Consider the following 55,629-nt stretch of genomic DNA (forward strand, 5'->3'; position numbering starts at 1 on the left):
CAACCGCTCACCACAGGCCGGGACGATCATTCATTCCGACCACGGGGTCCAATTCACCTCTTGGGCCTTCACCGACCGGGCCCGTAAGTCCGGGCTGGTGCCCTCGATGGGCTCGATCGGCGACTGCTACGACAACGCCGTCATCGAATCCTTCTGGGGCAGAATGCAAACCGAGCTACTGAACCGGCAGCGGTGGGGAACCAGAATCGAGCTGGCAAACGCGATCTTCGAATACCTGGAGATCTTCCATAACCGTCGCCGCTGTCATTCGGCCCTCGGTATGCGATCTCCGATCGAGTACGAGATGATGCAATCGTCCGTCCAACCCGTGGCCTGAAGTCCTGTATGTCGACTCTACGAAACCCGGGGAACATCAGATACCGGACGATGACCGGCCGATGGCTGGGCATCCACGGCGAAGCGTCACCGGACCTGCTCGACGACCTCCTCGGGGGAACCGTGCGGCTACCCGCGTCTCTCACTGCCGCGGCGACCAAGGAGTGCCGACCGCTGGACGGATGGCGCGACCACCCATGGCTGCGCTACAGCCGGGCACTGATTCTCGGACCGGTGACGCGGCGACGGTCGGGTCACGAAGTGTGTGCTACGACGACGAACTCGGGTTGGTCGTCGAACGAATCGGTGGGGCTTAAACGAGTCCCACCGGTCTGAACCCCGCACAGCGGGGCCATTCATTTGCCCACACGCACAGCGGGGCTATTCCCACAACTGCGGGATAGATTGCGTACCAGTTTTTCTGACAGCGCTGTGCCCGGCGAGCTAGGGTACCCAAAAGGGGTTGGATATACACGGACAGCATTCATGGATTGGAGTCCGATGGCATACGGGGGAGACCTTCTGCACGAAGTGCCGTTGTTGCCCTGCGTTTTTCGTGAGGGTTCCGCTGAGTCCCTACCGGTCTGGCCGGCGTTGCAACGCAGCCATGAGGTCGTCGATGTGCCCTTCGAGGTGCCGACCACGTTCGCGGCCGTGCTGAGGCATCTACTGCTGCTGCTGACGATGGACGCGCTCGGGTCCCCGCCGACCCTGAAGGATCGGCGGGCGCGGTTCGAGCGGGGTGGGTTCAGCGAAGACGAACTCGATCGGCTCACGGGCTACCTCGGCCAGTGGTCCAATCGCTTCGATCTGTTCGATCCTGAACGCCCTTTCGCGCAGGTGGCCGGCCTGCGCACCGCGAAGGGGGAAACGAAGGGCGCGGCGTTGCTCGTCGCAACGCAGCCGACCGGTAACAACGCGCCCTTTTTCGCCTCCCACACGGAGGCGGACACTCTTGCGTTGCCGGTTGGTGCTGCTGCGCGTTGGTTGGTACACACGCATGCCTGGGACACTGCGGCGATCAAAACCGGTGCCGTCGGGGACGACCGGGTCAAGAGCGGGAAGACATCGGGCAATCAGACAGGGCCGCTGGGAAATTTGGGTGTCGTGATGCCGGTCGGGGTCACGCTTTACGACACGCTGATGCTCAATACGCCTGTATCCGTGCAAGCTCGGCTCGGCACTCCCCAGTGGAGACGAGACAAGGGCGACCCGAGGTGGGCAGGGGGGTCGCAATGGTCGGCTACCTATACCCCCGACGGTCTGCTGGATCTGTGGACGTTGCAGGCGCGCCGGATCCGGTTGTTTCCGATGGCAACCGAGGCTGGGACGGTCGTCGACCGGGTGATCGTCGCGGCTGGTGACCGGTTGGGTGATGGGACACCCGATTGGGAGACCCATACCGCGTGGCGGCTGGACAAGCCGGCGAAGAACGCACCGCAGGTGCGCCCGGCGAGGCCGCTACGGCATGTGCCGGGCCGAGCGATGTGGCAAGGCGTGCGGGCGCTGCTGGCGCTGGAGGCGGGCAATACCAACACGAAGACGGTGTCGACCCGCACGAGTGAGCTGCTCGTCCAGCTCGCCGCGCTGGACCGGCGCGGGTTGATCGATCGGAGCTACCCGCTACGGGTGGAGGCGTTCGGTATCGAATATGGCAACCAGTCGGCCGTCGTGGAGGACCTGATCCACGACGCGATCCCATTGCCGGTGGCGGCGTTACAGGGTCGGGGCGAGGCATACGACCTGGTGGTCGAGGTTGCTCAGCAGGCCGAGCAACTCGCGATCGCGATCAACCGGCTTACGGCGGAGCTGCGTCAAGCGTCCGGTACCGAGCCAATTCCGTGGAATAAGGGGCAGCGTCCGGGGGAGCAGCTGTACTATGCGCTGGATCCGCTCGTGCGGCGCCTGCTGGCCGGTGTCGGCGCCGACACCGACGATCCTGGCAAGCTCGAGGCGGGGCAGTTGGCGTGGGAGATCCTCGCTGCCCGGGCGCCACCGGTCGGCCCCGCGCACGCGGGGATGGTCCAGGTGAACGATGCGAGGATGACGATGAGGATCCGTCGGCCCCGCGCACGCGGGGATGGTCCGCAGGACATCGACCAGGAACGCCGTCTCGTTGGGTCGGCCCCGCGCACGCGGGGATGGTCCGAACCGCGCGGTGAGCCGCACGCCGCCGCCCTTGTCGGCCCCGCGCACGCGGGGATAGTCCACGGACCGGAGTCGGGCCGGACCGGTGGCGGGAGCCGGCCCCGCGCACGCGGGGATCGCACTGCGCATCGCCTACACCGAGATGCTTGTTCCGTCAGCAATGTATTTCGCCGAAATACACATGTTCGATCATTATCTTCACAGGTCAGCACACCGTTCGGAGTGTTTGATCTCATAATCCTCAGCTCTTCGGCTAACGGGTCGTTGAGCGTGCTCGTGTGGCGTTAGCTGGGCCGGACCCCATTGCAGGGCACCCACTGCCAGATCGTAACTGCGGTCAGGCCGTTGTTGGTGCGTAGTTCGAACTCGGCGTTGAGAAACCAACCAGGTTGGCACTGTGTCCCAAGATCGCTCGCGTCCGCCGGTAGCCCGCCGCTGCTTACGCAAGCGTGGAGGGAGTATGCGAACAGAGAGCGGTGTCAAGTCGTCGCGATCAACACCGCAGCCCCGATCGGTAACCGCTGTCGACTTTCACGGTTCCTGGTCGGCCGGATTGCGCCGACTGAGGTTCACCGCGAATGGTGGACAGGGGTTCAAGCAGCTTTTGCTGCGTCTGTCAGGGATTGCTCGTAGCGTAGGGGGCTGAGCATCCCGAGGGCGGAGTGCCGTCGATCATGGTTGTACTTGTGGATCCAATTGTCAACCGCAGCAACGAGTTCGGTCTTGGTAGCGTAGGCGTGGCGGTAGTACGACTCGTGTTTGTAGGTCGACCAGAGCGATTCGGTGGGACTGTTGTCCCAACATATTCCGGTATCGCCCATCGACCGTTTCAGCTGGTGGCGGTGGCAGGCGTTGACTGTCATCGCCGCGGTGAACTCGCCTCTACGATCGGAATGCAGCACCGTCCCTGCCACCGGACGGCCACGAACTGCTACCGCAGTGTCGATCGCCCGGCAGACCACGTCGGCACCGATGTGATCGGCCACGACGTGGGCGAGCACGCGGCGGGTATGTCCGTCACGGATGGCGCACAAGTACATGTCGCCCTGTCCGCAGGTCAGATATGTGAAATCAGTCGTCCAGACCGCGTCGGGGCGCCCTTGATCGAAGTTGCGGCGAACCAGGTCCGGCGGGAACGACGCGGCGGGATCGGTGATCGTGGTGCGGGCCTTGAACGTGCGTGGGCTGATGCCCTCGATCCCGATCCGGGACATGATCGCCGCGACGGTTTCGGCGCTGACCATCTCGCCACGTGCGCGTAGCTCGGCGGTGATCCGTGCAGACCCGTAGGTACCGTCGGACTCGGCGTGGACGTCGAGGATCTTCACCGCCAGATCGGCACGACGCTGCTGACGCGAGGTCAGGACCGTAGCCGTGCAACGTTTCACATACGCGTAGTAACCCGACGCCGACACTCCCAGCAGGCGTGCCATACGACGGATCGTTGCCCCTCGGGGGCGCCGGTGCCCGCGGTCTCGGCGATGTCATCGGGGCCGGCGTACTTCACCATCAGATCGAACCGGGCCGGTTGGTCTGCATCGCGGCAAAGTACGCCGAAGCTTTTGCCAGGAACGCATTGTCCTTCTCCAGCTCACCGACTTGCCTGCGTAAACGCAGCAACTCGGCTCGCTCGGCCGCGTCCAAAGGTTTCTCACCACCGACCTCGGCCGCGGCGATCCGACGCCGCTCGTCTTTGACCCAGGTACTGAGCACGGTCTCGTGAATACCGAGTTCACGAGCGACCACAGCGATCGGGCGACCGGAATCGATCACCCGATGAGCAGCCTCGACTTTGTACTCGGCCGTGAACGACCGACGCTTGCGAGGAGGCATAACGGACATCCTTACCAGCAGAACCATCGATCCTGCTAACTCGGTGTCCACTACCCGGGGTGAACCTCAGACGCCGAACCTGGACGATGTGTTCGCGGTGGTGCGAATCCTGGAGCTACCTGGTGTGGCATTCCCGCGTGGCGAACCGGGTGGCATCGTGCTCGCGCGAATACTGGACATGTTGGAAGCCTTGGCCAGCGGTGAGGACTACGGCCCACGGCCGGCAGGGGTTGACTCGCGATAGTGATCTGACGAACTGGGCTGAGTGGGTGGAACCGCTGTCGCTGCTGGCGCGTCAGGCCTTGCATGAGATCGTATCTGCGTCTGCGCCGAACCCTGAACCGCCGCTGGACGGCGGCCTTCCGGTGGAGGAGTCCCTGGGGATCTGGATTGAATTCTTCGTCACCTCGATGTAGCGCACGCAAGCCGGCCCAACTATCGCGAGTAAACGACGCGGATGGCGGTGACGCCATGATGCTGCCGTTATCCGTCGTTTCCGCTTCATACGGAAGTCCGTGGCTGGACCGGCCTGCGCTCTGGTCATTCGCCGCTGGGCAGCCTGCCTTCGAGATCTAAAGGTGTCCTGCGGTCACATCTAATCCATTTCGCGCGCTGGTGAGGTGCCTTGTTGGGCACGCGTTGGGCACAAACAAAATCAGGCCCGGTAAAAACCGGGCCTGATTTGGTACTACGGTGGTGCGCGATACTGGGATTGAACCAGTGACCTCTTCCGTGTCAGGGAAGCGCTCTCCCGCTGAGCTAATCGCGCGAGGTGGAGACGGGAATCGAACCCGTGTGCACGGCTTTGCAGGCCGTTGCCTCACCACTCGGCCACTCCACCGCGCAAGGCGGACGGCATCGTTCTATTGCCTTGCCCTACCTCTCGAGCGGATGACGGGATTCGAACCCGCGACCCTCACCTTGGCAAGGTGATGCGCTACCAGCTGCGCTACATCCGCATTCTGCACCTCGGTGGGCTTGTTTCGGCCTCTCCGGTGCGAGACAGAACATTAGCGGACGCCCGATGAAAGGTACAAATCCGCAGGTAAAACCGGGTATATCCCGAAGCGGCCTGCTGTGCCTGGGGTGGCGCGTGTGGTTGATGGGACGTCGGACTCGCACCTGCCTGCGCGCATCCGTGGTCGTGGGTGACAGTGAGTTGGGCGCACGGACCACGGAGGGCCGGTGTGCCTGAAGGGGGTGGCGATCGCCGGATTCTCGGTAAGGGATGGGGCAGATGCTGTGCCGGATCCTCGGCAGACTCATACAGGGAGTGCGTGTGTCCGTACCTCCCTACATCCCGGCCGATGAGCTGGACCGCCGCTGCCGGGGTAGCGATTTGGTGAACCGCCGATGACGCGTGCTATTGTTTCGTCTCGTCCGGAGGGCATCCCCGCGCCGCCCGGAATGAAGTGTCAGGTCTCATAGCTCAGCGGGAGAGCGTCCGCCTCACACGCGGAAGGTCGCTGGTTCGATCCCAGCTGGGACCACGCAATCCCCCCACCATATGGCATGGTCAGGGGGATTTTTTCTCTAAAAATATCGAAGCTGAAACGCTCGATGTTGACCGAGGTTGACCCCTAGTTCGCCTTGATTGAGGCACGCCAGGGGCATGAGAGGGGGGCAAGTGGGCAACGGAATCGTGCTGTCGCAACCGCCTACGCCGAACAGCCCACTGGACCCTGGTACGGCCCAACAAGTTCAACTCGTTGTGCCGTCGGAAGTGGTCGAGAAGCTTGCCCCTCACGATCCCGGTTGGTTCACTCAGCCGATTGCCACATTGATTGCCGCGGCAGTGGCCATTGGTGTCGCTGCGTGGGCTTGGTGGAACGTCAAGAGTCAGATAACGGCCAACGCCGGGAACGTACAACGCCAACTCGATGCCCAGGCCGCACAGTTTCAACTCGTACAGCAGGCGCAGATGGCGAAGGACCGAAGGGCTGAGCGGCTCGCGGCCCTACGAGATGTGATCGATGCTGCCTCGCGAGTGTTGAACGCATTAGGGAACCTGCGTGGTCAGGTGAAGTTCCTCGTCGAGGGGCTCCCAGCATCGGACTTCGAGCTGGCGTCTGAGCGAGTGCACGAGACGTTGGTGACGCTCGCAGCGTCAGTACGGATGATGCGAGCCCTTGGGGTTCCAGAAGTGCTGGAGCATTGGTTGGACGTCCACAACGAGGCCAGCTTCTATGTGCTGAACGTCAAGACTTATCTGGAGGACCCTGACCTTGATAACACTCCGTTTCAGGACAGTCCCCCTGAGATAGCGTTCGGAGCCTGGATTCAAAAGCATCACGAGTTTCTTGAGTCGGTGTCGGCGCTGCTCGACAAGGTCGATACCTAGCGGGGCTGGCCCTGCTGGGTGGTGGGTTGCACCCATAGGCGGGCTGGCTGCGCCTGCCCCTTATCGGCGTGCCTTTCGCGCGTAGAGGCTCCGGGGTCAAGAGTCGGCGAATGCCGATCACGTAGTGACGCCGTAGGCGCTCTTGACGCTGGAGGGGCGCGTGAACACAATGCAGGCCACCACACAGCAGGGCCAAGCGGCCGAAGGTCGCTTGATAGTTCGGCAATCCGAGGAAAGGGGGCCGAAGCCCCAGGTCACTTCTGCCGGTGACCGTCCCTAATCGACTTCGAATCCGCCGAGTTCCTGGTGGTGACCACAGCCGGTCGACCGGGCAGAGTGCCGGTGGATTCGTGTTCGGCTGCGGGAGGTAAGTCGGGTACGGCTCCCGGCGCGCCCAGCACTGAGAGGACGTTGAGAGAAGTGGTCAGACAGGACCACGGGACGTTCTGCTACGGCGCAAACGTGTCGCCGACGCGCCGACGCGCCGCAGGCGACGCCTCATCAGCCGCGCTGCGCGTCGAAGCGCGGCGGCGGCGCGTATGCGCCGCCGCAGGCGCTCCTTGATCCTGTATGGCGAAATTCGGCAACGACTGTTCAACTGTGCCGCGCGTACCATGGCGGCCGTGAACGAGGCTATGGCTGAGCTGCTGTCTGCGCTGACAGATTCGCGCCGCGCTCACTCGATTGGCGTTGGGCAGCGAATGGAGAGTGTTGCGAAGCTCTTGCCGGCGGGAATACGTGCAGACGCGGTCACTGCGGCGTATCTCCATGACGTGGGCTATGGGCACCCGGACATTGGATTTCACCCGCTCGACGGTGCTCGTCTGCTGCAGTCGCTCGGGTATTCGCAGGTCGTATGTCACATCGTCGCGTTCCATACGGCAGCAGAGGTCGAATCCGAGGTGCGTGGTCTGGATCCGCGCATGTTCGATGAGTTCCGGCTGACCGACGTGGTTGGACTCGATATGGCCGACGATTTCATGTGGTGGGCCGACCTCTCGACCGGGCCAAACGGGGAGGAGTTCTCGGTGGATGAACGGCTGGCAGAGATCCTGCGAAGATACGAGCCGGGCAGTGTGGTACACACCGCGATCACACGAGCAGAACCGCGGCTGCGGATGGCGGTTCAGCGGGCGTCGGGATCGATGTAGGGCTCGTTCTGACTCAGTGCCCAGTCGATCCTCTTTCGCTGGCTGCGGTCCATGCTGAGCGACGGGATCTGTTGGACGGGTACCCACTCGACCCGTGTGCTTTCGTCGCTCGTTGTGGGCTGCCCGCCGATCGGCACACCGCGATAGACCACGGTGAATTCCTGACGGACCTCGTCGTTGCTGGTGTAGTGAATGACGTGGGTTGGATCTGTGAAGATTCCGACGATTCCGGTCACGTGGATGTCGACGCCGGTCTCTTCTTGTGTCTCGCGAACGGCGGTACGGCTGAGCGATTCGCCTGGGTCATGTGCACCGCCAGGCATGGACCAGTTTCCGTTATCGGACCTACAGATGAGCAAGACTGCGCCGTCCTCGTAGACGAATGCGGCTGCGCTCGGTCTGACGCTATTCGCTGTCGGCGCGTTGGGATCCTGGTGGTAATCGATTCGGCGTCCCATGAGGTCAGATTACGCGGGGCGGCCGGTCTTCCAGACAGCTTCGAACGACTCCAGGTAGTAGGAGAACAGGTGCCCACCCGGAACTTTCTGTAGGTGCTGCACTGGAGACTTCGCTGCATATGCGCCGTAGCTGTGGGTGTTGACGAGCATCGAGTCACCGAAACGGTAGATGCTGTTGTACAGGGTCGTGCGATGGGTTCGGATATCAACCATCGGCAGGTCCATGGTTTCTCGGAGGTATTCCAGGGTCGACAGGCACCGCTGGGGAAGTGACGGTAAGCCCTCCTCGCGGCTTCGGGCGAGAACCTCTGGCGAGTCGCTCTCTCCGAGAAGGATTCGAACCTGCACACCTGCATTTGCTTTGGTTCGAACGACGTTCACGAAGTCCAAGGACTCCACAAGGAAGCCTCCCGCGTACACCAAGACGTCAATCTGGCCGGTCGCTTGCCGCATGAGCGAACGCCAAACCTCATGGGGTACGTCGGGTCGGGTCGGCCATGTCTGCACCAGCTCCGACAGTGAAGCCGTGGCAGACCGGCTGCCAGCCAAAAGTTCGGGCCAGAGGTAGGTCTCATCGCGTCCCACTTCGCGAGCGACCTTGAGTCGAAGGCCAGGATGCGGACAACGGTCCTGTGTGATCCATCGCTCGACCGTCTTGGTACTGATCTCAAGCCGTTCGGCCAGTGCGTGTTTCGTGAGGTCCGCAGCCGCCATCGCGCCTCGGAGTCGTTCGTTCGTCATGCCCCAATTCTACGTTTAAGTGTCCCTAAGTGTCCCAAATATTGGGTTATTTCGTCCCTATATGTCGCGAGATCCTAGATGTGTCGGAGGAAACAGATCCTCTTACGGCGGCATAACCCAAGTGACACAAGGAGATTCAGAGATGGCGATCAGCAAGGGTTTCAAGTTCCCGATCGAGTCCTCGCAAGCCTTCCCGAAGCGGCTGTTGCTGATGGGAGGGATCGGTCCGGCGATCAAGTACAACCCGGACCGCAACGCGCTGCCGGAGCAGAAGTACGACATCGACCCGAAGACGGGGGAGGGCACGGGCCTTCCGTTGTGGACGGCGACGGTAACCGACCCGCACGAGGCCAGCGATGGCAAGGGCAAACGAGCGTCGTTCGAGATCACGTTTGTCTCGCGTCATCAGCCGGTCCCGGCTGGCGAGCAGATCGCGGACGGTATTTGGTTCATCGAGCTGGAAGGCGTGACTGCTGAGCCGAAGGTGATGGGGCAGGGCGAGTTCAAGTACCTCGGCTACCAGTTCCGTGCGACCGGGATCAAGGGCGACAACAACACTCCGAAGGCCAACGCTGGCAACGGCAACGGCGCGAAGACGGGTGCGTAATGACCGTCGAGGATGTTTCGCTGCGGATGCGGTGGGCGCGGGCGGCGGCGGTGTTGATCATCGTCGGAGTCGGTGTCGCCGCGTTCGTCCTCAGCTACGAAACATTGCGCGATCTGGCGGAGTTGGCGCGGATCGAGAAACGGATCTCGTGGCTGTTCCCAGTGATCGTGGACGGCACCATCATTCAGGCCACGGTGTCGGTGATGGTGCTGTCCAACCGGCCGAAAGAGCGTCTCTGGTTCTCCTGGGTCCTCGGTGTCGGCGCGGTGGTGTCGGTCGCCGGCAACAGCTTGCATGCCTTCACTGATGGGCATCCGCTTCCGGCCTGGCAAGCGGCTGTCATCGCGGCTATCGCCCCGATCGCCTTGTTGGTGGACACCCATGGCGGGGTGATGCTGTTCCGCGCCGCTCAGCGCAAACCCGTCGAGGAACCAGTCCGGGAAGCTGTTGCGGCACCTGTCCCGGACCAGGTGTCGGAGAACGAAGTGCCCGCGGTCGTGGCGCCCAAGCCTGAGCCTGTGAACGTTCCGCTTCTAGCTGCTGCGGCCGTGGCTCCGGTCCGGCCTATCCGGCCCGCTCGGCCGATTCCTGTTCCTGTTCGTCCGTGTCCGGTTCAGCCGATGCTGCCGCTCGCGATTGGGGGTGTGTGATGTTCACGTTCGTTATGGCTCGTCCTGGTGTGGTGGCGTTGTTCGTGGTCGCCGCGCTGGTGGTGCTGCCTTTGACACTGCTGCTCACGGTTGGTCGTGAACCGACTGCGACGGTTCCGGTTTCGCCTGTTCGGTCGGATGGCTGCGTGATGTTCTGCGCTGGCTCGGTGGTCGAGGGTGGTGATCGGTGATGTCGGTAACTGCGGCTCTGGTCACTGCCGGTGTTGCGGTGACCTCAGGGTTGATGTGGCAGTGGCGCCGCGTCGGTGCCGGTTCGGTTCCGACCCCGCAAGACCACGCGGGCGCCGCTCCACCCGAGCTTCGGACCGCGGTGCTCGTGGTGACTGATCCGGCGCAACTGGCGGTGATGTGGCCGGCGTTGGGTCTGGGGTCGTGGCAGGTCGGTTACCCGAACGTCCTCGCCGCTGAGTACACCCCGTTCGGGATGTCGGTCGAGGTCCAGATTTTGGGTGGTCAGAAGCTCAAGGACTGGAACAACGAAGACACCCTGGATGTCCTGGCCCAGTACCTAGGTGTCCCGACGGTGACCGCCACATCGACCGGCCCGGGCTTCGTCCGCCTGGACCTGCGCGTGTATGACACCCTCGCTGACGCTGTCGCCCCGCGACTGCCTGCTGACGGGGTGGATTTGGAGGCGGTTCCGGTCGGACTGACCGAAGACGGCGAGGTGTGGAGGGTTCCGGTACAGGGCCGTCACGTCCTGATGGGTGGCCGTACCGGGTCGGGTAAGTCGGGTGTGCTGCAAGCCCTGATCTACGCCCTGGCTCCGGCTATCGCGTCGGGTCGGGTGGATTTGCGGGTGCTCGACCCGAAAGGCGGGATGGAACTGGGGTTCCTGGAGCCGATGTGTACCCGGTTCCACTGCACCATGCCCGAAGAAATGATCGGCATGTTGGAAGAGACCGTCACAGACATGCAGGAAGCAGCCAACCGGTACCGCGGCAAGACCCGCAAACCCGTTCCGACCCGGGACAACCCGCTGACGGTGATCATCATCGATGAGGCGGCCACGCTGTCGGCGTTCACTGATTCGAAGTTGCGGGACCGGTTCGAACGCGCTCATGGCATGTTGCTGTCCCAAGGTCGTGCACCGTTGTTCTCGGTGATCGAAACCGTGATCGATCCGTCGAAAGACACTGTGCCGCAACGGCAGTTGTTCCCGTATCGGATCGGGTTGGGGATGGACGAACCGACCCAGGTAGCGATGATTCACGGCCAAGGCGCTCGTGAGCGGGGATCACGCTGCGACGAGATCTCGACCACGACTCCGGGTGTTTGTTACGTGCAGGAGGACGGTAAAGCCTCCGTTACCCGGGTGCGGGCCTATCACGTGACCGATGACGACATCGATTGGATGGTGGCCACCTACGCACCACGCCACGACATCGTCGACGTCACCCCCGATCCGGATTTCGATCCGGCCACGTTCGACCCCGATGACCTCGGCGACGGTGACACGGGCGAGGTGGCGGCATGAAACGGGGGCTCGTGACCGAACTGCATGTGGTCGTGTACTGCGACGGTTGCGGTGACATCTACAGCGACGACGACGGCGAGTCGATTTGCTTCGACTCCACCCACCAGGCTGTTTCCTACATCAACGCCCGTAGCGCTCGCGTGGGCTGGCGCTATGACGGCGACCGCGTGCTGTGTGTCCACTGCGTGGCTGTCATCTGGTGCCCACACGGACACCACTTCCCCGATGTCTGGCAGATCACTGTCTGGCCGCTGGGCACCACCACCCGTTCCCGCACCTGCGAGGTATGCGGCATCCGCGAAATGGAGATCCTTTCATGAACATCAAGCGCACCCACCTCACCAGCACCGGCGCGGATGTCGTGATCGATCTTCGGGCACGTCGCCGTTGCCAACTCGAAGCCCGTGGCCTGGACCCGGTCGCGGTCGCGGTGAACCTGCTGGTGGAGACCGGTTCGGTGCCCGGTTGGGACATCAGCGGCTACGACGGTGATGACGGGGCGGGGTGGGCGGCATGACCGCGATGGGTCGTCCCCGGCTGCTGGACCTGTATTGCTGCGCCGGCGGTGCCGGGATGGGCTATCACCGGGCCGGATTCGAAGTCGTAGGCGTGGACATCGCACCGCAACCGCACTACCCGTTCGAGTTCCACCAGGCCGACGCGTTGGAGTTCCTGACCGCCCACGGCCACGAGTTCGACGTAATACACGCCTCCCCACCATGCCGCGACCACACAACCTTGGTGTCCCGCGCCGGTGTCGACGGGTCGGGCTGGCTGCTGGACGCGACCCTGCACCAGCTCGCCGGCCAGCCGGTGGCGTGGGTGGTGGAGAACGTCATGGGTGCGGTGATGCGGGCGGATCTGGTGTTGTGCGGCAGCATGTTCGGGCTGCGCACCTACCGGCACCGCAAGTTCGCCATCGACCCGCGTATCCCGCTGCTTCCTCCGCTCCCGTGGCATCCCGCCCACACCGCCCGCACGAGCACGAAGAAACGTCGGCGTGACTTCGACGCCGGCATGCACATCTCCATCACCGGTGACGTCGGCTCCTGGCTGGGACCGGCCTGTATGGGCATCGACTGGATGACCGGGGCCGAACTGTGCCAGGCGATCCCGCCCGCCTACACCGAACACCTCGGCCGCCACCTTTTGCCCGCGGTAACCGGAATCCCGCAAGCAGGTGCGGCATGACCACCGATCACACGGCCGAACCGAAGCCGGTGAACCCGATCGTCGCCGCTGCCGCCGCGGGGCGTCGCAGCAAACGTCCCCGCCGCATCCACAAAGACCTTTATGCCAGCTGCGACGGGCAACTGACCTTGTTCGACCCTGCCACCACGAGGAACGACCGATGACTACCGACACCAGAACCACTCGTCTCGACCCGTTCGACCTCGTCGGGCTGGCCCTACTGAACACCGTGTGGGGGATCGTCATCGGCCTGTGGTGGCTGATCCTGTTCCCGGTCATCTCCATCCCACTCGCCCTCACGGCTGCCGCGTGGGTGGTGTTGGGGTGGCCGTTCGGTGTCGCGGCTGCCGGGGTGTCCGTCGCGGGGATCATGCTGTGGCAGCGGATGCGGCCGGAGATGTTCGAGCGATGGGTCACCCAGCGGGCCCGCACCCGCTACCTGACCTGGACCCGCTACCGGCGTCGCTGGGCCAAGCTCATGACTGCCTGCCACCTGTGCATCACCCAGGACGACCGCACGTTCATCCCTCGCCTGCTCGATGTCCGGATCGGTACCGCGGTCGATCGGGTCCGGGTGCGGATGCTCGACGGGCACTGTCCCGCTGACTTCGAGAACCGTGTCTCGCACCTGGCTCACGCCTTCCGGGCTCTGGAATGCCGGGCCACCATCACCGGGCCCGGCACCGTCGAACTGGTCTTCCGGCACTCCGACGCCCTGGCAGACACCATCGTGCTGCCCCGTGTGGATCACTGGACCAAGCCGAAGGCGGCCTGATGGAAACCACGACCAATACTGATGTGGTGCCGGTCCGGCAGACAGCGGCCGAGCGTCGTAGCCTGCCGGATTTCCGGTCCGTCGCCCAGGATCTCGCCGACGAGCACACCGTGTGCCGTCGCCCGGTCCCGATGCGCACCGAGGATCCCAAGACGCTGACCGTCTCCTACGTCGGGTCGCCCTGCAAGTCCACCGTGGCGTCGGTATGCCCATCGTGCGCTGCCAAGGCGCGCTATCTGAGGATGACCCAGTGCCGGGAGGGCTGGCACCTGGACACCGAACCGGTCAACACCCCGGACCCGGCCAGCGACGTGCAGAAGGATCTGTTGCGCGCACGTTCGGACCTGTACGTGCAGTACAAGGACGCGGTCGCCGCTGGTGATGGTGTTCTCGCCGCAGCGGTCAAAGACATCGCGACCAGCTTGGATGTCGAGTTGCGCGAGACCGGTTTCCGGGGCCGGCTTCCCGCCTTCGATGCCTCGACCTCCGAACGTCGCCAGCGGTCGACCCGCCGCCGCCAGGACGCCCCGAACCTCCCACGTAAGAAGGTCACCAAGACCACGGTCGGCAAGGTGATCGGCGGCTACCGGTCCTCGATGATGGTCACATTGACCATGCCGTCCTACGGGTCGATGAACCAGGACGGCGCGTTCGATGCCGAGGGCAAACCGTGTGGTGATGGTTCACCCCGGCGACCCGACGAGTACGACTACACACGCGCCGCGCGGGACATCGTGCACTTCTCCAAGCTGGTGGATCGCTGGATTCAGAACCTGCGTCGCGTGGTCGGCTACGACGTCCAGTACTTCGCCACCGTCGAACCCCAACGCCGCGGTGCCCCGCATCTGCACCTGCTGCTGCGCTCGGCTATCTCCCGGGAAATCCTGCGTCTGGTGACTGCGGCGACCTATCACCAGGTGTGGTGGCCGCATCACGACCAAGAGGTGTACTCCGGCGACCGGCTGCCGGTCTGGGACCACACCATCGGCGGGTTCACCGACCCCGACACCGGGACCGCGCTGCCGACCTGGGACCAGGCTCTGGACGTGATGGATTCGGTGGACGAGCTGGAGCCGGCCTACGTCGTGCGTTTCGGCGAACGCATGGACGCCGGCGACATGAAGGGCTACATTCCCGGTCCGAAGGCCGATCGGGCTATCGGTTACGTCACCAAGTATCTGACCAAGTCCATCGGTGAAGTCCTCGACACCGACTCGACTCGTACCGGCGTGCACTACGACCGTCTTCACGATGAGTTGTGCCGGACCCCGTGTTCGCCGCGGTGCGGGGTGTGGCTGCGCTACGGCATCGTCCCCAAGGGCGCCAGCGACAAGACCGTCCCCGGACGTTGCAAGTCCAAGGCACACCGTCGAGACACCCTCGGGTTGCCTGGTCGGCGGGTGCTGGTCTCGCGTCGCTGGTCGAACAAGACCCTCCCAGACCACAAGGCCGATCGCGCCGAGTTCGTTCGGCAACTCCTGCGCGCGGTCGGGATCGTCAAGCCGGACCGCTCGCACGTGATCGTGACCCCGGTCGAGAACGGCGACAAGAACGTCCCACCGCGCGATCACCTGATCATGGCCGCGATCTCCCAACGCATCACCTGGCGAGCCGAATACGACAAAGCCATGCTCGCCGCCGGACCACCAGCGGCACAAGAAACTTCGGCAATTCGGCAAGCGGCATAGGGGAGGACAAGCAATGGATATCGGACCTGGCTACGTGGACGTGCAGGGAGCAGCGGTGTACCTGGGCACGGGGGTGCGGTTCATACGTCGGCTGGTCGCCGAACGGCGAGTGGTGTTCTACAAGGTTGGCGCGCATGTGCGGTTCAAGCTCGCTGACCTGGACGCATACGCCGTCGCCGGCAAAGTCGAGCCGATCGAGGTTCGCTGGAGCGGTGGCAGGGTGGTGGCCTGATGGGACGTAGACGTTTCGGCAAAGTGCGCAAGCTGCCCTCTGGCCGGTTTCAGGCATCATTCGTCGGCCCGAATGGCAAGCGCCAGAACGCACCTCACACCTTCCGAACGAAGACCGACGCTGATCGCTATCTGGTGAACGTCGAATCCGACATCAGCCGTGGAACTTGGCTCGATGAGCAGATCGGGCGGCAACTGTTCGAGGACTACGCCCTGGCCTACCTGCGTGACAGTCCCGATGTCGGTCCGCGGTGGGAAGAGACGTGCAAGCGGAATATGCGCCTGCACATGACCGAGTTGCTCGACAAGCCACTGATCGCGATCACTCCGCCCGTGGTGCGTAGTTGGCACGCGAAGGCGACAGCGGGCACTGGGGGCAAGACGTCGATCGCGCAGTCCTACCGGTTTTTGCGCACAGTGATGAACTGCGCCGTCCGTGATCAGGCGATCGCGGTGAACCCGTGCAGCATCAAGGGCGCCGGTTCGGATCGGGCGAAGGAACGCACCGTTGCCAGCCCGGCTCAGGTCGCGGAGCTGGTGGAGAAGATCACACCCCGATACCGGGCTGCGGTGCTGCTGGCTGCCTGGTGCGGTCTGCGTCGCGGGGAGATCATCGGTTTGGCGGTCGTGGACTTGGACCTGGTGGCCGACGAGGTCCGTGTTCGACGCAACCGGGTGGAACTGCTGGAGTCGGGTGTCGCGTTCGACAAGGATCCGAAGACCGATGCCGGGAAGCGACCGGTGTCGATCCCTCCGCACCTGCGCCCGTTCCTCGTGGAGCACTTGGAGCAGTGGGCGGGGGAGACCTGGTTGTTCGTTGGGCAGGACCGTCAGCGGATGCGTGGTAATTCGATCTATCAGGCGTTCGTGCGGGCACGGGATCGGGTCGGAGTTGATGTCACCTTCCATGATCTTCGTCACACCGGTCAGACGTTGGCGGCAAGTACCGGGGCCACACTTGCGGACCTCAAGAAGCGATTGGGGCACGCTTCGACTGCTGCAGCACTGCGGTATCTCCATGCGGTCGACGGCCGGGACAAGGAAGTCGCTGCGGAGCTGAGCAAGCTCGCTGCCAGGGGAAACGCCGTCGAACTGCCCCGAACGATCATCGTGAAGCACTGACGGACCTAGGGCACGTTTGGGGCACGCGCGGGTGTGCTAGTCTTCTGACCTGCAACGATGCGCCTGCCTCACACGCGGAAGGTCGCTGGTTCGATCCCAGCTGGGACCACTCACGAACGAGACCGGAGCGAATTGAGCCCGGTCTTTTTTCTTGCCTATCTCTTGATCGACATCGATGGTTCGGTGCCCGGTCGTTTCGCATCCGGGGTCTGCTCAGGGCGGGCCGATTCGCGGCGAACCTGTGACCGTGGTCACAGTTTGATAGCAGTTGCATGGGTTTGCACCCGAAACCTTTCCTCGGACTTTGGGAAGTCTTTACCATTGATCTGACCTCAGCGTCACGAGTCGTCGCTTCGCGAGCGGCCGAGCGTTTCGCCCGCAAGTGCTGCGATTCCAGAACATGTTCGACCGATGGACCGGATCGACGCGATTCGGCGAAGGAGAAATATGTCCACCGATCGGGTAGTCGAGCCGCCGCGATTCGAGTCGGCCGCCACCGTCGCCGTCGCTGTCATGGAGGTTCGCGACCATGTCTAGTCGGGGTGGGTCGCAGCGGCTGGAACGTGCGAATCATGGTGCTGTGCAACCTGAGTGGCGTTCGGAGGGCCGAGCGATTCGGCATCGCGAACATGGTGGTGTGGTGCGAGACGTAAGACGCCCGTGTGATCGGTCGCCGGGGGCTCGGGCACCGATGTGTCGCGGCGTCGAGACCGCTCTTCGACATCCCGACACCTGAACGATCGAGGTCGCTTTCCGTGAGATCGGCGCGTTCGTCGGCGACACCGACTGTCGGACCGCGGCGATGCCGGTCCGACGATGTGAAAGCGCCGGTCGGGCCACTGTCTCAGCGCCGCTGTGCGCCAGGTCATTGCTGATTACGACGCACAAACAGTGAGGAGTAACACACAATCCACGCACTTCTCAGGCTTTGCTAAGTCTTTACTAATAGACTTGTCCCGGTTTACATCCCGACTCATCGTCGAGTTGGGTTCTGCTCCACCGCGAGATGCCGGTTCGCGGTCTTGTGCCCTGTTGGACATGTTGATCGTCAACCGACCTCGGCGAACCAGCCGAGTCGGCGAAGGAGAGTCATGGCTATCGATCACGATCTAGCCCCGCCGATGTCCCCGCCCGTCGAGACGGGATCGGACCGCAGTTCCGCGCCGTGGTCCGATCGCCTCAATTCGATCCTGCGGCACGATGTGCCTGCCTCGATCGTTGTTTTCCTGGTCGCGTTGCCGCTATCGCTGGGTATCGCCGTCGCTTCCGGGGCGCCGGTTGCCGCTGGTCTGATCGCGGCCGTGATCGGCGGTATCGTCGCCGGCCTGCTCGGCGGTTCGATCCTGCAGGTGAGCGGACCCGCGGCGGGCCTCACCGTTGTCGTCTCCGAAACCATCAGTCAATTCGGCTGGCGAACAACCTGTTTCATCGTCGTGGCGGCCGGAGTGCTGCAGATCCTGTTCGGGCTCAGTCGTATTGCCAGGGCCGCTCTCGCGGTAGCGCCGGTCGTGGTCCACGCGATGCTGGCCGGGATCGGCATCACCATTGCGCTGCAACAGATCCACGTGCTGCTCGGAGGTTCCTCACACAGCACGGCATGGAAGAACATCACGGAGCTGCCCGAGCAGCTGATGTCGTTGCACGGCGGCGGCGCTTTCATCGGCGTGACCGTCATCGTGATCATGATCGGCTGGAAGTACTTGCCCGCCAAGGTCCGCCTGGTGCCCGGTCCGCTGGTGGCGGTGCTCGCGGGCACCATGCTGTCGCTGGTGCTGCCGCTCGGCGCCGAGCGAATCGTGTTGAACGGCTCATTGTTCGACGCGATGGCCTTGCCGCAGCTGCCGCGCGGCGATTGGTCGGCCGTCGTGCTCACCATCATCACCGTCGCGTTGATCGCCAGTGTGGAGAGTCTGCTGTCGGCGGTGGCCGTGGACAAGATGCACACCGGTAAGCGCGCGAACTTCGATCGTGAGCTGATCGGCCAGGGATCGGCGAACGTGCTGTCCGGTCTGCTCGGTGGTCTGCCGGTCACCGGTGTGATCGTGCGTAGCGCCACCAATGTCCAGGCAGGGGCGCGCAGCCGGGCTTCCGCGGTGCTGCACGGCGTGTGGGTGCTGGTGTTCTCCGTGGCGCTGGCCTCGATGGTGGAGCAGATCCCGAAGGCGGCGCTGGCCGGTCTGCTGATCGTGATCGGTTCCCAACTGGTCAAGCTGGCGCATATCAAACTGGCCCGGCGTACGGGCGATCTCCTGGTGTACGCCGTCACGGTGCTCGGTGTGGTGTTCTCGAACCTGCTCGAGGGTGTTCTGATCGGTCTGGGTGTGGCCTTTGCGCTGCTGCTGTGGCGGGTGGTCCGGGTGAAGATCGCCGCCGAGCAGGTCCAGAATTCGCAGCGTTGGCTGATCACCATCGACGGATCGGCCACCTTCCTCGCGTTGCCGAAGCTGTCGGCGGTGTTCGCGAAAGTGCCGTCGGACGCCGACGTGGCGGTCGAGATGACCGTCGACTTCCTCGACCACGCCGCCTTCGAGGCCATCGAGGCGTGGGCGAGCCAGCAGACGAGCAACGGCGGCACCGTCGAGTTCGTGGAGATCGGCGGCGCCAGGATGGCTCACGCCACCGCGGGGCCGCCCGCGCGTAGCTTCGCCCGCTCGGTGTGGGACGACGTTCTCGGCCCGTGGCGTCGTGACGAGGAACACGACAACCCGGTCGCGGCGGGCGTGGCGGCGTACCACCGCAGCCACGCGCACGTGGTGCGACCGCACCTGGACGAGCTGCGGGACAAGCAGGATCCGGATTCGTTCTTCCTGACCTGCTCGGACTCGCGGATCGTGCCGAACGTCATCACCAACAGCGGTCCGGGTGACCTGTTCACCGTGCGCAACGTCGGGAACCTGGTGCCGGCTGCCGGTGACGCGTCGGTCGAGGCCGCGTTGATCTTCGCGTTGGAGCAGTTGAACGTCCGATCCGTCGTGGTGTGTGGGCACTCCTCGTGCGGCGCGATGGCGGCGCTACGCTCCGGTGCCGAGGTCCCCGGCGTCGACGCCTGGCTCGCACACGCCAAACCGAGCCTGGAGCGCTACCGAATCGGTCATCCGGTAGCGGTTGCGGCGCAGGCGGCCGGATTCGGCGAGGTCGACCAGCTCGGCATGGTCAACGTCGCGGTGCAGTTGGAGGTGTTGCACCAGCACCCGGCGGTGCGCAAGGCGATCGCCGAGCGTGGCGTGCAGGTGTCGGGGCTGTTCTTCGACATCGCCAGTGCACGGGTCATCGAGGTGACCGTGGACGGGCTGGCGCATATCGAGGATGCCGGTCGCCGTCGCCGCGTCGCACCCGAGCTCGTGTGATCGACGAGGACAGGCGAACCCGTCCGGGCCGCGGTGCTCGGGCGGGTTCGTCGCATCCTTCGACCGAGGGACGGAAATCGGGATGTCCGATTTCTCGTACCCTGGGAACGTGACTGTCGACCTGCACACGAGCCCGAGCGGGGAGCAGACCGGTTGGCGCGCCTTTCGAGCCAGGCTCGCCGGGCGACCCACGCTCAACCTCGTCTACCGGACCGCGGTCGCGGTGGCCGGACTCGTCGTCCTCGCCGTAGGCATTCTGGCGATCCCCTATCCCGGTCCCGGTTGGGCGATCGTGTTCGCCGGACTCGGCATCCTCGCCACCGAATTCGCCTGGGCGCGCCGGGTGCTCGGCTGGCTGCGGGAAAAGTACCGGCAGGGAATGGCGTGGTATCGAGCGCGGGGTCCGGTGCTGCGGGTGGTCACGGCGATCGCCACGGTTGTCGTGGTCGTCGCGACGGTGTGGGTACTGGGAACGTTCGGGATCGTCGGTAGCTGGATCGGAGTCGAATGGCAATGGTTGCGCAGTCCGCTGAAGTGGTGAACCCCGTCCCGGGGCGGCGACTCACCGAGGCCGAGTGGCTGGTCGGGCGGATCGCGCGGCTGGGCCACTCCTGGGGGACGACATCGCTGCGCATTGCCGGGACCGTGTGGTGGTGCATGGTCGCCTCCGCGCTGGTGGAGCGGATCGCGCGGGCCTACGCACAGGGCGAGCAGGCGCCGACGGTCGCGCTGGATCGGCTGGACTGTGCGGTGCGTCCGGACGGTGGTATCGAGCAAGTGCACCTCCGAGCGGGCAGCCGCGAATCGGCTGGCGATGCCGCCGAGCTACGCGCGACCCTCGCCGCGGTGATCGCGCCGGTGGCCGAGGTGTCCGGCGCGGGCGTGCCGTCGCTGTGGGCGATCGCGGCCGATGCGATCGGCAACCGTGCGTTGGACGCCGGTTCGCCGGACGCCGGAGCGCGGCTGGCGGTCGCGGTCGGCGGCAAACTCCCGGTGCCGCGGTTCGTCGAGATCGGCGGACGGACGTTCGTGCGGCGGATCTCCTGCTGCCTGGTGTTCGAGGTGCCCGGCTGCCAGATGTGCACCAGCTGCCCGAAACGCCCGGCCGACGAACGTACGGCGCTGTTGGCAGCCCTCGCTGCCGAGAGCTGAGGAACTCCGGTGACGTGACAACTGATCTCGCGGCAACCGGGGTAGTTCGCCGCGTACCCGCAGAACCAGCCAGTCCTACGCCTGCCGGACCGCGAGGGACGCCACTCGGATCTATCCGACCGGCACAAAACGTGAAGCGGCGGGACAGTAGCATGGTCGCGCCGGAGCGAACACGCGATCGGCCATGATCCAGCGGGAAGCCACCCGCACACGAGAACGCCAAGGAGAGCGCAGTCGTGACCACCTCAGCCCCCATCAGCCCAGTCGCCCTCGTCCGGGTGCCGGCCGGGACGACGGCGGGCGCCGCGGTGCGTGCGGCGGAACTGCCGACCAAAGGCCCCGACACCGTGGTGGTCGTCCGCGTGGACGGCGAACTGAAGGATCTGTCCTGGACCCCGGCCGTCGACGTCGACGTGGAGCCGGTCGCGGCGAACACCGAAGACGGCCGCAGCGTCATCCGGCACTCCGCCGCGCACGTACTCGCCCAGGCGGTGCAGCAGGAATTCCCTGAGGCCAAGCTCGGTATCGGCCCTTACATCAAGGACGGCTTCTACTACGACTTCCGAGTCGAGCGGCCGTTCACCCCGGAGGATCTGGTCAAGCTGGAATCCCGGATGAAGAAGATCGTCAAAGGCGCGCAGCGGTTTTCGCGCCGGGTGGTCGAGGTCGAGGACGCCAGGGTCGAATTGGCCGATGAGCCGTTCAAATTGGAGTTGATCAGCGACAAGTCGGGCATCGATGACCCAGAGGTCATGGAGGTCGGCGGCGCCGAGCTGACCATCTACGACAATCTCGATCCGCGCACCGGCGAGAAGATCTGGGGCGATCTGTGCCGCGGTCCGCACATTCCGACCACCAAGTTCATCCCGGCATTCAAGCTGACCCGCAGTTCAGCCGCGTATTGGCGCGGTGACCAGAGCCGCGAGGACCTACAGCGCATCTACGGCACCGCATGGGAATCCCAAGAAGCGCTCGACGAGCACATGCACTTGCTGGCCGAGGCCGAGCGGCGCGACCACCGCAGGCTCGGCCTGGAGCTGGACCTGTTCAGTTTTCCCGACGAACTCGGTTCCGGCCTCCCGGTGTTCCACCCCAAAGGCGGCATCATCCGCAAGGAATTGGAGGAGTACTCACGCCGTAGGCATGTGGCGGCGGGCTACGAGTTCGTCAACACCCCGCACATCACCAAGGGCCACCTGTTCGAGGTCTCCGGCCACCTGGACTGGTACCGCGACGGCATGTTTCCCGCGATGCACCTGGACGCCGAGCTCAACCAGGACGGCACCGTCCGCAAGCCCGGCCAGGATTACTACGTCAAGCCGATGAACTGCCCGATGCACAACCTGATCTTCCGAGCCCGCGGTCGGTCGTATCGGGAGCTGCCGCTGCGGCTGTTCGAGTTCGGGTCGGTCTACCGCTACGAGAAGTCCGGTGTGGTACACGGCCTGACCAGGGTGCGTGGCATGACCCAGGACGACGCCCACATCTACTGCACCAAAGAGCAGATGCACGGCGAGCTGACCAGCACGCTGCGATTCGTGCTGGATCTGCTGAAGGACTACGGCCTCGACGACTTCTATCTCGAGCTGTCCACCAAGGACCCGCAGAAGTTCGTCGGCTCCGACGAGATCTGGGCGGAGGCTACCGAGACCCTGGCCGAGGTGGCCTCGGCCTCGGGTCTGGAGTTGGTGCCCGATCCGGGTGGTGCCGCGTTCTACGGCCCCAAGATCTCGGTACAGGCCAAGGACGCGCTCGGCCGCACCTGGCAGATGTCGACCATCCAGCTGGACTTCAACTTGCCGGAACGGTTCGACCTGCAGTACACCTCCTCCGACGGCACCAAACAGCGGCCGGTGATGATCCACCGAGCCCTGTTCGGCTCGATCGAGCGGTTCTTCGGTGTGCTCACCGAGCACTACGCGGGCGCGTTCCCCGCCTGGCTCTCGCCGGTGCAGGTCGTCGGCATCCCGGTCGCGGAAACTTTTGTCGCGCACCTCGATCGGGTGATCGAGCGCTTGCAGGACGAGGGTATCCGCGCGCAGGTGGACCACAGCGACGACCGGATGCAGAAGAAAATCTTCAACAACACCGCGCACAAGGTGCCGTTCATGCTGCTCGCCGGTGAGCGCGACGTGAACGCGAACGCCGTCAGCTTCCGCTTCCGAGACGGCACCCAGGTCAATGGTGTGCCGGTGGACGATGCGGTGGCCACCATCGTCGCGTGGATCACTCGCCGCGAGAACGCGTCGCCGACAGCGGACGGTTTCGAGATTCGATCAGTGGACAAGGGCCGGGCATGAGCGAACGCACGGTGCCGGATGGGCTCGCAGATCTGGACGAGACCACGGCGTCGGCCGAGCAGGGGAGCATTGTGGACACAGGCGCCGGGGAACCGGATCGGCTGCAACGATTGTGGACGCCGTATCGGATGTCCTATATCGCGGAGGCGGCCACGTCTGGTCTCAAGGATTCGACGGGCCACCCGTTCACCGACATTCCGAAGATGTCCGACGAGGACGGATTGGTCGTCGCCCGGGGCGAACTGGTGTACGCGGTACTCAACCTGTATCCGTACAATCCCGGGCACATGATGGTGGTGCCCTACCGCAAGGTGGCCAATCTGGAGGACCTCACCGAGGCCGAGAGCGCGGAACTGATGGCATTCACCCAGCAGGCCATCCGGGTGATGAAGAAGGTGTCCCGACCGCACGGCTTCAATGTCGGGCTGAATCTCGGTGGGGTGGCGGGCGGTTCGCTGGCCGACCATCTGCACCAGCACATCGTGCCGCGCTGGGGTGGGGACGCGAACTTCATCACCGTCATCGGCGGGGCGAAGGTGATGCCGCAACTCTTACGTGAGACCAGGGCGCTGCTGTCGGCGGCCTGGAAGGAGGCTTAGATGAGCCGTGCGGATCAGCCGTGCTGAGCTTTTTCGGCCGCGACACATTCGCCAGGGCGACGGCGCCGCTTGGTAAGGCGCTGGTCAGCACGGGACTCACGCCCGATGCCGTGACACTGATCGGTACGACAGCCTCGATCGTCGCCGCGGCCACGTTGTTCCCGACCGGACATCTGTTCTGGGGAACCATCGTGATCTGGCTGTTCGTCATGTTCGACATGCTCGACGGCGCGATGGCCAGGGCGCGCGGTGGCGGCACGAAATACGGCGCGGTGTTGGACGCCACCTGCGATCGTGTGGCCGATGGCGCCATCTTCGCGGGCCTGGCCTGGTGGTCGGTCTTCCACGAGCACCATCGGCCGCTGTTCTTCGCGACACTCGTCGTCCTGGTCACCTCGCAGGTGATCTCGTACGCCAAGGCCCGTGCCGAGGCCAGTGGCCTGTCCGCGGACGGCGGCCTCATCGAACGACCGGACCGACTGGTCATCGTCCTGGTCGGGGCGGGGCTCACCGGCATCGGTGGACACTGGGGTATCGACTGGCTCACCTATGCCGTCCATGTGGCGATGTGGATTCTCGCGATGCTCAGCATCGTCACCGTTTTTCAGCGGGTACTCGCGGTCCGGAACTCACCGGGAGCACGGGATGTGCTCCCGTCCCGGACGCCGCGGAATCCGAGCACCGGAGCTGCCGACGCTCCGGAGTTCCCGTCGTGACAACCCCTTGTGCCGTACGCCGATACACCGACGACGGCACCACGACAACGTCGGCGGCCGACTATGGACGAGAACTGGTGGAGATCGAATGAGCATCGGGGAGCAGCTCGGTGCCGCCGGATACCTGGCGGGCTGGCGGCTGGTGCGCGCGCTGCCGGAGCAGACGGCGCGGCGGCTGTTCGACTGGGGCGGTGACCGGGTCGCTCGGCGTGCCAACCGGGAATTCCACGCGGGCGGGCCACCGAATCACTTGCGCCGGAACCTGGCCCGCGTGCTCGGGGTGTTGCCCGCCGACGTGCCGGACGAGCTGATCCGCGCGAGCATGCGGTCGTATGCCAGGTACTGGCGGGAGGTGTTCCGGCTACCCACGATGGATCACGCGGCGATCGATATTCGGGTCGACGGGTTGCCGTATCTCGATGCCGCGCTGGCCCGGCAGCAGGGCGTGATCTTGGTGCTGCCGCACTCCGGCAACTGGGACCTGGCCGGCGTCTGGCTGGTGCACCACTACGGCAACCCGACGACCGTTGCCGAACGTCTCGAACCGGAATCGCTGTTCGAGCGTTTCGTGGCCTATCGGGAGCACCTCGGCTTCGAGGTGTTCCCGCTGACCGGCGGTGAGCAGCCACCCTTCGCCCGGCTGGCGGCGCGTCTGCGCGAGAACCGGATCGTGTGCCTGCTGGGCGAGCGCGACCTCACCGGCAGGGGAGTCGCCGTCCAGTTCTTCGGCGAACGCACCTGGATGCCAGGGGGCGCCGCGAAACTGGCCATCGAGACCGGCGCCGCGCTGCTGCCGGTGCACGCGTGGTTCGAGGTCGACACCGATGGGCGTGAGGACTGGGGGCTGAAAGTCGAAGCGCCACTGGACGTTTCTGGTGGAGTGGCGGCGGCTACCCAGGAGCTCGCTGACCGCTTCGCCGCGAATATCGCCGAGCATCCGGCGGATTGGCACATGCTGCAACCGCTGTGGGACAGCGACCTGTCCCCGAAACGGCGCGCCGCCATCGCCGCCGCGCAGGCGAGTATCCGGGTCGAGCAGGGAGACGAATCGCCATGAAGATCGGCATGGTCTGTCCCTATTCGTTCGACGTCCCCGGTGGGGTGCAGGCGCATGTGGTCGAGTTGGCGCGGGTGTTCATCGAACGCGGGCACAAGGTGAGCGTCCTCGCGCCCGCAGGGGACGACACGCCGCTGCCCGAGTTCGTGGTGTCGGCCGGACGCGCGGTCGCGATCCCGTACAACGGGTCGGTGGCCCGGCTGTCCTTCGGCCCGCTGTCCTACGCCAGGATTCGCCGCTGGATCGACGCCAACGACTTCGACGTGCTGCACATTCACGAGCCCAACGCGCCGAGCCTGTCCATGCTCGCGCTCAAGATCGCCGAGGGGCCGATCGTCGCTACGTTCCACACCTCGACAACCAAGTCGCTGGTGCTGAGCACCTTTCAAGGGGTGCTGCGGCCTTACCATGAGAAGATCTCCGGCCGCATCGCGGTGTCCGAGCTGGCCCGGCGATGGCAGGTGGAGGCGCTCGGGTCGGATGCGGTGGAGATCCCCAACGGAGTCGACGTTCCCGCATTCGCCAGAGCCCCGATGCTGCCCGGTTATCCGCGGGCGGGTGGGTCGGTGCTGTTCCTCGGCCGTTACGACGAACCGCGCAAGGGCATGGAGGTGTTGCTCGGCGCGCTGCCCGAGGTGGTGCGCAGACATCCGGAGGTGGAGATCCTCATCGTCGGGCGTGGTGACGAGGACCGGCTGCGCCGCGAGGCGGGCTCGCTCGCCCGGCATCTGCGCTTCCTGGGCCAGGTGTCCGACGAGGACAAAGCTTCGGCGATGCGCAGTGCGGACGTGTATGTGGCCCCCAACCTCGGCGGGGAGAGCTTCGGCATCATCCTGATCGAGGCGATGGCCGCCGGGACCGCGGTCGTGGCCAGCGAACTGGACGCCTTCCGCCGGGTGCTGCGCGACGGCACGGCAGGCATGCTCGTCCCGGTGGGTGATTCGGCCGCCCTGGCCGCCGCGCTGCACACTGTGCTCACCGACGAAGTGCGTAGGGAGGCGCTGGTGCACACCGCCACGCAAGTGGTGGGCGAGTACGACTGGCCGGTGGTAGCCGAGCAGATCCTGCGGGTGTACGAGACGGTGACCGTCGGCGACGCGAGGGTGCGGGCCGCCGGATGATCACCTTCTCCGCGACGACCGTTCTCGTCCTCGCGCTGATCGCGGCGGTGGTGATCGCGATCGGTCTCTGGGCGTACTCGACCGCCAACCGGCTCGACCGGTTGCACGTGCGCTCCGATCAGTCCTGGCAGGCGCTGGACGCCGCGTTGGCACGGCGGGCCGTGGTGGCCAGATCGGTCGCCATGGCCATCGCAAGCCCGGTATCCGATCCCGCGCGGTCGGAGCAGGCCAAACAGCTGTCCGCCCTGGGGGCCGTGGCCGAGCGGGCTGGGCGTGGTGATCGCGAGACCGTGGAGAACCAACTGTCCTCGGCGCTGTCGGCCATCGATATCGGCATGCTGCGCCCGCAACTGGTCGCCGAACTGGCGGACGCGGAGGCTCGTGTGCTCATCGCGCGCCGGTTCCACAACGACGCGGTGCGGGACACGCTGGCGCTGCGTACACGGCGCCCCGTACGTCTGCTGCACTTGGGCGGCACCGCCCCACTGCCGACCTACTTCGAGATCACCGAACGGGCTACGCCCGCCGCGTCGACCGGCTTGTCCGTCGACACCATCCGCACCACCGCGCGCATCGTGCTCTTCGACGAGAACGATCGGACGCTGCTGATGCGCGGCAATGATCCGAAAACGCCGGAGGTGTCGTTCTGGTTCACCGTCGGCGGCGGTGTGGAGCCGGGGGAAAGCCTCCGTGTTGCCGCCGTGCGCGAACTCTACGAGGAGACCGGGCACCGTGCGGACCCGGCGAGTCTGCGCGGCCCGATCTGGCGCCGGGTCGCGGTGTTCCCGTTCAACGGCGACCTGATCCGGTCCGAAGAGTTGTTCTTCGCGCTGCGTGTGCGTGGTTTCGAACCGCGCGCGGCGAATCAGACCACGATCGAGCGTCGTTCCATCACCGGTCACCAGTGGTGTACGGCCGCGGACATCGTCGCGCTGGACCAGTCTTGCGAGACCGTCTACCCGTACCACCTGGACGAACTGCTCGCCGAGGCCGCTGAAGCCGCCTCGGGCTCCGTCGACCCCGAGGTTCGCTCCATCCGCTGACCGGCTCGTGACCTGTGATGTGTTTCACGATCGTGATAGCGTCGTGATGATTTATGGACCCGGAGGGTACTGCTGTCAGGACGCATTCGAATCCGGCGTCGTGGTCCCGTCAACAATGGGGCCTAATCCTGCTCGGTGTGTGGAGGTAATTGGTTTCATGTCGTACCTGCTGTTCGATTTCTTGTTGCCGTACCTGGGGCCCACGGCCGCGGAGTACTGGGCACAGTTGCTGGTGGTCGGCCCGCTCTGACGCGGCGCCCCGGGTAGCCCAGTGGATTGCCGGGATGGCACGGCACCCGCCTTCCCGGCGATATCCGAGATCACCAGACCAGTGCACGTCAACTGGCTATCAGGTGGCGTTTTGTGGACGCCTAGAATCAGGTCGTTCGAATCCGAGCGACCCGATTGGCGCACATGACTCAGGAGTTTGCCGTGACCACGCCCGAGACCACCCAGACCGTCGGCACCGCCCGTGTGAAGCGCGGCATGGCCGAGATGCTCAAGGGGGGTGTGATCATGGATGTCGTCACCCCCGAGCAGGCCAAGATCGCCGAGGACGCGGGCGCGGTCGCGGTGATGGCGCTGGAGCGCGTTCCGGCCGATATCCGCGCACAGGGCGGTGTGTCCCGGATGAGTGATCCGGACATGATCGAGGGCATCATCGCCGCCGTCTCCATCCCGGTCATGGCGAAGGCCCGCATCGGCCATTTCGTGGAGGCGCAGATCCTGCAGAGCCTCGGCGTCGACTACATCGACGAGTCGGAGGTGCTCACTCCCGCCGACTACGCCAACCACATCGACAAGTGGAACTTCACCGTGCCCTTCGTCTGCGGTGCGACCAACCTGGGTGAGGCGCTGCGCCGGATCACCGAGGGCGCGGCCATGATTCGCTCCAAGGGCGAGGCAGGCACCGGCGACGTGTCCAACGCCACGACGCACATGCGCAAGATTCGCCAGGAGATTCGCAGACTGTCGTCGCTGCCGGAGGACGAGCTGTTCGTCGCGGCCAAGGAATTGCAGGCACCCTACGAGCTGGTCCGCGAGATTGCCGAGACCGGCAAGTTGCCTGTCGTGCTGTTCACCGCGGGCGGTATCGCCACCCCGGCTGACGCCGCGATGATGATGCAGCTCGGCGCCGAGGGTGTATTCGTCGGCTCCGGTATCTTCAAGTCCGGCAACCCTGCGCAGCGTGCGGCGGCGATCGTCAAGGCGACCACCTTCTACGACGACCCGGACGTGCTGGCCAAGGTGTCGCGCGGTCTGGGTGAGGCCATGGTCGGCATCAATGTCGAGGAGATCGCGCAGCCGCACCGGCTGGCCGAGCGCGGCTGGTGATCGCTGATCGGTAGCGACTGCCGCCGTGCAGTCGCGGTGATTCGTGGTTCGGCGGAGTGCCGCACTTCCGCCGCGCCGCGCTTGGTTCCGGGTCGGAGCCCTCGCTCCGCCGGCAGATCGGGATCCAGGACCGTGAGTGGGGCGGTCCACTGCTGGTTCGGGTGGCGGGGTCGAGCTGATCGCCCGGCACGTGTGCTGTGCGCAGCCGAAGACCTGCTGCGCACAATGCGTCAGGTGTTCCGGGCAGGCGTGCGTCGGCGGCCGGCCTGCGGCTCGCTGAACGATTCCCGTCGTCGCCCGCCCCGGTGGCGGCGCTGGTCGCCGCACCGGCGGGCGCCCCCTCGACGCATTCAGCGCCCTGAACGGCGGCGTTGCGCAGGTTCAACTCTCACGACGCCTAGAATGCTGTCTCAGAGTTCTCACAATCACGCTCAGTAGCTTCGCAATCCATGGCTCCTACCAGCCATGTCGTGCCCTCTCATCGTCGGGATAGATCCGAACGCAAAGGACGAACAGTTGAAGCTTCGCAAGACTGGACGCATCGTCGTCGCCGGTTTGGCTGTGGCGGCAGCCCTGAGCCTGGCGGCCTGTGGTGGTGACGACAAGAGTGACTCGGCCAAGGCGACGACCCGCGCGACGACCAGCGCCGCAGCGAACGCGCCTGCCGCACCCACCGCCGCCGAACTCAACGGCCTGCTGCAGCGCGCCCTCGATCCCGCGGTGCCGAATCAGGAGAAGGTGGATCTCGTACAGGGCATCGAGGACGATCCCGACCTGCCGAACCGGCTGGCCGACGCGTTCAAACAGGCAAACGCCTCGGCCGTGGTCACTGGTGTGACCGCGTTCGGCGACAGCGTCACCGCGCAGGCCAAGTTCACTGTCAATGGTCAGGAGAACCAGGTCGAGGTCCCGTACGTCCTGGACGGGGGCAAGTGGAAGGTGCAGAAGGCATGGGCGTGTCAGGCGCTGTCCAACCTCAACCAGCAGTCGCCGGCCTGCGCAGCCTGACGGGCGCAGGGGAGTAGGCCGCACTCGGCCGCCGATCGGACGATGATCGTGCAGTCGTGTGCGCACACAGCGGACGGCGGCCGAGTGCTAGCTGGGGCGTTGCTTACGGAATCAGGGCTGCCGTCAGTGAAGCGGCGCATGGCCGTATTGTGCTCGTCGGTGCGCGTCGAGCACCCGTGAAATGTAGCTACTTAGATATGCGTATCTCAGCATATGTTGGCGGCCGGGGGCGGTGCGGGTCCTATCCCGCACTGTCCTCATCGATACGGAGCGCCGGGCGGCCGGGATGGTCCCATCTCACGAAAAATGTTGGACTGTAGGGATTCTCGTGGTCGTGCTGTAGCAGTGCGGCGATGGTCCATTCCGCTTCGGGTGGGGTGTTGCGCCGGAGGGCGGCCTCGGACATGTCCAGGCGGATGGTCAGGTCCGCATCGAGGTGACGGCCCGCGAGCATCGGGCCCGCGATGAGGATGGTGGTCGCGGGCAGGGCTGTCCGAATCGGTACGCGGGCTGAGCGGTCGATGGCTTCGTCCCAGAGGGCCGGGAGCCAGCGATCGTGATGGCGCAGTGCGTCGACCACCTCACGGCGCAGCGCGGCATAGTCGAACCACGCGGTGCGGTACGACATTCCATCGGTGCGGCCGAACTCCATGCGCAGTGCGGCAGGCCGCACGTAATCATGCAGCGAGACCACGTCGGCGGATCGGCCGATGTCTCGTAGGGCCACGGTGACCTCGGCGGCGAGGGCGGCGGGCTCGGCGGCGTCGGCGCCTTCGACGGCAATCACCGTATGGGTGTGCGAGACCAGGACGCGGCCGACCACCCGGTCGACGAGTCCGTCGCGGGTGATCGGCAGAAAACGGGGCACCGGTACATCTCAGCAAACCCGCGGTCTCGGCGACTGGTCGGTCTCCGTCCGGAACGCGCGAGCTGTCTCTCGGTGCCCGGGCGGGCGCCGAGAGCCGAAAGGCGGGGCGTCGGGGCGTCGGGATAATCTCAGCGCATGGCGACAATCGAAGAGGCGCTGGAGATAGAGCGCCTCGAGCGGGACATCTTCCGTGGCGCGTCCACCAAGACCCAGCTCCCGCGCACGTTCGGCGGACAGGTTGCCGGCCAGGCGCTGGTCGCGGCAGTCCGGACGGTGGAGCCGCGATACCAGGTGCATTCGCTGCACGGGTACTTCCTGCGTCCGGGAAATCCGCAGGAGCCGACGGTCTATCAGGTGGAGCGCATCCGTGACGGCCGTTCGTTCTGCACGCGGCGGGTGACCGGCATTCAGGACGGTGCCGCGATCTTCACCATGTCGGCCTCGTTTCACGTCGGCGACGAGGGGCCCGAGCACCAGGATGTGATGCCCGAGGTGCGGTTGCCGGAAGAGTTGCCCGACGCCAGCACCACGATGGCGCCCGAGCGTCTGTGGGCGATGCGGGAATGGGAGCACTGGGACATCCGCATGGTGCCGCCGGAGAATGTGTCGCGCCGTGACGGCATGGTCTCCCAGCAGCAGGTGTGGTTCCGCTATCGGCACCCGCTGCCCGACGACCCGCTGGTCCATGTCTGCACCCTCGCGTACATGAGCGATATGACTTTGCTCGGCTCCTCGAAGGTCATCCACCCGGACGAGCCGACCCAGAACGCCTCGCTCGACCACGCGATGTGGTTCCTGCGGCCGTTCCGTGCCGACGACTGGCTGCTCTACGATCAGTCCTCCCCGTCGGCGGGCTTCGGGCGGGCGCTGACCGGCGGCAAGATCTTCAACCGGGAGGGCCAGTTGGTCGCCGCGGTGGTTCAAGAGGGCCTCATCCGTACCCCGCGCGAGACCTGACCGGCCCACCGGGATTGCCCTTGCGAAGCCGGTCGCGGACGCGGCTCGCCCACCGATGCGGCGTTCGGTCTGTGGGTTCCAAGGACCGGGCGAACCCAGGCCGTGGCGGCGTGGGGCATCGGTGTGTCGCCGCGAGGGTGGCGCCGACGATAGTCGACCGCGGCGGGACGTGTGGCCGACGTCCACCCGGGCACGGTCCGGTATCAGCTCACCTGGACACGCAGGTGGCAGACCACGGTGTCGTTCAACCGGCGCAGGTCGCGCTCGAGTTCGTCACTGCGGTGGCTGGGCAACACGCGGTGCCAGCCCGCGGGTGGGTCGATCTCCGCGATGACCACGACCTTGCGCCGCTCGGGGAAGTTCTGCCGGACATACCGGGCGACCGGGCCGCCGACGGTCGAGTCGCTGTCCTCCAACAGCACCAGCCGGACCTCGGGATGCCACGCCTCCCACGTCCTGGTGAACGCCCTCGCCGACTCGCCGGGCAGGCAGACGTGCACGGCGACGATGTCGTCGCCGATGGACATGGCCGCCGACAACGCCTCTCGGCTCAACTCGGAGACCTCCGATACCGGCACGACGATCGCCGTCCCGGTCGCCCGTGGCTGCCGGGGAACCATTCCTGCGCCACGACAGTCACCGATTCGGAGGTAGGCATGGCGAATTCGCTCCATGCCGAGGACGAGGACGGGAAGAACGAGCACGATCAGCCAGGCACCCGACGTGAATTTCATGGCGGTGGTGACGATCGCCGCGACCGATGTCAGTACCGCGCCGAATCCGTTGAGCACCAGCCGCCACCGCCAGCCGTCGGCGCGGGTGAGCCACCAGTGCCGCACCATGCCGACCTGAGCGATGGTGAACCCGACGAATACGCCGATCGCGAACAGCGGCACCAGCGCGTTCATGTTTCCGCGTGCGCCGATGAGTAGTACACCCGCGCCGAGTCCCAGCGCGAGCACACCGAACCGGTACACCTGCCGTGGCGAGGCCACCGCGAACCTATGGGGCAGGCAGTTGTCGTCGGCCAGGATCCTGGTGAGCGTCGGCAGGCCGCCGTAAGAGGTGTTGGCGGCCAGCGCCAACAGTACGACGATGGCGAACTGCACGACGTAGTATCCGATTCCGTGCCCGAGCGCCGCCTCGGTGAGCTGGGAGAGCACGGTGGTTCCCTGGACCGGTCGCAGGGAGAACTTCTCGATCAGCACGGCGAGGCCGATCAGCATGGCGCCGAGCAACAGGCCGAGAGCGATTTCGGCATGCTGCGCACGTCTCACCCGAGGAGCCTCGAAGCTGGGGACGGCGTTCGCGATCGCCTCGACTCCGGTCAGCGCCGCGCATCCGCTGGAGAATGCTTTGAGCAGCAACAGGATTCCTATTGTGTGTACGTCGGTGGTCGCCGCTATTCCGCCTGTCACGGCGGCGGGCTCCGAGCGCAGCAGGCCACCGATGATCACGATGAAGATGCCGACGACGAACACGATGGTCGGCGCCATGAACGCTCGCGCGCTCTCGGTGATCCCGAGCAGGTTGAGCGCCGTGATGCCGGCGAGAACCGCGAGACAGATCCAGACCGTGTACCCGTGTAATACCGGAAACGCCGAGGTCAGCGCCGCGACTCCAGCGGCGATCGAGACTGCGACGTTGAGGACGTAGTCCACGATCAGCGAGGCCGCGGCGACCAGACTGGCGCGATGGCTCAGCCGCGCCTTCGCGACCGCGTACGCGCCGCCGCCATCGGAGAACGCCGCGATCACTTGACGATAGGACGCGATCAGCACTGCCAGTAGTGCGGTGATCACCAGAGTCACCGGCAGCGTCATGCCGAGTCCGACGCCGCCCGCGGTAGCCAGGACCAGCACGATCGCTTCCGGGCCGTAGGACACCGAGGCCAGGGCGTCCAGCGACAGCCCGGCCAGCCCGGTCGGCACAGTGAGTCCCCGTCGGGTGGTGGTGGCTGACTCCGCTCCACGCGGTCGGTGCACCTTGCCCGGCAACACAGCGATCACTCCTCCGAGTGTCGACCCTCGAGCCGTGCGCGGACCCCGGCGTTGACGAAACTCTGACGGCGACCGTGAGCACGACCACACTCGCACGGTTCGTAAGCTTTCGGCGTGAACGCTTCCTCGGTCGCCGCACCCTCTGCCGACGCCGGACAGACGCGGTCGTTTCCCACCATCGGTGTGCTCGCGCTGCAGGGAGACGTCCGCGAGCATGTGGCTGCTCTCGCGCACTGTGGCGCACATCCGGTACTGGTTCGGCGCGAATCCGAGCTCGCCGAGGTGGACGCGCTGGTGCTGCCCGGCGGCGAGTCGACGACGATCAGCAAGTTGCTGGCTGCCTTCGAACTGCTCGAGCCGGTGCGCGCCCGGCTGCGCGCGGGGATGCCGGCGTTCGGTTCCTGCGCGGGCATGATCCTGCTCGCCTCCGAGGTGCTCGACACCCGTCCGGACGCCGAACACCTGTCCGGCATCGATATGACGGTGCGTCGCAACGCATTCGGCCGTCAGGTCGATTCTTTCGAGACCGACCTGCCGTTCGCGGGACTGGAGGACGGTCCGGTGCGCGCGGTGTTCATCCGTGCGCCGTGGGTCGAACGCGTCGGCAACGGCGTCGACGTGCTGGCCACCGTGCCGAACGGCCCGGCGGCCGGTCGAATCGTGGCGGTGCGGCAGGGCAATGTCGTCGCGACGTCGTTCCACCCCGAGGTGACCGGTGATCTGCGGGTGCACCGAATGTTTGTCGAGCTCGTCCGGGCGGCGTAGCCAACCGCTTTGCACGGCGGCCGCGGACGCCCGAGTAGGCTGGGGGAGTTGTCCGTCCGGGTGTGCCGGTACGGTACACACGACCTGCCATCGACCTGAAGGAAGTAGGGAATGAGCGGCCACTCCAAATGGGCCACCACCAAGCACAAGAAGGCTGCGATCGACGCGAAACGCGGCAAGCTGTTCGCGAAGTTGATCAAGAACATCGAGGTGGCGGCCCGGACCGGTGGCGGTGACCCGGATGGCAATCCGACGCTGTACGACGCCATCCAGAAGGCGAAGAAGTCGTCGGTCCCCAATGACAATATCGAGCGCGCTCGTAAGCGCGGCGGTGGCGAAGAGGCGGGCGGCGCCGACTGGCAGACGATCATGTACGAGGGCTACGGCCCCAACGGCGTCGCCGTGCTGATCGAGTGCCTCACCGACAACCGCAACCGTGCCGCAGGCGAGGTGCGGGTCGCGATGACCCGCAACGGCGGAAATATGGCCGACCCGGGCTCGGTGGCCTATCTGTTCCACCGCAAGGGTGTCGTCACCTTGGAGAAGAACGGCCTGTCCGAGGACGACGTGCTGATGGCGGTGCTCGACGCGGGTGCGGAGGAGGTCAACGACCTCGGTGATTCGTTCGAAATCATCAGCGAACCCAGCGATTTGATCGCCGTGCGTACTTCCCTGCAGGGCGCGGGTATCGATTACGACTCCGCCGAGTCCGGGTTCCAGCCGTCGGTATCCGTTGTGGTCGACGCGGATGGCGCCCGCAAGGTGATCAAACTGGTCGACGCACTGGAGGACAGCGACGACGTGCAGAACGTCTACACCAACGTCGATATCCCCGACGAGGTCCTCGCCCAGTTGGACGACTAGTCGGCCGGCAACTCGTCATCCGGTACTGCGGTAGGACGGGTAGCACTTGCCGAAATCGGGGCGGTCCGCGCTGGAGCGGACCGTCCTGAGCATTTCCAGGTAGTCTCCCCGCCGGCGGCGACCTTGGGAAATCTGAGTGACTCGGTGCCGGTGCGTGGATGGGTGGGTGGGTGAACTGCGGTACCGCAAGGTCCTTCCCGGCGTCCGTGGGGACAGTCATCCGGTGGGTTGCTTTGTCACTCCAAGTTCTCTCGTATCGCGCCCTGGTCGGTACGGTGGCGCTCGTGCCTGGTTCGGTGAATCCCGGTTGCGAATGCGTCGGGGTGGTGCTCCCGCGCGCCGGGCCCGTGGATTCGGCCGAGCCAGTGATGAACGCGGTCGATGAATCGGTGTCGAGCAAGGAGAACCGTTGTCTGCCGACGAGTTCGTCGCGCACCACACCGCTATTGCGCAGCACACGCAGATGCCTGCTGACGGCGGGGTGGCTGATCGCGAAATGCTCGTCGATCGCGCCTGTCACCTGGTCCACGATGAGAGCGTCACCAATTGGCCACGCTCTCATCGTGGCGCTCGGGGGGCATTCGGACAGGAATTCGCGACCGGTCGGTGCGTCAGCGCCGATGCCGGTGAGGGAGGTGCGTCACTCTGCGATGGTGGTGCGGTCACACCACTCGTAAACCGGCAGCCGCCCCTCAGGTGTGTCCTGCTCTCGTTGGGTGACCTTGAAGTGCTCGTATCCGCCGCGGAATGGGACTTTCAGCTCGATCCCCGGCGGAGTGATCGGGACGATGCGTGCGGGCAAGTCTTGCGGCCCGCCCTCGAGGACAGCCTTCACAACATTGCTCATGCTCGGATGGTAGAAGCGCCAACGCCCTGATCGTGGGAGATTCAGGGCACGGTGAGTTTTAATTTGCCCACGAGGTGAACGGCGCCGGCCATGCCGTGTCCTGTGGCAGCCGGGGGCAGACGAACGAATCCGGCTGTCCGTCGTCGGTGGTGTTCGGGGATTCCCGTCTGTCGCGAAGGGGCCCCGAACCAAGTGGCTGGATCGCTATCATTCGATATGATCGCGCCATGACGGAAGGGCGCGCGGTCGCACCGCACCGGGTTACAGTGTTGGCACTGGACGGGGTACATCCGTTCGAACTCGGGATCGCTCATCGCGTGTTCGGCAGCGCTGGAGGTCGGTACGAAATCCGCACGTGTTCGACAGATGGTCGTCCGGTGCGCAGTGCGGCTGATTTCGATATCGCGGTGGCGTACGACAGCGCGGTGCTGGAAACCGCCGACACGGTCGTTCTGCCCGCCTGTGACATCGCCACATCCCTCGGTGGTGAACTTCCGGACTCGGTGCGCGAGGCGTTCGCCCGCATCCGGCCGGGCGCCAGGATCGTCGCCATCTGCACCGGGGCTTTCGTCGCCGCGGCCGCCGGTTTGCTCGATGGGCGGCCGGCGACCACGCACTGGAAACGGGCCGCACTGTTTCGCAGCACGTTCCCGCGCGTGCATTTGGATCCCAACGTGCTCTATGTCGACGACGGAGACGTCCTCACCTCGGCCGGGGCCGCTGCGGGTATCGACGTGTGCCTGCATCTGGTCCGCCGCGACCACGGCAGTGCCATCGCGAACGCGGTCGCGCGCCACTGCGTCGTCCCGCCGTGGCGTGACGGCGGCCAAGCCCAGTACATCGAGCAGCCGGTCCCGCCCGAGACCTCCGCCGGAACCGCCGCCGCCCGCCAGTGGGCGCTGGAGAACCTGCGCCATCCGGTGACGGTCGACGAACTGGCTACCCGGGCCCGGATGAGCAAACGCACCTTCGCCCGTCGGTTCAGCGACGAGGTCGGCATGAGCCCCGGCCGTTGGCTCATCCAGCAGCGCGTCTTCCGCGCTCGTCATCTGCTCGAATCGACCGACCTGACGGTCGACCGCATTGCAGGCGAGGTCGGCTTCGCCACCGGCACCTCGTTACGTCAGCATCTGTTCGACGCCATCGGTGTGTCACCCCAGGCCTATCGGCGCACCTTCCGGACCGAGGCTGCGCCGCGCCCGCAGCGTGCGGGCGCGGCGCGGCCTGCGCCAGCATTCGGTTGACAAGGTCCTCCGCTAGCGGTGGGCAGCAGTTTTCCGGTCCCGGACGTTACGCAACGATCGGCGGTGCGAGTACATCGTGGTGGGTTCCACCGTTCGAGCGGCGTGTCGACGCAGTGGACCGCTCGATTGCCGCAGGCGCGCCGGTCCTTGGACGCGAGGCCGGTCGGCTCGAGCCGACGCACGGTCGCCTGCGAGTTCGATCATCCGACCGTCGGCGTGCGATCGTCGCCGCCATCGCTCAGGTCGCCGGAATCGACATACCCGTCCTTGCCGCGATCCACGGCAGTGAGGACATGAAAGCGGCGGACGCGAATTGCCAAGTGTGGCCGCCCTGGGTGGTGTGGATGGTGCAGTCGATGCCGACCTCGCGGCCTCGGGTGCAGAGCTTCTCGGCGGCGCCGACCTCGCCGGTGTCGGGGACGCCGTCGTGGCCGCCCATCCCGACGTTGTCGTCATCCCCGGTGGGAGCGGTGCGGCGAGTGCGGCCCGACCCTGAACGCTGCGGTGGGGCGAGGTCGTCGAAGAGGCCCGCGGTGCCGGTGTAGGGGCCATGTTTCGTCATGACGGTGAGTGGGTCGAAGGCCGCCCACTTCTCGACATCGCCGCCGAAGAGGCGGGCGATGGTTTGTTCTTTGTTCCCGGAGACCGGGCCGAGATCCCCGGCGATGTCGACGAAGGTGCGGATCAGTTCGGGATGCATGACCGCGAGATCGACCGCACAGGTGCCGCCCATCGACCAACCGACCGCTGCCCATTGAGCCGGGTCGGCGGAGGCGCCGAAAGTGGATACGACGTAGTTCGGTACATCTCTGGTCAGATGATCCGCAGCGTCGCCGCGCGGGCCGTTCACGCACTCGGTGTCGTTGTTGAAGCTACCGCTGGAATCGACGAAGACCATGATCGGGGCGCGGCCACCGTTGGCCGTGGTGAACCTGTCCACAGCTGGCATGATCTGGCCGCTGCGGATCCAGTCGGCCGGGGTGTTGAACTCACCACCGATCATCATCACCACCGGAAAGGCGGGCGGGGTCGGTCCGGCGAACCAGGCAGGCGGCAGATAGACGTATTCGGTGCGATGCGGGAAGCCGCTGCCGGTGTCGGGAATCCGGACCGGCACGATCCGGCCTGTGGTCGGGCTGGTGCCGCGCAGGGCGGGCAGGGCCGATTGGTCGGTTTGGTTCGGCAGCGGGCCCGCGGTCAGTGCGCTCCACGCCGACTGCGCGGTGGGGTAGTAACCGACCCATTGGTTGAGCACGATGCCGGTACTGGACAGCGCCAGCGGAATCGCAAGGATCGCGGCGCTTCGCCGCCAGCGGCGCGTGCCCGGCCAGCCCAGAACGGCTACCGCGGACGCAGTCGCGGTGCCCCCGACGCACACCCACAGCAGTGCAGGCGCCGGATCGGAGGCCAGTCCTTCGTCGGCCACATACCACCGGGCGGCCGCCGCGCCGATGACTCCGACCTGCACGCATACCGGAAGTTGGATCAGCCACCACGTCCTCGTGCCTCTGACGACGGCAACCGCCAGGAGCATCGCGGCGAGTATTTCGACGGTCATCGGCAGCCAGCCGTGCAACAGCGAGATCCCGTGATGAAAGGTGTTCTGATAGTCCAGGTTCAGATTCGCCGGCGGGAGTTGCGGTGGCGCCGGAGTCGGCGGAGCGGCGAGGACGGGCACCTACGGCATTGTCGAGGCCGTTCCTCGAGTCGAGCTGTGAATCCGCTTCAGCGAACCTGGGTGCCTTGGCTTTGTCTTCGTGTTCGGTTGTCACCCGCCCGCCTGCGAGTGGAGCAACCCTGCCTTCCCCGCCGGAACGCGGCGCATGCGCAGGGGTGGAAAGGCGTTCGTCGGTGACGACGCGTCCGTAGCGCGCAGCCGAACCGGATGCGCGCGCTGGGTGCGTCGGTGATTCGGTGGCATCGACTATCGGTAGCGGACGAGAATGCGAGCATGGTCGAAGTTGTGCTGGTGTGCGGTGACATCACCGAACAGGACGTCGACGCCGTGGTGAACGCGGCGAACTCGTCGCTGCTGGGTGGTGGCGGTGTCGATGGCGCGATCCACCGCAGGGGCGGTCCCGACATACTCGCCGAATGCCGTCGATTGCGTGCCTCGCATCACGGCATGGGGCTCGCGACCGGCAAGGCGGTCGCCACGACGGCGGGTCGACTGCGCGCTCGGTGGGTGATCCACACGGTCGGCCCGGTGTGGTCGGCGACCGAAGACCGCTCCGCGTTGCTCGCTTCGTGTTATCGCGAATCCTTGCGTGTGGCGGACGAATTGGGGGCGCACACTGTAGCATTCCCGGCCATCTCCACCGGCATCTTCGGCTGGCCGATGGCTGACGGCGCGCGCATCGCTGTCGAGACAGTCTGTGTGACAGATACTTCAGTACGGGAAGTCCGGTTCGTTCTGTTCGATGACACCGCCTACTCCGCTTTCGCGTCGCAGGTTCCCGCCGGTTAGCCGGGGCGATGGCGCCGACGAGCTGCGGCGAGGTCGACTGAGGATCGGCCCCGCCGTAGTCGATCCCGATATGCCCGGACCGGATCTGTCGGCCGTGTCCTGCGCCTGGGCGGCTGTCGTGGCTACGGCGGCCGCCGCCGGCGCCCGACCGCGGTCTCGGTCACGGCTGTGTCGCTGGTCCGCGAAAGACCGTGGCTCCGCTAGACTCTCGAACAGTTGTTCGTTTCAGTGAGAGGGGTCTTCGTGCGGGTGATGGGCGTCGACCCAGGGCTCACCCGGTGCGGCCTCAGTGTCGTCGAGGGCGGGCTGGGGCGGAAAGTCACCGCCCTGGACGTGGACGTGGTCCGGACACCCGCGGACATGGATCTGGCCCAGCGCCTGCTGCGGGTCGCCGATGCCGCCGAGCATTGGATGGACACCCATCAACCCGCGGCCGTCGCGATCGAACGCGTCTTCGCGCAGCACAATGTGCGTACCGCCATGGGCACCGCACAGGCGGGCGGGGTGATCGCACTCGTTGCGGCACGCCGGGACATCCCGGTCGCGTTCCACACACCCAGTGAAGTGAAGGCCGCGGTCACCGGCAACGGGACCGCGGACAAGAAGCAGGTGACCGTCATGGTCACCCGCATCCTCGGCCTTCAGGTGGCGCCGAAGCCCGCCGACGCGGCGGATGCGCTCGCGCTGGCCATCTGCCATTGTTGGCGGGCGCCGCTGCTGGAACGGATGGCGGCGGCCGAGGCCAAAGCGGCCGCGGCGCAGCGACGGTATCGGGAACGGCTTGCCGAACAACGGAAGGCGGTGCACGGGTGATCGCGTCGGTACGCGGTGAGGTGCTGGAGATCGCACTCGACCATGCGGTGATCGAGGCGGCGGGCGTGGGGTACCGCCTCAACGCCACGCCGGCCACCTTGGCCGGACTCACTCGCGGTGCCGAGACCCGGCTCTACACCGCGATGATCGTCCGTGAGGATTCCATGACGCTCTACGGCTTCGCCGACACCGAGGCCCGGGACCTGTTCGGCCTGCTGCAGACCGTCTCCGGCGTCGGTCCTCGGCTTGCGATGGCCGTGCTGGCCGTGCTGGAACCCGAGGCACTGCGCAAGGCGCTCGCCGAGAGCAATGTGGTGGCGCTGACCAGGGTGCCCGGCATCGGCAAGCGCGGCGCCGAGCGTATGGTGGTCGAACTGCGGGACAAGGTGAATCTCGTTCCGGTGCAGTCCGGTCCGCCGGGTTCCACGCCGGTCCCGGTCGTCACGCCGGTGCGCGACCAGGTCATCGACGCGCTGGTCGGCCTCGGCTTTGCCGCCAAACAGGCTGAACAGACAGTCGACGCCGTGCTGGCCGACCAGCCCGCCGCCAACACCTCCGCCACACTTCGAGCCGCGCTCGGACTGCTCGGCAAGAATCGGTGAGCCCTGTGCAGTCCGAAGAGGAATCCACCGAATCGCAGGTCAGCGCGGCTTATCTGAAGTCCGACGGCGAGGTAGAGGCGAGCCTGCGCCCGAAATCACTGGACGATTTCATCGGTCAGCCCCGAGTGCGCGAACAGCTCGCACTGGTGTTACGTGGCGCCAAACAGCGTGGCAGCACGCCGGATCACGTCCTCCTGTCCGGCCCGCCCGGACTCGGCAAGACCAGCATGGCGATGATCATCGCGGCGGAACTCGGCACTGCCCTGCGGATCACATCGGGTCCCGCGCTGGAGCGGGCGGGTGATCTCGCCGCCATGCTCAGCAATCTGGTCGAAGGTGATGTGCTGTTCATTGATGAGATCCACCGCGTGGCTCGCCCCGCCGAAGAGATGCTCTACCTGGCGATGGAGGACTTCCGCGTCGACGTGGTCGTCGGCAAGGGCCCCGGCGCGACCTCGATTCCGTTGGACATCGCGCCGTTCACCCTGGTCGGAGCGACCACCAGATCCGGAGCGCTGACCGGCCCGCTGCGCGACCGGTTCGGTTTCACCGGGCACATGGACTTCTACGAGGCCGATGAGTTGTTGCGGATCCTGCGGCGTTCGGCGCACATTCTCGGTGTCGGCATCGATCAGGACGCGGCGGCCGAGATCGCGGGCCGTTCCCGCGGCACCCCCCGGATCGCCAACCGACTATTGCGCCGGGTCCGCGACTACGCGGAGGTCCGCGCCGATGGATGGATCACTCGGGCCATCGCCCACGCCGCACTGGAGGTCTACGACGTCGACGTCCTCGGCTTGGACCGCCTCGATCGGGCTGTCCTCGGCGCCTTGGTCCGCAGTTTCGGCGGTGGCCCGGTCGGCGTGTCCACCCTCGCCGTCGCGGTCGGCGAGGAAGCCGCCACCGTCGAAGAGGTCTGCGAGCCCTTCCTGGTCCGCGCGGGCTTGGTCGCCCGCACCCCGCGCGGTCGCGTCGCCACGGCCGCCGCCTGGGCGCACCTCGGCTTGATTCCTCCGCCCGACCTGGTCTTCAACGCCATCGAAGTCCGCGGCCGCGAGCCGCACCCCACCCTCGATCTTTTCGACTGACCCGCTTTCGTGGCTTCGCGCGGCCTGGCGTCGAGCACGTCGGGTGGGTGCGGTCGGCGAAGGTCAGTTGTTGCGGTGGGCCCGGCGATGATCGTTCTGCTCGGCGTTGTCGAAGGCGGTGACCACCAGGTCGAGAAAGGCGTCGACCTCGTCGCGTTGGAAGCCGCGGCTGCCCACTCTGGCCTCGGTGAAGCGGACGGACCGGACGTCGGCGACGGTCAGGCTTCCGGGCCCGTCGTGCGCCAGGCTCGCGGCGACCAGGTCCAGGAAGGCGGTGACCTCTTCTTCGTGGTACCCGCGCTGTCCCGTCTGCGCCTGGGCGAACCGGATACGGTGCACGTCATCGGGGGTGAGCAGCGCCTGCCCGCTATTGTTCGCGGCGGGCACCGGCTGGGCGCCGCGCTGGCGGAACTCGAGCTCGACTCGGACCTGGTCCAGGTACTCGTCGACCTGGTCGGCCCGATAGCTGCGTCCGCCGGGGCGTGCCGCGTCGAAGGTGACATTGCGCAAGTCGTCAGCGGCGAGAGCGCCCTGTCCGGCCAAGGTCGCGGCGACCAAGTCGAGATAGGCGTCCACTTCGCCGGCGTGGTAGCCGCGGTGCCCGACCGGTGGGCTCGCGAAACTGATCCGGCTCACATGCTCGGGTCTCACGGGCGACATTCTGTCAGGCTGGGTGGGTCGACCCGCTCGAAAGTGCACTTTTCGAATTCCCCGACCATTCACGGATGCGGCTGGACCCGTCAGATCTCGGTTCCGTCGCAGGCGGGGGCTGCCGAACGCTCAGTCTTTGCGCACCCCGTCGACGAGCACACGGCGGATCGCCAGGTTCAGCGCGGCGATCGCGGTTTCGTCCGGGTCGCGCAGCGCGTGCACGATCCCGGCGATCAGCATCCCGGTCACTGCTCGCGCGGTGTTCACGGTGTCCAGGTCGGCACGCAGATAGCCGAGTTCGACGCCGTGGTCGAGATAGCCCGCGGTCAGCGCGTCGGCGGTGTCGAGCAGCCCGTAGAGCCGTTGAGTGAGTTCGTCGTCGATGCCGGTGGCGTGGAACAGCAGCAACCGGGCTACTCGGCGATCGGCGATCAGGATTCCGGTGAGGGCGGTGCCGATCCGGTCGATCTGCGCGCGGTAATCGTCCAGGGTCGCGGCGGCGTCGGGAGCGTTCTCGGTACCGAGTGCCGCGATGATCCGCGCGGCCAGGTCGTCGATGACGTGGTCGATGATGTCGCGCTTGTTGCTGAAGTAGCGGTAGAAGGTGCCGTGCCCGATACCGAGGCGACCCGCGATGTCGGCGATACCGGTGGCGTGATAGCCCTTCTCTGCGAAGCAGGCGAACGCGGTGTCGATGATCTCTTGGCGCAGTTCGGCTTTGCGTCGCTCGGCACGGGTGGATGGCTTCGTCACGTCCACGATGATACAGTCGTCACAAACGGAATGATGTGTCATTCCGTGCGGATCTGGTTCAGCTGCAGGAGGTTCGGCGTGGCGCCTCAGTACGACGCGGTCGTGGTCGGTGCGGGATTCGGCGGCATAGGAGCGGGGATCGAGCTCGACCGGATCGGTCTGAGCAACTATGTGATTCTCGAGCGCGAGGACGATCTCGGCGGCACCTGGCACGTCAACCGTTACCCGGGTCTGGCAGTCGATATCGCCTCGGTCACCTACTCGTATTCGTTCGAGCCGAACCCGTACTGGTCGCGGCTGTTCGCGCCGGGCGCGGAGCTGAAGAAATACGCCGAGCACGTCGCCACCAAGTACGACTTGCGCCGGCGGATGCGGTTCGGCACCGTCGTGGACGGCGCCCGCTGGGACGAGGATCACGAGCAGTGGGTCGTGTCCGTCGCCGGCGGTGAGCCGATCACCGGCCGATATCTGCTCACCGCGACGGGTTTTCTCTCGCAGCCCTACACCCCGCCATTTCCCGGTATCGGCTCGTTCGCGGGCAAGATCGTGCACACCACCGCATGGGAGGACGACTTCGACCTCGCCGGCCGTAACGCCGCGATCATCGGCACCGGCGCCACAGCGGTGCAACTGGTGCCCGAGGTCGCCAAGAAGGCGGCGGCGCTCACTGTCTTCCAGCGCACCCCGATCTGGGTGGTCCCGAAGATCGATGCCGCGATCCCCGCCCCGGTACGGATGTTGTTCGCGCGCGTCCCCGCCACGCAGAAGGTCGCGCGGCTGGTCAACACGAGCATGCTCGAGGCGCTGATGGTGGCCGGTGTCCTGCACTTCAAACAGGTCAAGCTGATGAACAAGGGTGCCGGCGTGCTGGCCAAGGCGCACCTGCGTGTCTCGGTGCGCGACAAGCGGACGCGTGCGCAGCTCACACCGCACTACGATTTCGGCTGCAAGCGGCCCACGTTCTCCAACCAGTACTTCACGACGTTCAATGAGCCGCACGTGCGATTGGAGACGAACCCGATCGACCATATCGACGCCGACGGCATCGTCACCGCCGACGGGCACAAAACCGAGATCGATACGCTGATCCTGGCCACCGGCTTCAACCTGTGGGACGTGAACTTCCCGGCTATCGAGATCATCGGCCGCGACGGGGTGAACCTCGGAAAGTTCTGGCGCGACAACCGGTTCCAGGCCTACGAGGGCATCACCGTGCCGAAGTTCCCGAACTTCCTCAGCCTCAACAGTCCGTACTCCTACAGTGGACTGTCTTACTTCACCACCATCGAAGCGCAGATGAAGCACATGGGCAGGCTGTTCGGCGAGTTACGGCGCCGCGGTGAGACCACCTTCGAGGTGACCGAACGGGCCAACGACGCGTTCCTGGATCGCGTGACCACCAAGCTCGGCTCCTCGGTCTTCTACGGTGGCGATTGCGCCACCGCGCGCAGCTACTACTTCAACCAGCACGGCGAGGCTGCCCTGCTGCGTCCCACCAGCACTCTCAACGCGCACCGAGAGGCGGTCAGCTTCCCGCTGGACGATTACGTCTATGGCACGACGGCTTGAGCGTCGCTCCGAGCACGTCACACATGGTCCCACCGACCGGTGGCCAGTCGGCCTGTGCAGGGTGTCGTAGCTGCCCAGCGGGTGTGCGAGTGTGGCGCCGACGCAACGAACTGGCAGACTGTGTGGGTACTTGTCCATCCCACCCACGAAACTAGGGACTGACTTCGACGATGGAACTTCTGTTTCCACTGCTACTGGTAGCCCTGCTCGTGCCGATGTTCCTCGGTGTCCGCCGTCAGAAGCGGGAGACCGAGAAGGTCGCGAACATGCAGGAAAGCCTGAAGGTCGGCGATCAGGTCATCACCACGTCGGGGCTCTACGGCACCGTGGTCGAACTCGATGACACCACGGTCGACCTCGAGATCGCCGAGGACGTGGTCACCACGTGGCTGCGCCAGGCTGTCCGTGAGGTGCGCACCGAAGACGAGGTGAGCACCGATACGACGGGCTCGTCCGCCACCGAGTCGGACGCGACCGACTCGGACGCGACCGACTCGTCCGTGGCCGACGCCCTCGAGGAATCCGCCGAGCAGACCGAGACCCGGCTGACCAAGGACTGATTCTTCTACTGGTTTGTGCCCCGCGCGCCGGATGTCGCCGCGGCCCGTCCGCGCACCCGGCGGCGTTGGTGCATGCCCGCCTGTTCCATCCTCGACTTCCGCCTAGGAGATGACGTACTGTGCCACCTTCCCAGGGATCGGCGCACCCGCTCCGGCTGCTCGGCGTCTTCGCCGGGCTGCTGGCCGTGGTCTACGCGCTGGTGTTCTTCACCGGTGACAAGTCCTTTACACCCAAACTCGGCATCGACCTGCAAGGTGGCACCCGGGTCACGCTGTCGGCACGCACACCGGATGGCAGCAAACCGAGCCAGGACAGCCTGAAGAAGGCACAGGACATCATCGAGAACCGGGTGAACGGCCTCGGCGTCTCCGGGTCCGAGGTCGTCATCGATGGGAGCAACATCGTCATCACCGTGCCCGGTGACGATGGGCAGCAAGCACGTGCGCTGGCGACCACCGCCAAGCTCTACATTCGACCCGTACTGCAGGCGGTCCCGGCCGCGGGGCGCGGTGCGACGCCGCAAATCACCCCGGGCGGCCAGCCTGCCCCCGGTGCGCAGTCGGTGCCTGGCGCACAGCCCACCCCCGGTGCCCAGCTTGCCCCAGGCGCCCAGCTTGCCCCTAGCGCACAGTCGGTGCCCGGCGGCGAGCTCACCCCTGGTGCGCAGTCGGTGCCCGGCGCGCCGCAGCTCGTGCCGGGCGCACAGTCGGGATCGCCGGAGACCGCGCATTCGGAGCAGTCGCCGGCTCCGCAGCAGCGTGTGTTCCCCGCGCAGGCTCCCCCGACCCCGAATCCCGGCCTCAATCCCACCGAGGAGGCGACCCGGGAGATTCAGGCGGCCAAGGCGCAGCGCCAGAGCACCGATCCGTCCGTGCAACAGGCCGCGTTGGGCTCGCTGGATTGCGCCAAGCCGGATCCGCTGGCCGGCAACGACGACCCCGCCCTGCCGTTGGTGAGCTGCTCTACCGACGGCGCCGAGGTGTTCCTGCTCGACAAGAGCCGCATCGACGGCCAGGAGATCAAGGACGCCAGCGCGGGACTGAACCAGCAGCAGGCCCGGCATGAGGTCTCCCTCGAGTTCAAGTCCGCCGGCAGTGACGCGTGGGCCACGCTGACCGGTGAGTATGTCTACAAGCGGGTCGCGTTCGTGCTCGACTCCAAGGTGGTCAGTGCGCCGGTTGTGCAGCAGGGTCCGCAACAGGGCGGCCGTACGCAGATCTCAGGCAACTTCACCGCCTCGACAGCGAAGGAACTGGCGAACACCCTGAAGTACGGTTCGCTGCCATTGTCGTTCCAAACCTCCGAGGCCGAGACGGTGTCCGCGACGCTGGGTCTGTCTTCGCTGAAGGCGGGCCTGATCGCGGGTGCGGTCGGTCTGGTCGTGGTGCTGATCTACTGCCTGCTCTACTACCGGATGCTCGGCTTCCTCACCGGATTGTCCCTGGTGGCGTCCGGATTCGCGGTCTACGGCATCATGGTGCTGCTGGGGCGATGGATCGGCTTCACCCTCGACCTCGCCGGTATCGCCGGGTTGATCATCGGTATCGGCATGACCGCCGACTCGTTCGTCGTCTTCTTCGAACGCATCAAGGACGAGATGCGAGAGGGCCGCAGCTTCCGCTCTGCGGCGCCGCGCGGCTGGCAGCGTGCCCGCCGTACCATTCTGTCCGGCAACGCGGTCAGCTTCATCGCCGCGGCCGTGCTTTATATCCTCGCGGTCGGCCAGGTGAAGGGTTTCGCGTTCACGCTCGGCCTCACCACGATCCTGGACGTGGTCGTGGTGTTCCTGGTGACGTGGCCACTGGTGCTGATCGCCTCGCGGACTGCGTTCTGGTCCAAGCCGTCGGTGAACGGCCTCGGCGCGATCCAGCAGGTAGCCCGCGAGCGGAAGGCGGCCGAGGCCGCCCTCGGGAAGGCGTGAGGACGCGATGACCAACAGCCACACCACCCCGTCACTCGGCAAGGTGAGTCCGACCGAGATCACCGATGTCTTCGCGGCGGTCGTCGAGCCACCACCATCACCGAAGCACGGCTTCTTGAACCGGCTCTACACCGGCACCGGCGCCATCGACGTCATCGGCAAGCGGCGGATGTGGTACTTCATCACCGTCGTGATCGTGTTGATTTCGTTGGGCAGCATGATCTTCCGGGGATTCAACTTCGGTATCGATTTCGAGGGCGGTTCGCGGATCCAGTTCCCGGCCGGGACCGCGACCACCGGCGAGGTCGAGGAGGTCTACCGCAGCGCGATCGGCACCGATCCGGTGTCCGTACAGACCGTCGGCACCGGTGGATCGGCCACGATGCTGATCCGCTCCAAGGCGCTGGACCAGACCCAGGTGGAGGCGCTGAACAACTCGCTGTTCGGCAAGTTCCAGCCGAAGGACAAGAACGGCAATCCGAGCCGGGCCGCGATCAGCACTTCGGACGTCAGCGAGACCTGGGGTGGTCAGATCACCAAGAAGGCGCTCATCGCCCTCGCGGTATTCCTGGTCCTGGTCGCGGTATACATCGCGGTCCGATTCGAGTTCCACATGGCAATCGCGGCACTCGCCGCGCTGGCCTTCGACGTGACCGTGACCGCCGGCGTGTACTCGATCGTCGGATTCGAGGTCACCCCGGCGACGGTCATCGGCATCCTGACCATTCTCGGCTTCTCGCTCTACGACTCGGTGGTGGTCTTCGACAAGGTCGACGAGAACACCCACGGCATCCTGCACCTGACCCGGCGCACCTACGGCGAGCAAGCCAACCTCGCGATCAACCAGACGCTGATGCGCTCGATCAACACCGCGCTGATCGGCATCCTGCCGATCGTCGGCCTGATGGTGATCGCGGTCTGGATGCTCGGCGTCGGTACCCTCAAGGACCTGGCGTTGGTCCAATTGGTCGGCCTGCTGGTCGGCACCTATTCCTCGATATTCTTCGCGACGCCGCTGCTGGTGTCGATCAAAGAGCGCTGGGGACCGGTGGCGGCACACACCAAACGGGTGTTGGCCAAGCGGGCAAACGCGGCCGGCGCCCGCGCCGGCGTCGCGGCCGAGCGCAGGGCCACCATGGCGGCGGGCCGGGACTTCGACGAGTCGCCGCGCAGACAGCGCCCGGCCGGAGCGGCACCCCGGCCCGGCGCCCGGCCGAGCGGGAAACGACCCAAGAGGCGGAACTGACAACAGGCGGAGGGGTTCCATGCGACAGCCACGCAGAGCAGTACGACTGATCGGAGCGCTTGTTGCGGGCACCCTGGCCGCCGGGCCGGTGGTCGGCTGCTCCAGCACGAACCAGGTGCCGTCGATCGGCTATGCGACCGACGCCACCATCGCCAGCTACAACGGCGGCAGTACGCTCGGGGCCGCTTCCGGAGCGCGTGCGGTCTTCGCCCGCGTACTCACCGGTTTCTTCTACACCGGGCCGGACGGCCAGCAGGTCGCCGACACTGACCTGGGCACCGCGAAGGAGGTGCCCGGGGAGGCGCAGACGATCCAGTACCGGCTCAATCCGGACGGTGTGTATTCCGACGGCGTGCCGACTTCGTGTGATGACCTGGTACTCGCCTGGGCCGCTCGGAGCGGGCGATTCACCAAACCAGGTGATCGCGGGCCGCTTCCGCTCTTCGACGCCGCCAGCACCGCGGGCTACTCCGATATCGAGCGGGTCGACTGCCAGACCGGCTCGCGCGATGCCACCGTGGTCTTTCGGCCCGGTCGGCATTACCTGCCCTGGCGCAACCTGTTCACCGCGGGCGAGTTGATGCCGGCGCACGTCGCGGCGCGGGTGGCGAACGTGCCCAATGTGGTGTCCGCCGTGCAGACCGGTGATTCGAACGCCCTCGGCAGGCTCGCCGAATTCTGGAATACCGGCTGGACTATTCCCGCCAGCGGCGATCTGGATCTGTCCCGGTTTCCCTCCTCGGGGCCCTACCGGATCGAATCGTTCAGTAAGGAAGACGGGTTGGTGCTGGTCGCCAACGAGCGCTGGTGGGGAAACAAGGCCGAGACCGGGCGCATCGTGGTCTGGTCCAAGACCGTCGACCTGAAGGAGAAGATCGCCGAAAATGCCGTCGGTGTCGTCGACGTCGGCGCGGGTTCGGTGAAAGACCTCAACTTGGACGGGTTTTCGATGCGCACCGTGGCCGGCCGTGGCGCCGAGCAGCTGGTGCTGGCGACCGGGGGAGTGTTCGGCTCGCTGGACGCTCGCCGGGCGTTCGCGCTGTGTCTGCCGCGGCAGGCACTGTTCGAGAAGCTCGGCAAGGTTCCGGACGCGCCGAAGACCGGGCTCGGCTCCGGCCCGCTGAACGCCCATCTCGTGCAGCAGGATTCGCTGCTGTATCCGGCGGTCATCGGTGCGGCCGACCGTTTCTCCGGCGGTGACGTGACCGGCGCGACCAAGGCGGTCGCCGCGTCGGGTGCGGCGAATCCGACCATCCGCATCGGTTACCTCCGTCCGGACGATCGCCGGGCACAGACCGTCGCCATGATCGCCACGGCGTGCAAGCCGGCAGGCATCACGGTGGTAGACGCGGGATCGCCCGATTTCACCCCCGTTCAGCTCGCCGAGGGGAAGGTCGATGCCGTTCTGGGCAGCACCGCGGCCGTGCCCGGTCCGGCCGGATCGATCGCCGGGGTTGCCGCGACCAGCGCGTTGCGTACCGGTAGCGGGCTCAATGTCGGGCGGTTCGGCAACGGCCGTTACGATGCGATCACCGATCAGCTTGCGGCCGACGACAACTCGACCGCACAGCTGAATCTGCTCACGGATGCCGAAAACCTGCTGTGGGCGGAGCTGCCGAGTATTCCGTTGTTCGCCACCCCGCGCACCATCGCCTTCGGCAAGGGACTGCGTAACGGTATCGCGGGCCCCACCCAAGGGGGGTCCGGGTGGAATATGGATCGGTGGGTGCTCGAGCGGTGATAGACGGTGTGGGTGATGTTCATGGAGAGGTGTCGATGAGGATGAGCAAGCATGCGGCGATCGAGTCCGAAGACGTAGCCGCCGAACGGTCCACCAAGGCCGCCGAGATGGTTGACCAGCTGACCCGTTGGCGCGACGACTTCCCCACTCCCGGTGTACGTTTCGCGGATCTCACCCCCGTTTTCGCCGATGCCGAGGGCTTCCGGGCGGTCGTGGACTGCCTTGCCGGCTGTGCGCCCGACGCCGATCTGGTAGCGGGCGTCGACGCGCGCGGCTTCCTGCTCGGAGCGGGCGTTGCCGCGACTCTCGGCACCGGCGTGCTCGCCGTCCGCAAGGCGGGCAAGCTTCCGCCGCCGGTGATCAACCGGGAGTACAGCCTCGAATACGGCACCGCCGCGCTGGAGATCCCGGCGGACGGTGTCGATCTGCGAGGCCGCCGGATACTGCTGCTGGACGACGTGCTGGCCACCGGCGGCACCCTCGCCGCCGCCGCGGGGCTCTTCCACCAGGCAGGCGCCGAAGTCGTCGCCGCCGCAGTGGTGCTGGAACTGACCTTCCTCAACGGCAGGGACCGGCAAGGGGACTATCCGCTCACCTCGATCGTGCGGGTCTGACAGGGCCCACGAGCGCGCCGTGACGTCGATGGGATGAGAATTTCGGTGGCGCGCGTGGGGGAACTGTGCTTAACCTGTACGAGTCTTGTTCCCGTTGATCGGAGTCATGCCGTTGCTCTTCTGAGGTAGCCATTCGGACGGCCAGCATTCGCGCGCCGTGTATCCGTTGCCACCTCGGGAGCCACGATGACCAATCTTTCTCTTTCCGATCTCACTTTCTCCTGGCCGGATGGCACCCCCGTGTTCGAGGGGCTCGACGCCGTCCTCGGTGTCGATCACATCGGCTTGGTCGGCGACAACGGCGCGGGCAAGTCGACGCTGCTCCGGTTGATCGCCCGTGAACTCGAGCCCGCGCGCGGGTCGATCACGGTCACCGGTCAGCTCGGGTATCTGCGGCAGGACCTGGGTCTCGGCCCGGGACAGCGCGTCGATGCCCTGCTCGGCATCGACGAGGTCCGAAAAGCGTTGCACCGGATAGAATCCGGGACCGTCGCCGAGGTGGATTTCGATATCGTAGGCAATCGCTGGGATGTCGAAGAGCGGGCCGTCGCGCTGTTGGGCAGCCTCGGTCTGCACTACGTCGCCGATTCGGTCGCGCAGCTCGATCGCACACTCGACACCCTGTCCGGCGGCGAGACGGTGCTGCTCGGATTGGTTGCCGAGTTGCTTGCCGAGCCCGATGTGCTGCTGCTGGACGAGCCGACGAACAATCTGGATCGGGTTGCCCGCGAACGACTCTACGAGGTGATCACGCAGTTCTCCGGCACGGTCCTCACGGTCAGCCACGACCGTGAACTGCTGGAGCGGATGTCCGCGATCGCGGAGTTGCGGCACGGCGAACTGCGGCTGTTCGGCGGCAGGTTCAGCGAGTACGAGCGAATTATCGAGACCGAGCAGGAGGCTGCCCGCGCAATGATCCGGGATGCGCGTGGCGACGTGCGCAAGCAGGCGCGTGAGCTCGCGGAGGCGCGCATCAAACTGGATCGCAGGCAGCGCTATGGGCAGAAGATGTGGGATCAGAAGCGGGAGCCGAAAATCGTGATGGGCGAACGCAAGAGGCAGGCGCAGGTGTCGGCGGGCAAGCTGCGCAACAACCACATCGAGAAGCTCGACAACGCCGAAGAGCAGCTCGAGCAGGCGAAGGAGCGTCTGCGCGACGATCGGGAGATCAGGGTCGATCTGCCCGGCACCCGGCTCTACCCCGGCCAGGACGTGATCGTACTGGGCCAGCGGAAACTGGAGTGCGGCCCGACCGTGACATTGCGGGTGTCCGGACCGGAGCGGATCGCGCTGACCGGGCGCAACGGGGTCGGCAAGACCACGCTGCTGCGTTGCCTCGCGGCGGAAGGACCGAAGGTGCCGTGGCGAATGCTGCCGCAGCGCTTGGACGTGTTCGACGAGCAGCGGTCGGTGTTCGAGAATGTGGCCTCGACGGCGCCGCACGCCTCGACGGAGCGGATCAGGACCCAACTCGCCCGCTTCTTGTTCCGTGGCGCGGACGCCGACGTCGCGGTCTCGGCTCTGTCCGGCGGTGAACGTCTGCGGGCCGCGCTGGCGATGCTGCTTCTCGCCGACCCCGCACCGAAGTTGCTGCTGTTGGACGAGCCGACCAACAATCTCGACCTGTCCAGTCTGCGACACCTGACGGAGGCGCTGGCCGGTTTCGCGGGTGCGCTGATCGTGGTCAGCCATGATCAGCGCTTCCTCGACGATATCGGGGTGACTCGGCGGCTGGAGCTCACCGCGGACGGGCTGGCCGAGACCTGGGTGACCTAGGAGGCGATGTCGGCGTCTCGGCCTGCGTCCGTTCGAGTGTCCGCACGCCGACCCGGTGCCGGTCGGGAGGACATCGTCAGTGCCGCGGTGCGTACATGATCACCGCGACGCCGACCAGGCAGATTGTGGTACCGAGGTAGTCCCAGCGGTCGGGGTGGAATTTGTCGACGAGCATGCCCCACGCCAGCGAGCCCGCGACGAACACACCGCCGTAGGCGGATCCGCCCGAAGTTCGGGTCGGGCTGAAAAGTGGCGACGAATCCTTAGGCGCCGAGGGCCAGGACTCCCGCGGCGATCCAGGCGACGCCACGCTGCTCCCGCCAACCCTGCCATACCAGCCAAGCACCACCGATCTCCGCGAGCGCGGCCAAGAGGAACAGCAACAGAGAGCGGCCGACGGTCATACGGCGAAGGTACCCAGCCTGTAGCCGTCGCCACATCCGACGGGAGGGAGTTCGGTGAACGGGCGATGTGCGCCGGCGCACTATCGGGGCCGGCGGAAGTCCGATCCGCCACGGGTATGTCCGTGTGCGGCTGGTGCGGCCCAGCCTGCGTCCAGCAACCCTCGGCCGGATATGACAGCCGCGGCAGACGCCGGCGTCCCCGACCGGGGCCGGATCGCCACCATGGCGGGCGCTTGTAGCCGCAGCTGGAGACACGACGTACTCCGCGTTGTCAGTCGTCGTTCGGCCCGGTAACCCCGGGCTGCCGGGCCACGTTCCGGTGACACATTCCGGGTCCGGCGGCCGCAGGCGGGTCCGATATGTCACGGTTGCTGTGGTGATCGGACTTTCTGCCGACCCGTGCCGGGTGCTCGTCCGTTGCCGCCCGCGCGCGTCCCGTGCCGGCTGATCGGACACGCGCACTCAGGCCGGACTAAAGTTGGTGGTCCGGGCGGCTGCAGCGGTCGGATAGGGTGGTTCGATCGAGGCGCGGAGAGTAGGTGGCATGACTCAGCATCTGGGCGAGGCGAAGGTCGGGCAGTCGGCAGCGGCCCCGCAGTCGAATGGCGCCGCCACTGATGCCGCGCAGCAGAATCCGCAGGCGGCGGAGAGCGCAACGCCCCCGCGGCAGCCCGGCGCCCCCGCTGCCGTCCCGACCTCGGCCTCGCGCCGTGTGCGTGCGCGGCTGGCGCGCCGAATGACCGGTCAGCGCGGCATCGCGGCGGTCAAACCGGTGCTCGAGCCGCTGGCCACCGTGCACCGCGAGCTGTATCCGAAGGCGAACCTGACGTTGCTGCAACGCGCGTTCGACGTCGCCGACGATCGGCACAAGCATCAATTCCGCAAGTCCGGCGACCCGTACATCACCCACCCGCTCGCCGTCGCCAACATCCTGGCCGAACTCGGTATGGACACCACCACGCTGGTGGCCGCGCTACTGCACGACACGGTCGAGGACACCGGCTACAGCCTCGAGCAGCTCACCGAAGACTTCGGCACCGAGGTCGCGCACCTGGTCGACGGCGTCACCAAGTTGGACAAGGTCAACCTCGGCGCGGCCGCCGAGGCGGAGACCATCCGCAAGATGATCATCGCGATGGCGCGCGACCCGCGCGTGCTGGTGATCAAGGTGGCCGACCGGTTGCACAATATGCGCACCATGCGCTTCCTGCCGCCGGAGAAGCAAGCCAAGAAGGCCAAGGAAACCCTGGAAGTCATTGCACCCCTTGCTCATCGTCTCGGCATGGCGACGGTCAAGTGGGAGCTGGAGGACCTCGCCTTCGCGATTTTGCATCCGAAGAAGTACGACGAGATCGTGCGGTTGGTGGCAGACCGTGCGCCCTCACGCGACACCTATCTGGCGAAGGTGCGGGCCGAGATCGTCAACACGC

At 66.0% G+C, this 55,629-nt stretch carries 56 protein-coding genes, 4 tRNA genes, 2 pseudogenes and 1 CRISPR repeat array (1 of these 63 only partly in view); of the genes and pseudogenes, 47 read left to right on the plus strand and 15 right to left on the minus strand.

Translation table 11 applies throughout. The features are described 5' to 3' along the window. From AB0B25_RS05295 to casA, 3 genes and pseudogenes are all read left to right on the plus strand, one after another. Window positions 1-337 (plus strand): IS3 family transposase (locus AB0B25_RS05295; protein ID WP_357175040.1); only part of this gene is annotated, 337 nt, incomplete at its 5' end. 50 nt (window positions 338-387) lie between these two features. Then, the gene (locus tag AB0B25_RS05300; RefSeq protein ID WP_357175043.1) at window positions 388-672 is read left to right on the plus strand and encodes a hypothetical protein; all 285 of its coding nucleotides are present in this window, start codon (window positions 388-390) and stop codon (window positions 670-672) included. Window positions 673-837: 165 nt separating this feature from the next. Further along, window positions 838-2,298: pseudogene (gene casA, locus AB0B25_RS05305) on the plus strand (type I-E CRISPR-associated protein Cse1/CasA); the annotation flags it as partial. A gap of 36 nt (window positions 2,299-2,334) precedes the next feature. Continuing rightward, a CRISPR array of direct repeats spans window positions 2,335-2,601; the repeat unit is 23 nt; unit sequence GTCGGCCCCGCGCACGCGGGGAT. 476 nt (window positions 2,602-3,077) lie between these two features. On the opposite strand, the gene AB0B25_RS05310 reads toward casA, so the two are convergent. Next, the gene (locus tag AB0B25_RS05310) at window positions 3,078-3,926 is read right to left on the minus strand and encodes an IS3 family transposase (protein WP_357175736.1); all 849 of its coding nucleotides are present in this window, start codon (window positions 3,924-3,926) and stop codon (window positions 3,078-3,080) included. Window positions 3,927-3,993: 67 nt separating this feature from the next. Next, entirely contained in the window at window positions 3,994-4,317 is a 324-nt protein-coding gene (locus tag AB0B25_RS05315; protein ID WP_357175046.1) for a transposase, read from the minus strand. A gap of 43 nt (window positions 4,318-4,360) precedes the next feature. Between AB0B25_RS05315 and AB0B25_RS05320 the strand changes: the two genes are divergently transcribed. Together AB0B25_RS05320 and AB0B25_RS05325 are read left to right on the plus strand one after the other, a co-directional pair. Beyond that, on the plus strand, window positions 4,361-4,561 hold the full coding sequence (locus AB0B25_RS05320; protein ID WP_357175049.1) for a hypothetical protein: 201 nt from the start codon (window positions 4,361-4,363) through the stop codon (window positions 4,559-4,561). A gap of 25 nt (window positions 4,562-4,586) precedes the next feature. Beyond that, window positions 4,587-4,733: a hypothetical protein gene (locus AB0B25_RS05325; RefSeq protein WP_357175052.1), complete on the plus strand. Its 147-nt coding sequence runs from the start codon at window positions 4,587-4,589 to the stop codon at window positions 4,731-4,733. Window positions 4,734-5,011: 278 nt separating this feature from the next. Here AB0B25_RS05325 and AB0B25_RS05330 read toward each other — a convergent pair. The 3 genes from AB0B25_RS05330 to AB0B25_RS05340 all read right to left on the minus strand — a co-directional run bounded on the left by AB0B25_RS05330 (window position 5,012) and on the right by AB0B25_RS05340 (window position 5,276). Then, window positions 5,012-5,086: transfer RNA gene (locus AB0B25_RS05330), tRNA-Val, on the minus strand. A 1-nt stretch (window position 5,087) separates the two neighbouring features. After that, window positions 5,088-5,158: transfer RNA gene (locus AB0B25_RS05335), tRNA-Cys, on the minus strand. A 45-nt stretch (window positions 5,159-5,203) separates the two neighbouring features. Further along, window positions 5,204-5,276 (minus strand) — tRNA-Gly (locus AB0B25_RS05340). A 459-nt stretch (window positions 5,277-5,735) separates the two neighbouring features. Between AB0B25_RS05340 and AB0B25_RS05345 the strand changes: the two genes are divergently transcribed. The 3 genes from AB0B25_RS05345 to AB0B25_RS05355 all read left to right on the plus strand — a co-directional run bounded on the left by AB0B25_RS05345 (window position 5,736) and on the right by AB0B25_RS05355 (window position 7,809). Next, window positions 5,736-5,807: transfer RNA gene (locus AB0B25_RS05345), tRNA-Val, on the plus strand. 137 nt (window positions 5,808-5,944) lie between these two features. Then, window positions 5,945-6,658 carry a hypothetical protein gene (locus AB0B25_RS05350; protein WP_357175054.1) on the plus strand — a complete coding sequence of 238 codons (714 nt, stop codon included), beginning with the start codon at window positions 5,945-5,947 and terminating at the stop codon, window positions 6,656-6,658. Window positions 6,659-7,281: 623 nt separating this feature from the next. Then, on the plus strand, window positions 7,282-7,809 hold the full coding sequence (locus tag AB0B25_RS05355) for an HD domain-containing protein (protein ID WP_357175057.1): 528 nt from the start codon (window positions 7,282-7,284) through the stop codon (window positions 7,807-7,809). Here the strand turns inward: AB0B25_RS05355 and AB0B25_RS05360 are convergent. Beyond that, window positions 7,785-8,267, minus strand: a complete 483-nt coding sequence (locus AB0B25_RS05360; RefSeq protein ID WP_357175059.1) for an NUDIX domain-containing protein — start codon at window positions 8,265-8,267, stop codon at window positions 7,785-7,787. The two genes, AB0B25_RS05355 and AB0B25_RS05360, sit on opposite strands and share 25 nt — an antisense overlap. A gap of 9 nt (window positions 8,268-8,276) precedes the next feature. Then, on the minus strand, window positions 8,277-9,008 hold the full coding sequence (locus tag AB0B25_RS05365) for an XRE family transcriptional regulator (RefSeq protein ID WP_357175061.1): 732 nt from the start codon (window positions 9,006-9,008) through the stop codon (window positions 8,277-8,279). 142 nt (window positions 9,009-9,150) lie between these two features. On the opposite strand from AB0B25_RS05365, the gene AB0B25_RS05370 reads away from it, so the two are divergent. The 23 genes from AB0B25_RS05370 to AB0B25_RS05480 all read left to right on the plus strand — a co-directional run bounded on the left by AB0B25_RS05370 (window position 9,151) and on the right by AB0B25_RS05480 (window position 30,448). Next, window positions 9,151-9,615: a hypothetical protein gene (locus AB0B25_RS05370; RefSeq protein ID WP_357175062.1), complete on the plus strand. Its 465-nt coding sequence runs from the start codon at window positions 9,151-9,153 to the stop codon at window positions 9,613-9,615. Continuing rightward, window positions 9,615-10,265, plus strand: coding sequence for a DUF2637 domain-containing protein (locus AB0B25_RS05375; protein WP_357175065.1), 651 nt, complete (start codon window positions 9,615-9,617; stop codon window positions 10,263-10,265). Before AB0B25_RS05370 ends, AB0B25_RS05375 begins: the two co-directional genes overlap by 1 nt. Next, window positions 10,265-10,456 carry a hypothetical protein gene (locus AB0B25_RS05380; protein ID WP_357175068.1) on the plus strand — a complete coding sequence of 64 codons (192 nt, stop codon included), beginning with the start codon at window positions 10,265-10,267 and terminating at the stop codon, window positions 10,454-10,456. Before AB0B25_RS05375 ends, AB0B25_RS05380 begins: the two co-directional genes overlap by 1 nt. After that, the gene (locus AB0B25_RS05385) at window positions 10,456-11,763 is read left to right on the plus strand and encodes an FtsK/SpoIIIE domain-containing protein (protein ID WP_357175071.1); all 1,308 of its coding nucleotides are present in this window, start codon (window positions 10,456-10,458) and stop codon (window positions 11,761-11,763) included. Before AB0B25_RS05380 ends, AB0B25_RS05385 begins: the two co-directional genes overlap by 1 nt. Continuing rightward, window positions 11,760-12,083 carry a hypothetical protein gene (locus AB0B25_RS05390; protein WP_357175074.1) on the plus strand — a complete coding sequence of 108 codons (324 nt, stop codon included), beginning with the start codon at window positions 11,760-11,762 and terminating at the stop codon, window positions 12,081-12,083. Before AB0B25_RS05385 ends, AB0B25_RS05390 begins: the two co-directional genes overlap by 4 nt. Continuing rightward, window positions 12,080-12,280, plus strand: coding sequence for a hypothetical protein (locus AB0B25_RS05395; protein WP_357175077.1), 201 nt, complete (start codon window positions 12,080-12,082; stop codon window positions 12,278-12,280). Before AB0B25_RS05390 ends, AB0B25_RS05395 begins: the two co-directional genes overlap by 4 nt. Next, window positions 12,277-12,954, plus strand: a complete 678-nt coding sequence (locus tag AB0B25_RS05400) for a DNA methylase (protein ID WP_357175079.1) — start codon at window positions 12,277-12,279, stop codon at window positions 12,952-12,954. The genes AB0B25_RS05395 and AB0B25_RS05400 overlap by 4 nt, the downstream gene beginning before the upstream one ends. Continuing rightward, on the plus strand, window positions 12,951-13,118 hold the full coding sequence (locus tag AB0B25_RS05405) for a hypothetical protein (RefSeq protein ID WP_357175082.1): 168 nt from the start codon (window positions 12,951-12,953) through the stop codon (window positions 13,116-13,118). The genes AB0B25_RS05400 and AB0B25_RS05405 overlap by 4 nt, the downstream gene beginning before the upstream one ends. Next, window positions 13,115-13,729: a hypothetical protein gene (locus tag AB0B25_RS05410; protein WP_357175085.1), complete on the plus strand. Its 615-nt coding sequence runs from the start codon at window positions 13,115-13,117 to the stop codon at window positions 13,727-13,729. Before AB0B25_RS05405 ends, AB0B25_RS05410 begins: the two co-directional genes overlap by 4 nt. After that, window positions 13,729-15,417: a replication initiator gene (locus tag AB0B25_RS05415; protein WP_357175088.1), complete on the plus strand. Its 1,689-nt coding sequence runs from the start codon at window positions 13,729-13,731 to the stop codon at window positions 15,415-15,417. Before AB0B25_RS05410 ends, AB0B25_RS05415 begins: the two co-directional genes overlap by 1 nt. Before the next feature lie 13 nt (window positions 15,418-15,430). Next, window positions 15,431-15,649: an excisionase family DNA-binding protein gene (locus AB0B25_RS05420; protein WP_357175091.1), complete on the plus strand. Its 219-nt coding sequence runs from the start codon at window positions 15,431-15,433 to the stop codon at window positions 15,647-15,649. Continuing rightward, a complete protein-coding gene (locus tag AB0B25_RS05425; protein WP_357175094.1) occupies window positions 15,649-16,770 on the plus strand; it encodes a site-specific integrase in 1,122 nt (373 codons plus the stop codon). The genes AB0B25_RS05420 and AB0B25_RS05425 overlap by 1 nt, the downstream gene beginning before the upstream one ends. Window positions 16,771-17,861: 1,091 nt before the next feature. Then, entirely contained in the window at window positions 17,862-20,117 is a 2,256-nt protein-coding gene (locus tag AB0B25_RS05430; protein WP_357175096.1) for a bifunctional SulP family inorganic anion transporter/carbonic anhydrase, read from the plus strand. Window positions 20,118-20,226: 109 nt separating this feature from the next. Continuing rightward, window positions 20,227-20,658: a TIGR02611 family protein gene (locus AB0B25_RS05435; RefSeq protein WP_357175099.1), complete on the plus strand. Its 432-nt coding sequence runs from the start codon at window positions 20,227-20,229 to the stop codon at window positions 20,656-20,658. Further along, a complete protein-coding gene (locus AB0B25_RS05440) occupies window positions 20,625-21,269 on the plus strand; it encodes a (2Fe-2S)-binding protein (protein ID WP_357175102.1) in 645 nt (214 codons plus the stop codon). The genes AB0B25_RS05435 and AB0B25_RS05440 overlap by 34 nt, the downstream gene beginning before the upstream one ends. A gap of 236 nt (window positions 21,270-21,505) precedes the next feature. After that, complete coding sequence (gene thrS, locus AB0B25_RS05445; RefSeq protein WP_357175105.1) at window positions 21,506-23,569, plus strand: threonine--tRNA ligase; 2,064 nt, start codon at window positions 21,506-21,508, stop codon at window positions 23,567-23,569. Beyond that, on the plus strand, window positions 23,566-24,168 hold the full coding sequence (locus AB0B25_RS05450) for an HIT domain-containing protein (RefSeq protein WP_357175108.1): 603 nt from the start codon (window positions 23,566-23,568) through the stop codon (window positions 24,166-24,168). The genes thrS and AB0B25_RS05450 overlap by 4 nt, the downstream gene beginning before the upstream one ends. Before the next feature lie 20 nt (window positions 24,169-24,188). Continuing rightward, complete coding sequence (gene pgsA, locus AB0B25_RS05455; protein ID WP_357175111.1) at window positions 24,189-24,884, plus strand: phosphatidylinositol phosphate synthase; 696 nt, start codon at window positions 24,189-24,191, stop codon at window positions 24,882-24,884. An 88-nt stretch (window positions 24,885-24,972) separates the two neighbouring features. Next, on the plus strand, window positions 24,973-25,941 hold the full coding sequence (locus AB0B25_RS05460) for a phosphatidylinositol mannoside acyltransferase (protein ID WP_357175114.1): 969 nt from the start codon (window positions 24,973-24,975) through the stop codon (window positions 25,939-25,941). Further along, window positions 25,938-27,062 carry a glycosyltransferase family 4 protein gene (locus tag AB0B25_RS05465; RefSeq protein ID WP_357175117.1) on the plus strand — a complete coding sequence of 375 codons (1,125 nt, stop codon included), beginning with the start codon at window positions 25,938-25,940 and terminating at the stop codon, window positions 27,060-27,062. Before AB0B25_RS05460 ends, AB0B25_RS05465 begins: the two co-directional genes overlap by 4 nt. Continuing rightward, window positions 27,062-28,105: an NUDIX domain-containing protein gene (locus tag AB0B25_RS05470; RefSeq protein WP_357175739.1), complete on the plus strand. Its 1,044-nt coding sequence runs from the start codon at window positions 27,062-27,064 to the stop codon at window positions 28,103-28,105. The genes AB0B25_RS05465 and AB0B25_RS05470 overlap by 1 nt, the downstream gene beginning before the upstream one ends. 414 nt (window positions 28,106-28,519) lie before the next feature. Continuing rightward, the gene (gene pdxS / locus AB0B25_RS05475; RefSeq protein ID WP_357175120.1) at window positions 28,520-29,440 is read left to right on the plus strand and encodes a pyridoxal 5'-phosphate synthase lyase subunit PdxS; all 921 of its coding nucleotides are present in this window, start codon (window positions 28,520-28,522) and stop codon (window positions 29,438-29,440) included. 516 nt (window positions 29,441-29,956) lie between these two features. Further along, the gene (locus AB0B25_RS05480; protein WP_357175123.1) at window positions 29,957-30,448 is read left to right on the plus strand and encodes a hypothetical protein; all 492 of its coding nucleotides are present in this window, start codon (window positions 29,957-29,959) and stop codon (window positions 30,446-30,448) included. Window positions 30,449-30,689: 241 nt separating this feature from the next. Here AB0B25_RS05480 and AB0B25_RS05485 read toward each other — a convergent pair whose 3' ends face one another. Continuing rightward, on the minus strand, window positions 30,690-31,316 hold the full coding sequence (locus AB0B25_RS05485; RefSeq protein ID WP_357175126.1) for a hypothetical protein: 627 nt from the start codon (window positions 31,314-31,316) through the stop codon (window positions 30,690-30,692). A 135-nt stretch (window positions 31,317-31,451) separates the two neighbouring features. Between AB0B25_RS05485 and AB0B25_RS05490 the strand changes: the two genes are divergently transcribed. After that, window positions 31,452-32,273 (plus strand): acyl-CoA thioesterase II, encoded by an 822-nt coding sequence (locus tag AB0B25_RS05490; protein ID WP_357175129.1) that lies wholly within the window; start codon window positions 31,452-31,454, stop codon window positions 32,271-32,273. A gap of 203 nt (window positions 32,274-32,476) precedes the next feature. Here the strand turns inward: AB0B25_RS05490 and AB0B25_RS05495 are convergent, their stop codons facing one another. Continuing rightward, a complete protein-coding gene (locus tag AB0B25_RS05495) occupies window positions 32,477-34,168 on the minus strand; it encodes an APC family permease (protein ID WP_357175742.1) in 1,692 nt (563 codons plus the stop codon). Between the two features lie 219 nt (window positions 34,169-34,387). Between AB0B25_RS05495 and pdxT the strand changes: the two genes are divergently transcribed. Both pdxT and AB0B25_RS05505 read left to right on the plus strand, forming a co-directional pair. Further along, window positions 34,388-35,038 carry a pyridoxal 5'-phosphate synthase glutaminase subunit PdxT gene (gene pdxT, locus AB0B25_RS05500; protein ID WP_357175132.1) on the plus strand — a complete coding sequence of 217 codons (651 nt, stop codon included), beginning with the start codon at window positions 34,388-34,390 and terminating at the stop codon, window positions 35,036-35,038. A 111-nt stretch (window positions 35,039-35,149) separates the two neighbouring features. Further along, entirely contained in the window at window positions 35,150-35,902 is a 753-nt protein-coding gene (locus tag AB0B25_RS05505; RefSeq protein ID WP_357175135.1) for a YebC/PmpR family DNA-binding transcriptional regulator, read from the plus strand. Here AB0B25_RS05505 and AB0B25_RS05510 read toward each other — a convergent pair. After that, complete coding sequence (locus tag AB0B25_RS05510; protein ID WP_357175138.1) at window positions 35,805-36,464, minus strand: ArsR family transcriptional regulator; 660 nt, start codon at window positions 36,462-36,464, stop codon at window positions 35,805-35,807. The two genes, AB0B25_RS05505 and AB0B25_RS05510, sit on opposite strands and share 98 nt — an antisense overlap. Window positions 36,465-36,542: 78 nt before the next feature. Next, on the minus strand, window positions 36,543-36,749 hold the full coding sequence (locus AB0B25_RS05515; RefSeq protein WP_357067564.1) for a DUF5988 family protein: 207 nt from the start codon (window positions 36,747-36,749) through the stop codon (window positions 36,543-36,545). 227 nt (window positions 36,750-36,976) lie between these two features. On the opposite strand from AB0B25_RS05515, the gene AB0B25_RS05520 reads away from it, so the two are divergent. Further along, window positions 36,977-37,993, plus strand: coding sequence for a helix-turn-helix domain-containing protein (locus AB0B25_RS05520; protein ID WP_357175140.1), 1,017 nt, complete (start codon window positions 36,977-36,979; stop codon window positions 37,991-37,993). Window positions 37,994-38,231: 238 nt separating this feature from the next. On the opposite strand, the gene AB0B25_RS05525 is transcribed toward AB0B25_RS05520, so the two are convergent. Beyond that, on the minus strand, window positions 38,232-39,671 hold the full coding sequence (locus AB0B25_RS05525; protein WP_357175143.1) for an alpha/beta hydrolase-fold protein: 1,440 nt from the start codon (window positions 39,669-39,671) through the stop codon (window positions 38,232-38,234). Between the two features lie 273 nt (window positions 39,672-39,944). On the opposite strand from AB0B25_RS05525, the gene AB0B25_RS05530 reads away from it, so the two are divergent. The 4 genes from AB0B25_RS05530 (at window position 39,945) to ruvB (ending at window position 42,963) form a co-directional block, all read left to right on the plus strand. Further along, window positions 39,945-40,460 carry an O-acetyl-ADP-ribose deacetylase gene (locus AB0B25_RS05530; RefSeq protein WP_357175146.1) on the plus strand — a complete coding sequence of 172 codons (516 nt, stop codon included), beginning with the start codon at window positions 39,945-39,947 and terminating at the stop codon, window positions 40,458-40,460. Window positions 40,461-40,703: 243 nt separating this feature from the next. Further along, window positions 40,704-41,273 carry a crossover junction endodeoxyribonuclease RuvC gene (gene ruvC, locus AB0B25_RS05535; RefSeq protein ID WP_357175744.1) on the plus strand — a complete coding sequence of 190 codons (570 nt, stop codon included), beginning with the start codon at window positions 40,704-40,706 and terminating at the stop codon, window positions 41,271-41,273. Continuing rightward, window positions 41,270-41,875, plus strand: a complete 606-nt coding sequence (gene ruvA / locus AB0B25_RS05540; protein ID WP_357175149.1) for a Holliday junction branch migration protein RuvA — start codon at window positions 41,270-41,272, stop codon at window positions 41,873-41,875. The genes ruvC and ruvA overlap by 4 nt, the downstream gene beginning before the upstream one ends. A gap of 5 nt (window positions 41,876-41,880) precedes the next feature. After that, entirely contained in the window at window positions 41,881-42,963 is a 1,083-nt protein-coding gene (gene ruvB / locus AB0B25_RS05545) for a Holliday junction branch migration DNA helicase RuvB (RefSeq protein WP_357175747.1), read from the plus strand. Window positions 42,964-43,026: 63 nt separating this feature from the next. Here ruvB and AB0B25_RS05550 read toward each other — a convergent pair whose 3' ends face one another. After that, the gene (locus AB0B25_RS05550; RefSeq protein WP_357175152.1) at window positions 43,027-43,623 is read right to left on the minus strand and encodes a DivIVA domain-containing protein; all 597 of its coding nucleotides are present in this window, start codon (window positions 43,621-43,623) and stop codon (window positions 43,027-43,029) included. Window positions 43,624-43,743: 120 nt separating this feature from the next. Beyond that, window positions 43,744-44,409 (minus strand): TetR/AcrR family transcriptional regulator, encoded by a 666-nt coding sequence (locus AB0B25_RS05555; RefSeq protein WP_357175155.1) that lies wholly within the window; start codon window positions 44,407-44,409, stop codon window positions 43,744-43,746. 36 nt (window positions 44,410-44,445) lie between these two features. On the opposite strand from AB0B25_RS05555, the gene AB0B25_RS05560 reads away from it, so the two are divergent. From AB0B25_RS05560 to AB0B25_RS05590, 7 genes are all read left to right on the plus strand, one after another. Then, window positions 44,446-45,936: an NAD(P)/FAD-dependent oxidoreductase gene (locus AB0B25_RS05560; protein WP_357175157.1), complete on the plus strand. Its 1,491-nt coding sequence runs from the start codon at window positions 44,446-44,448 to the stop codon at window positions 45,934-45,936. Between the two features lie 170 nt (window positions 45,937-46,106). Beyond that, on the plus strand, window positions 46,107-46,496 hold the full coding sequence (yajC, locus tag AB0B25_RS05565; protein WP_357175160.1) for a preprotein translocase subunit YajC: 390 nt from the start codon (window positions 46,107-46,109) through the stop codon (window positions 46,494-46,496). Window positions 46,497-46,615: 119 nt separating this feature from the next. After that, window positions 46,616-48,418 (plus strand): protein translocase subunit SecD, encoded by a 1,803-nt coding sequence (gene secD, locus AB0B25_RS05570; RefSeq protein WP_357175163.1) that lies wholly within the window; start codon window positions 46,616-46,618, stop codon window positions 48,416-48,418. Window positions 48,419-48,425: 7 nt separating this feature from the next. Further along, the gene (secF, locus tag AB0B25_RS05575; RefSeq protein WP_357175166.1) at window positions 48,426-49,664 is read left to right on the plus strand and encodes a protein translocase subunit SecF; all 1,239 of its coding nucleotides are present in this window, start codon (window positions 48,426-48,428) and stop codon (window positions 49,662-49,664) included. 19 nt (window positions 49,665-49,683) lie between these two features. After that, window positions 49,684-51,405 (plus strand): ABC transporter substrate-binding protein, encoded by a 1,722-nt coding sequence (locus AB0B25_RS05580; protein ID WP_357175169.1) that lies wholly within the window; start codon window positions 49,684-49,686, stop codon window positions 51,403-51,405. Between the two features lie 41 nt (window positions 51,406-51,446). Beyond that, window positions 51,447-52,019, plus strand: coding sequence for an adenine phosphoribosyltransferase (locus tag AB0B25_RS05585; protein WP_357175171.1), 573 nt, complete (start codon window positions 51,447-51,449; stop codon window positions 52,017-52,019). 186 nt (window positions 52,020-52,205) lie between these two features. Continuing rightward, window positions 52,206-53,795: an ATP-binding cassette domain-containing protein gene (locus tag AB0B25_RS05590; protein ID WP_357175174.1), complete on the plus strand. Its 1,590-nt coding sequence runs from the start codon at window positions 52,206-52,208 to the stop codon at window positions 53,793-53,795. Between the two features lie 76 nt (window positions 53,796-53,871). Here AB0B25_RS05590 and AB0B25_RS05595 read toward each other — a convergent pair. Then, window positions 53,872-54,199: pseudogene (locus AB0B25_RS05595) on the minus strand (YnfA family protein). Between the two features lie 544 nt (window positions 54,200-54,743). Between AB0B25_RS05595 and AB0B25_RS05600 the strand changes: the two are divergent. Beyond that, window positions 54,744-55,629 carry the 5' portion of a RelA/SpoT family protein gene (locus AB0B25_RS05600; protein WP_357175176.1) on the plus strand. The gene runs 1,517 nt beyond the window's last position, so 886 of the gene's 2,403 nt are visible here — the first part of the coding sequence; the start codon lies at window positions 54,744-54,746; its stop codon lies beyond the right edge, outside the window.

This window comes from Nocardia sp. NPDC049190, assembly GCF_040648115.1.
Taxonomy (GTDB): Bacteria; Actinomycetota; Actinomycetes; order Mycobacteriales; family Mycobacteriaceae; genus Nocardia.

What these genes read in the sequence shown, in the direction of transcription:
- AB0B25_RS05300 (WP_357175043.1), top strand. Translation starts at nt 388, where the DNA reads ATGACCGGCCGATGGCTGGGCATCCACGGCGAAGCGTCACCGGACCTG.
- AB0B25_RS05315 (WP_357175046.1), bottom strand. Translation starts at nt 4,317, where the DNA reads ATGCCTCCTCGCAAGCGTCGGTCGTTCACGGCCGAGTACAAAGTCGAG.
- AB0B25_RS05360 (WP_357175059.1), bottom strand. Translation starts at nt 8,267, where the DNA reads ATGGGACGCCGAATCGATTACCACCAGGATCCCAACGCGCCGACAGCG.
- AB0B25_RS05365 (WP_357175061.1), bottom strand. Translation starts at nt 9,008, where the DNA reads ATGACGAACGAACGACTCCGAGGCGCGATGGCGGCTGCGGACCTCACG.
- AB0B25_RS05370 (WP_357175062.1), top strand. Translation starts at nt 9,151, where the DNA reads ATGGCGATCAGCAAGGGTTTCAAGTTCCCGATCGAGTCCTCGCAAGCC.
- AB0B25_RS05375 (WP_357175065.1), top strand. Translation starts at nt 9,615, where the DNA reads ATGACCGTCGAGGATGTTTCGCTGCGGATGCGGTGGGCGCGGGCGGCG.
- AB0B25_RS05380 (WP_357175068.1), top strand. Translation starts at nt 10,265, where the DNA reads ATGTTCACGTTCGTTATGGCTCGTCCTGGTGTGGTGGCGTTGTTCGTG.
- AB0B25_RS05385 (WP_357175071.1), top strand. Translation starts at nt 10,456, where the DNA reads ATGTCGGTAACTGCGGCTCTGGTCACTGCCGGTGTTGCGGTGACCTCA.
- AB0B25_RS05390 (WP_357175074.1), top strand. Translation starts at nt 11,760, where the DNA reads ATGAAACGGGGGCTCGTGACCGAACTGCATGTGGTCGTGTACTGCGAC.
- AB0B25_RS05395 (WP_357175077.1), top strand. Translation starts at nt 12,080, where the DNA reads ATGAACATCAAGCGCACCCACCTCACCAGCACCGGCGCGGATGTCGTG.
- AB0B25_RS05400 (WP_357175079.1), top strand. Translation starts at nt 12,277, where the DNA reads ATGACCGCGATGGGTCGTCCCCGGCTGCTGGACCTGTATTGCTGCGCC.
- AB0B25_RS05405 (WP_357175082.1), top strand. Translation starts at nt 12,951, where the DNA reads ATGACCACCGATCACACGGCCGAACCGAAGCCGGTGAACCCGATCGTC.
- AB0B25_RS05410 (WP_357175085.1), top strand. Translation starts at nt 13,115, where the DNA reads ATGACTACCGACACCAGAACCACTCGTCTCGACCCGTTCGACCTCGTC.
- AB0B25_RS05415 (WP_357175088.1), top strand. Translation starts at nt 13,729, where the DNA reads ATGGAAACCACGACCAATACTGATGTGGTGCCGGTCCGGCAGACAGCG.
- AB0B25_RS05420 (WP_357175091.1), top strand. Translation starts at nt 15,431, where the DNA reads ATGGATATCGGACCTGGCTACGTGGACGTGCAGGGAGCAGCGGTGTAC.
- AB0B25_RS05425 (WP_357175094.1), top strand. Translation starts at nt 15,649, where the DNA reads ATGGGACGTAGACGTTTCGGCAAAGTGCGCAAGCTGCCCTCTGGCCGG.
- AB0B25_RS05430 (WP_357175096.1), top strand. Translation starts at nt 17,862, where the DNA reads ATGGCTATCGATCACGATCTAGCCCCGCCGATGTCCCCGCCCGTCGAG.
- AB0B25_RS05440 (WP_357175102.1), top strand. Translation starts at nt 20,625, where the DNA reads ATGGCAATGGTTGCGCAGTCCGCTGAAGTGGTGAACCCCGTCCCGGGG.
- AB0B25_RS05450 (WP_357175108.1), top strand. Translation starts at nt 23,566, where the DNA reads ATGAGCGAACGCACGGTGCCGGATGGGCTCGCAGATCTGGACGAGACC.
- AB0B25_RS05460 (WP_357175114.1), top strand. Translation starts at nt 24,973, where the DNA reads ATGAGCATCGGGGAGCAGCTCGGTGCCGCCGGATACCTGGCGGGCTGG.
- AB0B25_RS05465 (WP_357175117.1), top strand. Translation starts at nt 25,938, where the DNA reads ATGAAGATCGGCATGGTCTGTCCCTATTCGTTCGACGTCCCCGGTGGG.
- pdxS (WP_357175120.1), top strand. Translation starts at nt 28,520, where the DNA reads ATGACTCAGGAGTTTGCCGTGACCACGCCCGAGACCACCCAGACCGTC.
- AB0B25_RS05490 (WP_357175129.1), top strand. Translation starts at nt 31,452, where the DNA reads ATGGCGACAATCGAAGAGGCGCTGGAGATAGAGCGCCTCGAGCGGGAC.
- AB0B25_RS05505 (WP_357175135.1), top strand. Translation starts at nt 35,150, where the DNA reads ATGAGCGGCCACTCCAAATGGGCCACCACCAAGCACAAGAAGGCTGCG.
- AB0B25_RS05510 (WP_357175138.1), bottom strand. Translation starts at nt 36,464, where the DNA reads ATGAGAGCGTGGCCAATTGGTGACGCTCTCATCGTGGACCAGGTGACA.
- AB0B25_RS05515 (WP_357067564.1), bottom strand. Translation starts at nt 36,749, where the DNA reads ATGAGCAATGTTGTGAAGGCTGTCCTCGAGGGCGGGCCGCAAGACTTG.
- AB0B25_RS05520 (WP_357175140.1), top strand. Translation starts at nt 36,977, where the DNA reads ATGACGGAAGGGCGCGCGGTCGCACCGCACCGGGTTACAGTGTTGGCA.
- AB0B25_RS05530 (WP_357175146.1), top strand. Translation starts at nt 39,945, where the DNA reads ATGGTCGAAGTTGTGCTGGTGTGCGGTGACATCACCGAACAGGACGTC.
- AB0B25_RS05550 (WP_357175152.1), bottom strand. Translation starts at nt 43,623, where the DNA reads ATGTCGCCCGTGAGACCCGAGCATGTGAGCCGGATCAGTTTCGCGAGC.
- AB0B25_RS05555 (WP_357175155.1), bottom strand. Translation starts at nt 44,409, where the DNA reads ATGACACATCATTCCGTTTGTGACGACTGTATCATCGTGGACGTGACG.
- yajC (WP_357175160.1), top strand. Translation starts at nt 46,107, where the DNA reads ATGGAACTTCTGTTTCCACTGCTACTGGTAGCCCTGCTCGTGCCGATG.
- secF (WP_357175166.1), top strand. Translation starts at nt 48,426, where the DNA reads ATGACCAACAGCCACACCACCCCGTCACTCGGCAAGGTGAGTCCGACC.
- AB0B25_RS05580 (WP_357175169.1), top strand. Translation starts at nt 49,684, where the DNA reads ATGCGACAGCCACGCAGAGCAGTACGACTGATCGGAGCGCTTGTTGCG.
- AB0B25_RS05585 (WP_357175171.1), top strand. Translation starts at nt 51,447, where the DNA reads ATGAGCAAGCATGCGGCGATCGAGTCCGAAGACGTAGCCGCCGAACGG.
- AB0B25_RS05590 (WP_357175174.1), top strand. Translation starts at nt 52,206, where the DNA reads ATGACCAATCTTTCTCTTTCCGATCTCACTTTCTCCTGGCCGGATGGC.